Annotated in this window: 47 protein-coding genes and 2 pseudogenes (1 of these 49 cut by a window edge); 33 read left to right on the top strand and 16 right to left on the bottom strand. The window is 72.1% G+C overall.

Annotation, left to right across the window (positions count from 1 at the left end; translation table 11 throughout):
• Window positions 1–52, bottom strand: the beginning of a protein-coding gene (locus ACFYO5_RS28495) for an IclR family transcriptional regulator (protein WP_356563375.1). Its footprint begins 713 nt before the window's first position; the window shows 52 of its 765 coding nt (coding positions 1–52); the start codon lies at window positions 50–52; its stop codon lies beyond the left edge, outside the window.
• A gap of 317 nt (window positions 53–369) precedes the next feature.
• Here ACFYO5_RS28495 and metH point away from each other — a divergent pair, with 317 nt between their 5' ends.
• From metH to ACFYO5_RS28510, 3 genes are all read left to right on the top strand, one after another.
• A complete protein-coding gene (metH, locus tag ACFYO5_RS28500; protein WP_388714031.1) occupies window positions 370–3891 on the top strand; it encodes a methionine synthase in 3522 nt (1173 codons plus the stop codon).
• Between the two features lie 126 nt (window positions 3892–4017).
• On the top strand, window positions 4018–4716 hold the full coding sequence (locus tag ACFYO5_RS28505; protein ID WP_388714034.1) for an HAD family hydrolase: 699 nt from the start codon (window positions 4018–4020) through the stop codon (window positions 4714–4716).
• Between the two features lie 469 nt (window positions 4717–5185).
• Window positions 5186–6793, top strand: coding sequence for an ABC transporter substrate-binding protein (locus ACFYO5_RS28510; RefSeq protein ID WP_388714037.1), 1608 nt, complete (start codon window positions 5186–5188; stop codon window positions 6791–6793).
• A gap of 125 nt (window positions 6794–6918) precedes the next feature.
• Here the strand turns inward: ACFYO5_RS28510 and ACFYO5_RS28515 are convergent.
• From ACFYO5_RS28515 to ACFYO5_RS28525, 3 genes and pseudogenes are all read right to left on the bottom strand, one after another.
• A pseudogene (locus ACFYO5_RS28515) lies at window positions 6919–7086 on the bottom strand (ABC transporter substrate-binding protein); the annotation flags it as partial.
• A gap of 123 nt (window positions 7087–7209) precedes the next feature.
• A complete protein-coding gene (locus tag ACFYO5_RS28520; RefSeq protein ID WP_356563367.1) occupies window positions 7210–7881 on the bottom strand; it encodes a response regulator transcription factor in 672 nt (223 codons plus the stop codon).
• A 75-nt stretch (window positions 7882–7956) separates the two neighbouring features.
• Window positions 7957–8934: a RecB family exonuclease gene (locus ACFYO5_RS28525; RefSeq protein ID WP_388714040.1), complete on the bottom strand. Its 978-nt coding sequence runs from the start codon at window positions 8932–8934 to the stop codon at window positions 7957–7959.
• A gap of 174 nt (window positions 8935–9108) precedes the next feature.
• Here ACFYO5_RS28525 and ACFYO5_RS28530 point away from each other — a divergent pair, with 174 nt between their 5' ends.
• From ACFYO5_RS28530 to ACFYO5_RS28540, 3 genes are all read left to right on the top strand, one after another.
• Window positions 9109–10695: a site-2 protease family protein gene (locus tag ACFYO5_RS28530; RefSeq protein WP_388714043.1), complete on the top strand. Its 1587-nt coding sequence runs from the start codon at window positions 9109–9111 to the stop codon at window positions 10693–10695.
• A gap of 51 nt (window positions 10696–10746) precedes the next feature.
• On the top strand, window positions 10747–11646 hold the full coding sequence (locus ACFYO5_RS28535; RefSeq protein WP_356563363.1) for a tRNA (adenine-N1)-methyltransferase: 900 nt from the start codon (window positions 10747–10749) through the stop codon (window positions 11644–11646).
• Between the two features lie 318 nt (window positions 11647–11964).
• Window positions 11965–12543: a hypothetical protein gene (locus ACFYO5_RS28540; RefSeq protein WP_388714046.1), complete on the top strand. Its 579-nt coding sequence runs from the start codon at window positions 11965–11967 to the stop codon at window positions 12541–12543.
• 59 nt (window positions 12544–12602) lie between these two features.
• On the opposite strand, the gene ACFYO5_RS28545 is transcribed toward ACFYO5_RS28540, so the two are convergent.
• Window positions 12603–12908 (bottom strand): ferredoxin, encoded by a 306-nt coding sequence (locus tag ACFYO5_RS28545; protein ID WP_356563361.1) that lies wholly within the window; start codon window positions 12906–12908, stop codon window positions 12603–12605.
• A gap of 245 nt (window positions 12909–13153) precedes the next feature.
• On the opposite strand from ACFYO5_RS28545, the gene arc reads away from it, so the two are divergent.
• The 6 genes from arc (at window position 13154) to prcA (ending at window position 19272) form a co-directional block, all read left to right on the top strand.
• Window positions 13154–14920 carry a proteasome ATPase gene (gene arc / locus ACFYO5_RS28550; protein WP_356563359.1) on the top strand — a complete coding sequence of 589 codons (1767 nt, stop codon included), beginning with the start codon at window positions 13154–13156 and terminating at the stop codon, window positions 14918–14920.
• A gap of 230 nt (window positions 14921–15150) precedes the next feature.
• Entirely contained in the window at window positions 15151–16662 is a 1512-nt protein-coding gene (gene dop / locus ACFYO5_RS28555) for a depupylase/deamidase Dop (protein WP_388714050.1), read from the top strand.
• A gap of 155 nt (window positions 16663–16817) precedes the next feature.
• A complete protein-coding gene (locus ACFYO5_RS28560) occupies window positions 16818–17036 on the top strand; it encodes a ubiquitin-like protein Pup (protein ID WP_007380863.1) in 219 nt (72 codons plus the stop codon).
• Between the two features lie 122 nt (window positions 17037–17158).
• A complete protein-coding gene (locus tag ACFYO5_RS28565) occupies window positions 17159–17671 on the top strand; it encodes an endonuclease VII domain-containing protein (protein WP_388714053.1) in 513 nt (170 codons plus the stop codon).
• On the top strand, window positions 17623–18468 hold the full coding sequence (gene prcB / locus ACFYO5_RS28570) for a proteasome subunit beta (protein WP_388714056.1): 846 nt from the start codon (window positions 17623–17625) through the stop codon (window positions 18466–18468). Before ACFYO5_RS28565 ends, prcB begins: the two co-directional genes overlap by 49 nt.
• 57 nt (window positions 18469–18525) lie before the next feature.
• Complete coding sequence (prcA, locus tag ACFYO5_RS28575) at window positions 18526–19272, top strand: proteasome subunit alpha (protein WP_356563350.1); 747 nt, start codon at window positions 18526–18528, stop codon at window positions 19270–19272.
• A gap of 60 nt (window positions 19273–19332) precedes the next feature.
• On the opposite strand, the gene ACFYO5_RS28580 is transcribed toward prcA, so the two are convergent.
• Entirely contained in the window at window positions 19333–20346 is a 1014-nt protein-coding gene (locus ACFYO5_RS28580) for a LacI family DNA-binding transcriptional regulator (protein WP_388714059.1), read from the bottom strand.
• 120 nt (window positions 20347–20466) lie between these two features.
• Between ACFYO5_RS28580 and ACFYO5_RS28585 the strand changes: the two genes are divergently transcribed.
• The 11 genes from ACFYO5_RS28585 to ACFYO5_RS28635 all read left to right on the top strand — a co-directional run bounded on the left by ACFYO5_RS28585 (window position 20467) and on the right by ACFYO5_RS28635 (window position 32006).
• A complete protein-coding gene (locus ACFYO5_RS28585) occupies window positions 20467–21726 on the top strand; it encodes an MFS transporter (protein ID WP_388714062.1) in 1260 nt (419 codons plus the stop codon).
• Window positions 21727–21735: 9 nt separating this feature from the next.
• Window positions 21736–23097: a Pup--protein ligase gene (pafA, locus tag ACFYO5_RS28590; protein WP_020117715.1), complete on the top strand. Its 1362-nt coding sequence runs from the start codon at window positions 21736–21738 to the stop codon at window positions 23095–23097.
• A 210-nt stretch (window positions 23098–23307) separates the two neighbouring features.
• Window positions 23308–24318, top strand: coding sequence for an FKBP-type peptidyl-prolyl cis-trans isomerase (locus ACFYO5_RS28595; RefSeq protein WP_388714066.1), 1011 nt, complete (start codon window positions 23308–23310; stop codon window positions 24316–24318).
• A 60-nt stretch (window positions 24319–24378) separates the two neighbouring features.
• On the top strand, window positions 24379–24750 hold the full coding sequence (locus ACFYO5_RS28600) for an FKBP-type peptidyl-prolyl cis-trans isomerase (RefSeq protein WP_073495330.1): 372 nt from the start codon (window positions 24379–24381) through the stop codon (window positions 24748–24750).
• Window positions 24751–24880: 130 nt separating this feature from the next.
• Window positions 24881–25858 carry a WYL domain-containing protein gene (locus tag ACFYO5_RS28605; RefSeq protein WP_356563342.1) on the top strand — a complete coding sequence of 326 codons (978 nt, stop codon included), beginning with the start codon at window positions 24881–24883 and terminating at the stop codon, window positions 25856–25858.
• A gap of 18 nt (window positions 25859–25876) precedes the next feature.
• Window positions 25877–26971: a helix-turn-helix transcriptional regulator gene (locus ACFYO5_RS28610; RefSeq protein ID WP_388714070.1), complete on the top strand. Its 1095-nt coding sequence runs from the start codon at window positions 25877–25879 to the stop codon at window positions 26969–26971.
• Window positions 26968–27261, top strand: a complete 294-nt coding sequence (locus ACFYO5_RS28615; protein WP_356563338.1) for a hypothetical protein — start codon at window positions 26968–26970, stop codon at window positions 27259–27261. Before ACFYO5_RS28610 ends, ACFYO5_RS28615 begins: the two co-directional genes overlap by 4 nt.
• 20 nt (window positions 27262–27281) lie before the next feature.
• Entirely contained in the window at window positions 27282–27476 is a 195-nt protein-coding gene (locus ACFYO5_RS28620; protein WP_356563336.1) for a hypothetical protein, read from the top strand.
• 261 nt (window positions 27477–27737) lie between these two features.
• A complete protein-coding gene (gene tatA, locus ACFYO5_RS28625) occupies window positions 27738–28025 on the top strand; it encodes a Sec-independent protein translocase subunit TatA (protein WP_356563334.1) in 288 nt (95 codons plus the stop codon).
• A gap of 47 nt (window positions 28026–28072) precedes the next feature.
• Window positions 28073–29017 carry a twin-arginine translocase subunit TatC gene (gene tatC / locus ACFYO5_RS28630; protein WP_356563332.1) on the top strand — a complete coding sequence of 315 codons (945 nt, stop codon included), beginning with the start codon at window positions 28073–28075 and terminating at the stop codon, window positions 29015–29017.
• Between the two features lie 136 nt (window positions 29018–29153).
• Window positions 29154–32006: a DEAD/DEAH box helicase gene (locus ACFYO5_RS28635; protein WP_388714075.1), complete on the top strand. Its 2853-nt coding sequence runs from the start codon at window positions 29154–29156 to the stop codon at window positions 32004–32006.
• Between the two features lie 962 nt (window positions 32007–32968).
• Here the strand turns inward: ACFYO5_RS28635 and atzF are convergent.
• Genes atzF through ACFYO5_RS28655 form a run of 4 tightly spaced genes read right to left on the bottom strand, consistent with a single transcriptional unit; the run spans window position 32969 to window position 39769 of the window.
• The gene (gene atzF / locus ACFYO5_RS28640) at window positions 32969–34612 is read right to left on the bottom strand and encodes an allophanate hydrolase (protein ID WP_388714078.1); all 1644 of its coding nucleotides are present in this window, start codon (window positions 34610–34612) and stop codon (window positions 32969–32971) included.
• A gap of 14 nt (window positions 34613–34626) precedes the next feature.
• Window positions 34627–38304, bottom strand: coding sequence for a biotin carboxylase N-terminal domain-containing protein (locus tag ACFYO5_RS28645; RefSeq protein ID WP_388714081.1), 3678 nt, complete (start codon window positions 38302–38304; stop codon window positions 34627–34629).
• Window positions 38301–38948 carry an urea amidolyase associated protein UAAP2 gene (locus tag ACFYO5_RS28650; protein WP_388714084.1) on the bottom strand — a complete coding sequence of 216 codons (648 nt, stop codon included), beginning with the start codon at window positions 38946–38948 and terminating at the stop codon, window positions 38301–38303. Before ACFYO5_RS28650 ends, ACFYO5_RS28645 begins: the two co-directional genes overlap by 4 nt.
• A complete protein-coding gene (locus tag ACFYO5_RS28655) occupies window positions 38945–39769 on the bottom strand; it encodes an urea amidolyase associated protein UAAP1 (protein WP_388714086.1) in 825 nt (274 codons plus the stop codon). The genes ACFYO5_RS28650 and ACFYO5_RS28655 overlap by 4 nt, the downstream gene beginning before the upstream one ends.
• Window positions 39770–39969: 200 nt before the next feature.
• Here ACFYO5_RS28655 and ACFYO5_RS28660 point away from each other — a divergent pair, with 200 nt between their 5' ends.
• The 6 genes from ACFYO5_RS28660 (at window position 39970) to ACFYO5_RS28685 (ending at window position 45887) form a co-directional block, all read left to right on the top strand.
• The gene (locus ACFYO5_RS28660; protein ID WP_388714089.1) at window positions 39970–40596 is read left to right on the top strand and encodes a TetR/AcrR family transcriptional regulator; all 627 of its coding nucleotides are present in this window, start codon (window positions 39970–39972) and stop codon (window positions 40594–40596) included.
• A gap of 412 nt (window positions 40597–41008) precedes the next feature.
• Window positions 41009–42637 (top strand): ATP-binding protein, encoded by a 1629-nt coding sequence (locus ACFYO5_RS28665; RefSeq protein WP_388714092.1) that lies wholly within the window; start codon window positions 41009–41011, stop codon window positions 42635–42637.
• Window positions 42634–43041 carry a roadblock/LC7 domain-containing protein gene (locus ACFYO5_RS28670; RefSeq protein WP_356563317.1) on the top strand — a complete coding sequence of 136 codons (408 nt, stop codon included), beginning with the start codon at window positions 42634–42636 and terminating at the stop codon, window positions 43039–43041. The genes ACFYO5_RS28665 and ACFYO5_RS28670 overlap by 4 nt, the downstream gene beginning before the upstream one ends.
• Window positions 43038–43439, top strand: coding sequence for a DUF742 domain-containing protein (locus ACFYO5_RS28675; protein ID WP_356563315.1), 402 nt, complete (start codon window positions 43038–43040; stop codon window positions 43437–43439). The genes ACFYO5_RS28670 and ACFYO5_RS28675 overlap by 4 nt, the downstream gene beginning before the upstream one ends.
• The gene (locus ACFYO5_RS28680) at window positions 43420–44040 is read left to right on the top strand and encodes an ATP/GTP-binding protein (protein WP_356563313.1); all 621 of its coding nucleotides are present in this window, start codon (window positions 43420–43422) and stop codon (window positions 44038–44040) included. Before ACFYO5_RS28675 ends, ACFYO5_RS28680 begins: the two co-directional genes overlap by 20 nt.
• Window positions 44041–44339: 299 nt before the next feature.
• Window positions 44340–45887: a cytochrome P450 gene (locus ACFYO5_RS28685; RefSeq protein WP_388714097.1), complete on the top strand. Its 1548-nt coding sequence runs from the start codon at window positions 44340–44342 to the stop codon at window positions 45885–45887.
• Here the strand turns inward: ACFYO5_RS28685 and ACFYO5_RS28690 are convergent.
• The 4 genes from ACFYO5_RS28690 to ACFYO5_RS28705 form a co-directional block, all read right to left on the bottom strand.
• On the bottom strand, window positions 45881–46846 hold the full coding sequence (locus tag ACFYO5_RS28690; protein ID WP_388714100.1) for an RluA family pseudouridine synthase: 966 nt from the start codon (window positions 46844–46846) through the stop codon (window positions 45881–45883). The genes ACFYO5_RS28685 and ACFYO5_RS28690 overlap by 7 nt on opposite strands.
• Window positions 46847–47231: 385 nt before the next feature.
• Complete coding sequence (locus tag ACFYO5_RS28695; RefSeq protein WP_388714103.1) at window positions 47232–48803, bottom strand: amino acid permease; 1572 nt, start codon at window positions 48801–48803, stop codon at window positions 47232–47234.
• 1190 nt (window positions 48804–49993) lie between these two features.
• Window positions 49994–50836, bottom strand: a complete 843-nt coding sequence (locus tag ACFYO5_RS28700; RefSeq protein WP_388714106.1) for a siderophore-interacting protein — start codon at window positions 50834–50836, stop codon at window positions 49994–49996.
• A 113-nt stretch (window positions 50837–50949) separates the two neighbouring features.
• Window positions 50950–51879, bottom strand: coding sequence for a 5'-3' exonuclease H3TH domain-containing protein (locus ACFYO5_RS28705; RefSeq protein ID WP_388714550.1), 930 nt, complete (start codon window positions 51877–51879; stop codon window positions 50950–50952).
• Window positions 51880–51960: 81 nt separating this feature from the next.
• Here ACFYO5_RS28705 and ACFYO5_RS28710 point away from each other — a divergent pair, with 81 nt between their 5' ends.
• The 3 genes and pseudogenes from ACFYO5_RS28710 to ACFYO5_RS28720 form a co-directional block, all read left to right on the top strand.
• Window positions 51961–52221 (top strand): hypothetical protein, encoded by a 261-nt coding sequence (locus ACFYO5_RS28710; RefSeq protein ID WP_388714572.1) that lies wholly within the window; start codon window positions 51961–51963, stop codon window positions 52219–52221.
• Window positions 52222–52651: 430 nt separating this feature from the next.
• The gene (locus ACFYO5_RS28715; RefSeq protein ID WP_356563303.1) at window positions 52652–53218 is read left to right on the top strand and encodes an XRE family transcriptional regulator; all 567 of its coding nucleotides are present in this window, start codon (window positions 52652–52654) and stop codon (window positions 53216–53218) included.
• A gap of 50 nt (window positions 53219–53268) precedes the next feature.
• Window positions 53269–53820 (top strand): annotated as a pseudogene (locus tag ACFYO5_RS28720) (helical backbone metal receptor); the annotation flags it as partial.
• Here ACFYO5_RS28720 and ACFYO5_RS28725 read toward each other — a convergent pair.
• On the bottom strand, window positions 53798–55024 hold the full coding sequence (locus ACFYO5_RS28725) for a TDT family transporter (RefSeq protein ID WP_388714108.1): 1227 nt from the start codon (window positions 55022–55024) through the stop codon (window positions 53798–53800). The pseudogene ACFYO5_RS28720 and the gene ACFYO5_RS28725 overlap by 23 nt on opposite strands.
• Window positions 55025–55094: 70 nt before the next feature.
• On the opposite strand from ACFYO5_RS28725, the gene ACFYO5_RS28730 reads away from it, so the two are divergent.
• Window positions 55095–56033 carry a LysR family transcriptional regulator gene (locus ACFYO5_RS28730; protein WP_356563300.1) on the top strand — a complete coding sequence of 313 codons (939 nt, stop codon included), beginning with the start codon at window positions 55095–55097 and terminating at the stop codon, window positions 56031–56033.
• A gap of 542 nt (window positions 56034–56575) precedes the next feature.
• Here the strand turns inward: ACFYO5_RS28730 and ACFYO5_RS28735 are convergent.
• Window positions 56576–57274: a gamma-glutamyl-gamma-aminobutyrate hydrolase family protein gene (locus ACFYO5_RS28735; protein ID WP_388714112.1), complete on the bottom strand. Its 699-nt coding sequence runs from the start codon at window positions 57272–57274 to the stop codon at window positions 56576–56578.
• Between the last annotated feature and the right edge of the window lie 26 nt (window positions 57275–57300).

Raw genomic sequence — 57300 nt, forward strand, 5'->3', positions numbered from 1 at the left:
GCAGCCGCAGCATCGCGGCCGCCCGTTCGAGCGACTGGATGTTCCGTGCCATCGCCGTTCCGCCTCCGTCCCCTTGGACCGTCGACGCGCAGCCCCTGCTGCCGTCGTTCGGCATTGTCGAACACTACCGGTCCATGCCGACGTCCCGCTAACGGTCGGGCGATTCCTGTTACGCCCCGCTTCCCCCGCGGCCGACAGGGGGACATCGAGGTCCGTCCCGTGGACGCCCTGACCATAAGCCCCCGGTCCCCGCTACCCTGGCGGCGAGCGCCCTCCACGGGAAGCTCCACGGCCGGTCCCGCGGGACGGTCCGGGAGCGACCGCGGGCGCCGTGAAGCCGACAGCCGTCGCACCCGAGGGAGCCCATACATGGCCTCTGTGCCGCCGACCCCTTCCGCCGACAGCCGGACCCGTGTGTCCGAGCTACGCGACGCCCTCACCACCCGAGTGGTGGTGGCCGACGGAGCGATGGGCACGATGCTCCAGGCCCAGGACCCCACCCTGGAGGACTTCCAGGACCTCGAGGGCTGCAACGAGATCCTCAACGTCACCCGGCCCGACATCGTGCGTTCGGTGCACGAGGAGTACTTCGCCGCCGGAGTGGACTGCGTCGAGACGAACACCTTCGGCGCGAACTTCGCCGCCATGGCCGAGTACGACATCCCGGAACGGGTCCACGAACTGTCCGAGGCGGGCGCCCGCATCGCCCGCGAGACGGCGGACTCCTTCGCGGCCCGCGACGGCCGCACCCGCTGGGTGCTCGGCTCGATGGGCCCCGGCACCAAGCTGCCCACCCTCGGACACGTCGCCTACGGCACCCTGCGCGACGCCTACCAGCAGAACGCCGAGGGCCTCCTCGCCGGCGGCGCCGACGCGCTGATCGTCGAGACCACCCAGGACCTGCTCCAGACCAAGGCCGCCGTGCTCGGCGCCCAGCGCGCCCGCCGCAACGCCGGCCTGGACGTGCCGCTGATCGTCTCCGTCACCGTCGAGACCACCGGCACCATGCTCCTCGGCTCCGAGATCGGCGCCGCCCTGACGGCCCTGGAGCCGCTCGGCATCGACATGATCGGCATGAACTGCGCCACCGGCCCCGCTGAGATGAGCGAGCACCTGCGCTACCTGGCCCGCAACGCCCGCATCCCGCTGGCGTGCATGCCGAACGCGGGCCTGCCGGTGCTCGGCAAGGACGGCGCCAGCTACCCGCTGACCGCCCCCGAACTGGCGGACGCCCAGGAGAACTTCGTCCGCGACTACGGCCTCTCCCTGATCGGCGGCTGCTGCGGCACCACCCCCGAACACCTGCGCCAGGTCGTCGAGCGCGTCCGCGGCCTCTCCCCGACCGCCCGTGACCCGCGCCCCGAGGCGGGCGCCGCCTCGCTCTACCAGAACGTGCCGTTCCGCCAGGACACCGCGTACATGGCGATCGGTGAGCGGACCAACGCCAACGGCTCCAAGAAGTTCCGCGAGGCCATGCTCGAGGGCCGCTGGGACGACTGTGTGGAGATCGCCCGCGAGCAGATCCGCGAAGGCGCCCACATGCTCGACCTGTGCGTGGACTACGTCGGCCGCGACGGTGTCGCCGACATGGAGGAACTCGCCGGCCGCTTCGCCACCGCCTCCACCCTGCCGATCGTCCTGGACTCCACCGAGGTCGAGGTCCTGCGGGCCGGGCTGGAGAAGCTCGGCGGCCGCGCCGTCATCAACTCCGTCAACTACGAGGACGGCGACGGCCCCGAGTCCCGCTTCGCCAAGGTCACCCGGCTGGCCCAGGAGCACGGTGCCGCGCTGATCGCCCTCACCATCGACGAGGAGGGCCAGGCCCGCACCCCGGAGCACAAGGTCGCGATCGCCGAGCGGCTGATCGCCGACCTCACCGGGAACTGGGGCATCCGCGAGGAGGACATCCTCATCGACACCCTGACCTTCACCATCTGCACCGGTCAGGAGGAGTCCCGCAAGGACGGCATCGCCACCATCGAGGCGATCCGCGAGCTGAAGCGCCGTCACCCGGACGTCCAGACCACGCTGGGCCTGTCGAACATCTCCTTCGGCCTCAACCCGGCCGCGCGCGTCCTGCTCAACTCGGTCTTCCTCGACGAGTGCGTCAAGGCGGGCCTGGACTCGGCCATCGTCCACGCGTCGAAGATCCTCCCCATCGCCCGCTTCACCGAGGAGGAGGTCGGCACGGCCCTCGACCTCGTCTACGACCGCCGCAGCGAGGGCTACGACCCCCTCCAGAAGCTCATGGCCCTGTTCGAGGGCGCCACCACCAAGTCCCTCAAGGCCGGCCGCGCCGAGGAACTGGCCGCCCTGCCCCTGGACGAGCGCCTCAAGCGCCGGATCATCGACGGCGAGAAGAACGGCCTGGAGGCCGACCTGGACGCGGCCCTCCAGGCCCGCCCCGCCCTGGCGATCGTCAACGAGACGCTCCTGGACGGCATGAAGGTCGTCGGCGAACTGTTCGGCTCCGGCCAGATGCAGCTCCCGTTCGTCCTGCAGTCCGCCGAGGTCATGAAGACCGCGGTCGCCTACCTCGAACCCCACATGGAGAAGGTCGAGGGCGAGGAGGGCAAAGGCACCATCGTGCTGGCCACCGTCCGCGGCGACGTCCACGACATCGGCAAGAACCTCGTCGACATCATCCTGACCAACAACGGCTACAACGTCGTCAACCTCGGCATCAAGCAGCCGGTCTCCGCGATCCTCGAGGCCGCCGAGGAGCACCGCGCCGACGTCATCGGCATGTCCGGTCTCCTGGTCAAGTCCACGGTGATCATGAAGGAGAACCTCCAGGAGCTGAACCAGCGCGGCCTGGCGGCGGACTACCCGGTCATCCTCGGCGGCGCCGCCCTCACCCGCGCCTACGTCGAGCAGGACCTGCACGAGGTGTACGAGGGCGAGGTCCGCTACGCCCGTGACGCCTTCGAGGGCCTGCGCCTGATGGACGCCCTCATCGGCGTCAAGCGGGGCGTGCCCGGCGCGGCACTGCCCGAGCTGAGGCAGCGCCGGGTCCGCCCGAGCGCGACCGCCGTCGAGGTCGAGGAGCGCCCCGAGGAGGGGCACGTGCGCTCCGACGTCGCCACCGACAACCCCGTGCCGACGCCGCCGTTCTGGGACACCCGCGTCATCAAGGGCATCCAGCTGAAGGAGTACGCCTCCTGGCTGGACGAGGGCGCCCTCTTCAAGGGCCAGTGGGGCCTCAAGCAGGCCCGCACCGGCGACGGCCCGACGTACGAGGAGCTGGTGGAGACCGAGGGCCGGCCCCGGCTGCGCGGGCTGCTGGACCGGCTCCAGACCGACAACCTGCTCGAAGCCGCCGTCGTCTACGGCTACTTCCCCTGTGTGTCCAAGGACGACGACCTGATCATCCTGGACGAGCAGGGCAACGAGCGGACCCGCTTCACCTTCCCCCGCCAGCGACGCGGCCGCCGGCTCTGCCTGGCCGACTTCTTCCGCCCGGAGGAGTCGGGGGAGACCGACGTGGTCGGCCTCCAGGTCGTCACCGTCGGCTCGCGCGTCGGCGAGGAGACCGCCAAGCTCTTCGAGGCCAACGCCTACCGCGACTACCTCGAACTGCACGGCCTGTCCGTCCAGTTGGCCGAGGCCCTCGCCGAGTACTGGCACGCGCGCGTGCGCTCGGAACTGGGATTCGCCGGCGAGGACCCGGCCGACGTCGAGGAGATGTTCGCCCTGAAGTACCGCGGCGCCCGCTTCTCCCTCGGCTACGGCGCCTGCCCCGACCTGGAGGACCGCGCCAAGATCGCCGACCTGCTGCGGCCCGAGCGGATCGGCGTCCACCTCTCCGAGGAGTTCCAGCTGCACCCCGAGCAGTCCACGGACGCCATCCTGATCCACCACCCGGAGGCGAAGTACTTCAACGCGCGGTGAGGCCCCGCCCGCGGTGCGGGGCGCCTCATCGGGCACATTGATCGGACACGTCGTACACTGGTCGGTCCACTGCAGGCCGGTTCCCCCTCGGGAACCGGCCTGCTCTTCCCCCAAGGAGGTACGTGGATGACCAGTACGGTCCCCGCGCCAGGAACCCGCACGGCCGAAGGCTCGGCCCTTCAGGCGGTGCTCCTCGACATGGACGGCACCCTCGTGGACACCGAGGGCTTCTGGTGGGACGTCGAGGCCGAGGTCTTCGCCCGGCTCGGCCACACCCTCGACGACTCCTGGCGCCATGTCGTGGTCGGCGGCCCCATGAGCCGCAGCGCCGGGTTCCTGATCGAGGCGACCGGCGCCGACATCACCCTGGACGAACTCAGCGTCCTGCTCAACGAGGGGTTCGAGGAGCGCATCGGCCGCGGCCTGCCCCTGATGCCGGGAGCCGCCCGGCTGCTGACGGAGCTGTCGGCGCACCGGATCCCGACGGCCCTGGTCTCCGCCTCGCACCGCCGCATCATCGACCGCGTCCTGACCTCGCTGGGCCGCCGCCACTTCGCGCTGACGGTGGCCGGCGACGAGGTGTCGCGCACCAAGCCGCACCCCGACCCCTACCTGTTCGCCGCCGCCGGCCTGGGCGTGGATCCGGCCAGGTGCGCCGTCGTCGAGGACACCGCGACCGGAGTCGCCGCGGCCGAGGCGGCGGGCTGCCATGTCGTCGCCGTGCCCTCCGTGGCCCCCATCGCCCCGGCCCCTCGGAGGACCGTCGTGTCCTCGCTGGAAGAGGTCGACCTGACATTCCTGCGCGGTCTGATGCCGCTCGAATGATCGCCACGGAGATCAGGCGTGACGGTCCGATGACGGAAATGCGGTAGCCGTTCACCCAGCGTGCACCGCCGATAGCAAGAGAATTCGACGCGTGCGCGCAGGGTGAATTCACGCCGTCGCAGACGGCCGAATTCCGCTCCGCGCGCCCCTGGTCGAATCTGTGACCTTCGCCACGCCGAAGGGGCTCGACAGGTGCCGCGCCCTGTGCAGTTCCCCCCCGTTCGGGGGGTGTGGGCGCGTCCTTGTGTCCCGATTCATGGGACGCTGCGACGAATCATTCCGCCATCGGGTTTTCGGTGCGTCCGCGCCCGGTTTCGCTGCGTGATGGGCTTTCAACTCCGGTGGCTGCGAACCCTCGTGCAAGCGCGGACTAATCTCATCGCGAGAACATCGAACTTACCCCCGTGATCGGCCGCGACACCCCTGCATGCCGGGTACACGGACCTGACAGCTCTGGAGAAACTCGAGCATGAACCGCAAGACTTTGGTGCTGCCGGCCGTGGCAGGTCTGCTCGCGCCCGTGCTCGCCGCCTGTGGCGGGTCCGACAGCGGCAGCGGCAGCGGCGACGCCATCGTCGTGGGCACCACCGACCGGTTCACCGCCACCAAGGACGCCCCGGCGCCCCTCGACCCGGCGTACGCCTACGACGTCGGCAGCTGGAACATCCTGCGCCAGACCGTGCAGACCCTGATGATCCAGCCCAAGGGGGAGGGCGACCCCGTCCCGGAGGCGGCCGAGAGCTGCGGCTTCACCGACACCGGCAACGAGCGCTACGCCTGCAAGCTCCGCAAGGGCCTTCAGTTCGCCAACGGCGACGCCATCACCGCCGAGGACGTCAAGTTCTCCATCGACCGGGCCCGCGCCATCAAGGCCGACTCCGGCGTCTTCGCCCTGCTGTCGACGATCGACACGGTCGAGGCGAAGGGCGACGACGAAGTCGTCTTCCACCTCAACACCGCCGACGCCACCTTCCCCTTCAAGCTGTCGACCCCGGTCGCCGGCATCGTCAACCCCGACGACTACGAGAAGGGCAAGCTGCGCGACGGCTTCGCGGTCGACGGCTCCGGCCCGTACACCTTCGAGGCCAAGACCGACGGCGACGAGATGACCCGGGCCGTCTTCACCAAGAACCCCGACTACAAGGGGGCCCTCGAGGTGAAGAACGACAAGGTCGAGATGGTCTCCTACGCGGACGCCGACGAGATGGGCACCGCCATCGACAAGGGCGACATCGACGTGATGACCCGCACCATGTCGCCCGAGCAGATCCAGAAGCTCTCCGAGGGCTCCACCGACGACGGCGTCGACATCGTCGAGCTGGCCGGCCTCGAGATCCGCTACCTCGCCTTCAACACCACCGCCTCGTCGGTGAAGGACAAGGCGGTCCGTCAGGCGATGGCCCAGATCGTCAACCGCGGCGAACTCGTCACCGACGTGTACGGCTCCCAGGCCGAGCCGCTCTACTCGCTCGTCCCGGCCTCCGTCACCGGCCACTCCAACTCCTTCTTCAACAAGTACGGCGACGCCAACGTCGGCAAGGCCAAGAACCTGCTGTCCAAGGCCGACATCACCACCCCGGTGAAGCTGACGCTGCACTACACGACCGACCACTACGGCCCGGCCACGAAGAAGGAGTTCGAGCTGCTCCAGAAGCAGCTCAACAACAGCGGCCTGTTCGACGTCTCCATCGAGGGCACCGCCTGGGACGCCTTCGTCCCGGCCGAGCGCAAGGGCCAGTACGACGTCTGGGGCATGGGCTGGTTCCCCGACTTCGCCGACGGCGACAGCTACATCGCGCCGTTCCTCGACAAGGACAACTTCCTCAAGTCGCCGTACCAGAACCGCGAGATCATCGACAAGCTGATCCCCGAGTCCCGCCGCGAGGCCGACCGCCTGTCCGCGGGCAAGACGCTGACGGAGATTCAGGACATCGTCGCCGAGGACGTCCCGGTGCTGCCGCTGTGGCAGGGCAAGCAGTACGTCGCCTCCCGTGACGACGTCACGGGCACGGCCTACGTGCTGAACTCCTCCGCCACCCTCCAGCTGTGGGAGCTGTCCCGCGGCGTCAGCGGCTGACGCACCCCGCCTCCCGGGGCCGTGGACGACGGCCCCGGAGCACGGGAACGACGACGAGGCACCCGCACGCGAGGACGCGCAACCAGTGGCCGGTCCCGCCCGTCGTGGCGGGGCCGGCCTCCGGCCTGTCCGGTGGCGCGGCCGTAGCGCGAGGGGGGCGACCAGAGGGTGCGCGCCACCCTGCCGGTGACGCCCTCCTCCACAAGCGCGGCGGCGGCCTCGGTCCGGGAGGGGCAGGCGCCGTAGCGGTCGAAGAAGGCGGTGTCGTGGCCGGCGGCACCGGCCGGGACGACGCCTCCGCCGTCTTCCGCTTCCGGGAGCTGGGCAAGGGCTGACGGGCCCGCACGAACGCGGAGGGCGCCCCCTGTCAGGAAGGGGCGCCCTCCGTTCCGTACCGGCCGCGTCCGGCGGTGCGGCTACTGCGCTCCGGGACGCACCAGACCACTCTCGTAGGCGTACACCGCGGCCTGCACCCGGTCGCGCAGGCCCAGCTTGGTCAGCACATGCCCGACATGGGTCTTCACCGTCGTCTCGCTGACGAACAGGTCGGCGGCGATCTCCGCGTTCGACAGGCCCCGCGCCACCAGCTTCAGCACCTCCACCTCACGGTCGGTGAGCGTGTGCAGGGTGTCCGGCACCGGCTCGTCACCCGAGGGCAGATGCGTGGCGTACTTGTCGAGCAGCCGCCGGGTGATGCTCGGCGCGAGCATCGCCTCACCGGCGGCCACCACCCGGATCGCCTGCAACAGCTCGTCGGCGGGCGCGTCCTTGAGTAGGAACCCGCTGGCCCCGGCGCGCAACGCCTCCACCACGTACTCGTCGAGGTCGAACGTCGTCAGTACCAGCACCTTCGCCGGACCGTCCCGGCCCGGCCCGGTGATCTGCCGCGTCGCCTCCACCCCGTCCATGCGGGGCATACGGATGTCCATCAGCACCACATCGGGCTGAAGGGCCCGCACCTGGTCCAGGGCCTGCAGGCCGTCGCCGGCCTCACCGACCACCGCGATGTCCTGCTCCGCCTCCAGAATCATCCGGAAGCCGGTACGCAGCAGCGGCTGGTCGTCGACCAGTAGGACACGGATGGCCACGTAAGTCTCCTTCGGTAGTCCGGCCCCATTCTGCCCTGCGCGACCGCGCCGGACTCGGCCGCCCTCACCGAGGGCCTACGCGGGAGCCGTCCCCTCACCCGCCGGCGAAGGCGCCCCGGCGGACCGCACCGGCAGCGGATACGGCGGGGGAGTGCCGCCGAACTCCGGGCAGTGCGCCCGATGGTCGCACCAGCCGCACAGCTTCGTCGGACGCGGACGCCAGTCGCCCGTCTCCGTCGCCAGCCGGATCGCCTCCCACAACGCGAGCAGCTTGCGCTCGACCCGCTCCAGATCCGCGAGGACCGGGTCGTACGTCAGCACGTCACCGCTGCCCAGGTAGACCAGCTGCAACCGCCGCGGGATCACGTGCTTCAACCGCCAGACGACGAGCGCGTAGAACTTCATCTGGAACAGCGCGCCCTCGGCGTACTCGGGCCGGGGCGCCTTGCCCGTCTTGTAGTCGACGATCCGCACCTCGCCGGTGGGCGCCACGTCGACCCGGTCGATGATCCCGCGCAGCCTCAGCCCCGACTCCAGCTCCGTCTCCACGAACAGCTCCCGCTCGGCGGGCTCCAGGCGCGTCGGATCCTCCAGCGTGAACCACCGCTCGACCAGCTGCTCGGCCTCGGCCAGCCAGCCGGCCAGCCGCTCGCCCTCGGGATCGTCGGCGAACAGCTCCACCACCTCCGGCCGGGACTCGCGCAACCGGTCCCACTGGCCGGGGACCAGCGACCTGGCCCGCGGCGCGGTCCGCTCGGCGGCCGGCGCGTCGAAGAGACGCTCCAGCACCGCGTGCACCAGCGTGCCCCTGGTGGCCGCCGCGCTGGGCTTCTCCGGCAGCCGGTCGATCACCCGGAACCGGTACAGCAGCGGACACTGCATGAAGTCGCCGGCCCGCGAGGGCGACAGCGAGGCGGGCGCCGTCGCGGTGACGGCCTTCTCACCGGCGGCCTCCCCGGCCACCACGAGCGTCTTCTCGACCGCCACCCGTGGCGGGCTCCCCACGCCGTCCTCGGCGCCGGACCGGGCGACACCCTCGCTGCTGCTCTCCATGCCCACAGACCTTACGGCCCGCCACCGACAGCGGCCCCGCCCCGCCCGGGACGGGGCCGACCACCGTGAAAACACAGAGGGTGCCGGGGCGGAACGCGTCCCGACGGACGCATACCATCGGTGCAGACCCTCCCGCCCGGCAGGAGCGGGAGTTGCAACGAACGAGGGGACACCGTGGTGGAAAGCGGCGGGAGCGGGCGGCCGCGGCCGGACAGCGAAGAGTCGGTCGAGCACCACGCGACACCTGCGCCCCCGTCCGCCGCCGAGGAGACCCCGCCCGAGGTCCCCGACACCTCCGCGCACCAGCGGGACGATCCCTCGAACACGACGGCCGACCAGGCGGTGCACGACACGGTCGGCGAACCGGTCAGCCGGCCCGACGGCGAGACGGCGGAGGACACCGCGCAGAGCAACGAACGGCAGGACACCGAGCGCCAGCGGACGGAAGGGGCCGCCGGGACGGAACCGGGGAGCGCCCCGGACACGCCGGGCCACCGGACCCCGGACGCCGCCGACCTCCACCCCGACCGCCCCCACGCCCACACCACCCCCGCCCTCGGCGACGCCCCCACCCCCGCCAAGGGCCGCCGCCGCCCCCCACGCCCCCCGGAGTCCCGCGGCGGCCTGCTGATGGGGCGCCCCTTCGGCGTACCCGTCTACGTGGCCCCCAGCTGGTTCCTGGTCGCCGCGCTGATCACCTGGGTCTTCGGCGGCCAGCTCGACCGCGTGCTGCCCGAGCTGGGCGCCGCCCGCTACCTCGTCGCCCTCTTCTTCGCCGTCGCCTTCTACGCGTCCGTCCTCGTCCACGAGCTGGCGCACACCATCGTCGCCCTGCGCTTCAAGCTCCCGGTCCGCCGCATCCAGCTCCAGTTCTTCGGCGGCGTCTCCGAGATCGAGAAAGAGGCCGAGACCCCCGGCCGCGAGTTCCTGCTGGCCTTCGTCGGCCCGCTGCTCTCGCTGGTCCTGGCCGGACTCTTCTACCTCGCCATGCAGCCCGTGGAGCCCGGCACCGTCCCCGGTGTCCTGCTGGCCGGGCTGATGGTCTCCAACCTCATCGTCGCGGTCTTCAACCTCCTGCCCGGCCTCCCGCTCGACGGCGGCCGCATGCTCCGCGCCGTCGTCTGGAAGCTCACCGGCAGGCCCATGACCGGCACCGTCGCCGCCGCCTGGGTCGGCCGCGCCCTCGCCGTCTCCGTCCTCATCGGCCTGCCGCTGCTCACCCAGTCCGGGGCGCTCGGCTCCCAGGCCGAGGACAGCGTCGGCATGGACACCGTCCTGGACGCCCTGCTCGCCGCCATCCTCGCCGCGATCATCTGGACCGGTGCCGGCAACAGCCTGCGCATGGCCCGCCTGCGCGAGCACCTCCCCGAACTGCGCGCCCGCAACCTCACCCGCCGCGCCGTCCCCGTCGAGACGAACACCCCGCTCTCCGAAGCGCTCCGCCGCGCCAACGACGCGGGCGCCCGCGCGCTGGTCGTCGTGGACGCCCACGGCGAACCCCTCTCCCTGGTCCGCGAGGCCGCCATCGTCGGCGTACCCGAACACCGCCGCCCCTGGGTCGCGGTCAGCGGCCTCGCCCAGGACCTCACCGACGGCATGCGGGTCTCCGCGGAACTCGCCGGCGAGGACCTCCTGGACGCCCTGCGCGCCACCCCCGCCACCGAGTACCTGGTGGTCGAGGAGACCGGCGAGATCTACGGCGTCCTCTCCGCGGCCGACGTGGAGCGCGCCTTCGTGAAGGCCATGGCCAGGCCCTCCTAGCGGTCGGCCCCGGTGGTCGGCGCCCCACCCAAACCCCGGTAGGCTGGTCACATGTCCGAACCGACCGGTGCCGCCCGCAGGCGCGGGCCCTTCAAGGTCGGGGACCAGGTTCAGCTGACCGACCCCAAGGGCCGCCACTACACGTTCACGCTCGAGGCCGGGAAGAATTTCCACACCCACAAGGGTTCCTTCCCGCACGACGAACTGATCGGTGCTCCCGAGGGCAGCGTTGTCCGCACCACCGGGAACGTCGCCTACCTCGCGCTGCGCCCCCTGCTCCCCGACTACGTCCTGTCCATGCCCCGCGGCGCCGCCGTGGTCTACCCCAAGGACGCGGGGCAGATCCTCGCCTTCGCCGACATCTTCCCCGGCGCGCGCGTCGTGGAGGCCGGCGTCGGCTCCGGCTCGCTCAGCAGCTTCCTGCTGCGCGCCATCGGCGACCAGGGCATGCTGCACAGCTACGAGCGCCGCGAGGACTTCGCGGAGATCGCCCAGCAGAACGTGGAGCGCTACTTCGGCGGCCCGCACCCCGCGTGGCAGCTCACCGTCGGCGACCTCCAGGACAACCTGAGCGACACCGACGTGGACCGCGTCATCCTCGACATGCTCGCCCCCTGGGAGTGCCTGGAGGCCGTCTCCAAGGCGCTCGTCCCCGGCGGCATCCTCTGCTGCTACGTGGCGACCACCACCCAGCTCGCGCGCACCGTCGAGTCCATCCGCGAGATCGGCTCCTTCAACGAGCCGACCGCCTGGGAGACGATGCTCCGCAACTGGCACGTCGAGGGCCTGGCCGTCCGCCCCGACCACCGGATGATCGGACACACCGGCTTCCTCCTCACCGCCCGCCGCCTGGCCGACGGCGTCGAGCCGCCCATGCGCCGCCGCCGCCCCGCCAAGGGCGCCTACGGCGAGGACTACACCGGCCCCAACGCCGACGGGGGCACCCGCTAGAGCCTCCGCGGGTCCCACCCCGGCGGCTCCGTGCCGCATGAACGAACCGACGCCGTGGCCGAGTTCCCCTGACACCCGGGGAACTCGGCCACGGCGTCGTCACGTTGGATGGCGGGATGGCGGGATGGCGGGATGGCGGGACGGCGGTGACGGCGGTGACGGGATGGCGGATGCCCGATGGCCGGATGCCGGGTCCCGGACGGCGGGCGCGGCTCCGGGCCGCTGTTCGGCATCCCGGACCCCGCTGTTCCCCCGCACTGTGACGTATGGCACGATGCAGCCACCCCACCGGCACAGCCCTCACAGGAGACGCTCCTCGTGCAGCAATCCGCCGTCCCGGAACTGGCACACACCCACACCAGGCCGATCCACTGGATCGCGACGGCCACCGCCGTGGCGTGTGTCGTGGCCCTCTCCTCGGTGTTCCAGCCCGGCCCCGCGACCGCCGCCCAGGCCGGCCCGCCCCCCGCACCGCCCGCGCCGGTGACCGCGGCCGCCCCGGCCACCACGGACGTCGACTTCCCGATCGAGTGCGGTCCGGTGAAGGCCCTCGTGCTGAAGAAGGCCTCCGGGGACCTCGACGGCGACGGCAGGCCGGAAACCGTCGCCGTCGTCCACTGCGACGCCCCCATGGGTACCCCGCCCGACGGCGTCTACGTCCTCACCCGGGCCGCCGGCACGACCGCTCCGCGGGTCGTGGCCACGCTCGTCGACCCCAAGGACCGCCGTACCGTCACCGCCCTGTCGGTCCACGACGGCACGGTCCTCGCCGACTACCTCGGCTACTCCTCGGCCGACGTACCCAGTTGCTGCCCCGACGTGAAGGAGAGCGCCGAGTGGCAGTGGAAGGACCAGGCCTTCGTCCGCTCGGCGCAGGCCGGTGCCCACAGCGTCTGAACCCGGGCCGCGGAAGGCTGTGAGAAATCAGACAGCCGGCACTCGGTGTCCCTACCGCCTCACTCGGCGTCCGGACCGTAGACCTCGACCCCGTCCGAGACCCGCCGCACATGGATGCAGTCACCCGGGCACTCCCGCGCCGAATCGACCACGTCCGTCAGGAGCGGCAGCGGAACCGGCGTCGTGGCGCCCTTGTCCTGGAGAAGCTCCTCATCAGGCGTCTTGACGTACGCCAGACCGTCGATGTCCAGCTCGAACACCTCCGGCGCGTACTGCGCGCAGATGCCGTCGCCGGTACAGAGATCCTGATCGATCCAGACTTCCAGCGCCTCGCCGCCGACACCGGCTTCCTGCTGTACGCCCATATCTCCTGCCGTTTGTTCTGCCGAGCCGCGCGGGAACGATGCAGGCTCGAACGGGTGTTGAACACGTCGACCCTACCTCCGGCAGCTTTCCAATCATGTTCCGTGGGTATTCCCCTGGCGTGAGGGAGAGCGCAAGGGTGAAGATCGGACACACCCCGACAGTCTTTGTGATCTAGGGGTTTCAATCGACACCCACCCAGGTAGGGTCTGGAAGCGTCCAGCTCCCCTTGGAGGAGGTGAGGACCGTGGCAGCCCACGACGACGACATGAACCGCGGCATCCGCCCGGGACGAGGGTCCGACGACCCCGCCGGGCAGATTGCCTACCTTGAGCAGGAGATCGCCGTCCTGCGACGCAAGCTCGCCGACTCTCCGCGACACACGAGGATTCTCGAAGAGCGGATCGTCGAGCTGCAGACCAACCTGGCCGGCGTGTCCGCCCAGAACGAACGACTGGCCAACACGCTCCGTGAGGCCCGCGACCAGATCGTGGCCCTCAAGGAAGAGGTCGACCGGCTCGCACAGCCGCCGGCCGGCTTCGGTGTCTTCCTGCAGGCGAACGAGGACGGCACCGCCGACATCTTCACCGGGGGCCGCAAACTCCGGGTGAACGTCAGCCCCGGCGTCGAGCTGGAGGAACTGCGGCGCGGCCAGGAACTGATGCTCAACGAAGCACTCAACGTGGTCGAGGCCATGGAGTACGAGAGCGTCGGCGACATCGTCACCCTCAAGGAGATCCTCGAGGACGGCGAGCGCGCCCTGGTGGTGGGGCACACCGACGAGGAACGAGTGGTACGGCTCGCCGAGCCGCTGCTGGACGTCGTGATCCGGCCCGGCGACGCCCTGCTCCTCGAACCCCGCTCCGGCTACGTCTACGAGGTCGTGCCCAAGAGCGAGGTCGAGGAACTCGTCCTCGAAGAGGTCCCCGACATCGGCTACGAGCAGATCGGCGGTCTCGGCGGCCAGATCGAGGCCATCCGCGACGCGGTCGAGCTGCCGTACCTCTACCCGGACCTCTTCAAGGAGCACGAGCTGCGGCCCCCCAAGGGCGTACTGCTCTACGGGCCCCCCGGATGCGGCAAGACACTGATCGCCAAGGCCGTCGCCAACTCGCTCGCCAAGAAGGTCGCCGAGGTGACCGGACAGGCCACCGGCAAGAGCTTCTTCCTGAACATCAAGGGCCCCGAGCTGCTCAACAAGTACGTCGGCGAGACCGAGCGGCAGATCCGCCTGGTCTTCCAGCGCGCTCGGGAGAAGGCCAGCGAGGGCACCCCCGTCATCGTCTTCTTCGACGAGATGGAGTCCCTGTTCCGCACCCGCGGCTCCGGTGTCAGCTCGGACGTGGAGAACACCATCGTCCCCCAGCTGCTCGCCGAGATCGACGGCGTGGAGGGCCTCCAGAACGTGGTCGTGATCGGCGCCTCCAACCGTGAGGACATGATCGACCCGGCCATCCTGCGCCCCGGCCGGCTCGACGTGAAGATCAAGATCGAGCGTCCCGACGCGGAAGCGGCCAAGGACATCTTCGGCAAGTACCTCACCGAACGGCTGCCGCTCCACTCCGACGACCTCGGCGAACACAGCGGCGACCGCACCACCACCGTCCAGAGCATGATCCAGACGGCAGTGGAACACATGTACGCCGAATCCGACGAGAACCGCTTCCTGGAAGTCACCTACGCCAACGGCGACAAGGAAGTCCTCTACTTCAAGGACTTCAACTCCGGCGCCATGATCGAGAACATCGTGGGCCGGGCCAAGAAGATGGCGATCAAGGACTTCCTCGAGAAGAACCAGAAAGGCCTCCGCGTCTCCCATCTCCTCCAGGCCTGCGTGGACGAGTTCAAGGAGAACGAGGACCTGCCGAACACCACCAACCCCGACGACTGGGCCCGCATCTCCGGCAAGAAGGGCGAGCGGATCGTCTACATCCGCACCCTGATCACCGGAAAGCAGGGCTCCGACACCGGACGCTCCATCGACACGGTGGCGAACACCGGACAGTACCTGTAGAAGCAGGGCGGCTGCGGGTGCCCTTTCCGGGGTACCCGCAGCCGACTGTTTTTCGGGCCACGGCTGGAGCAGGCAATGACGCAAATGATCTCCCCACCAGCGCAGAGGCGTTCTAGGCTCTTGCGTACCGCCGGGCGCAGTGCGGGGACGGGCACCGCACACGCACCGGAGCACCCGCGGTACTTGAGCGGCGCCCACGACCGAGGGCGCCGCCGGGCAAGGAGGGCCGCATGACCGTACGGCGAGTAATGGGCATCGAGACGGAGTACGGGATCTCCGTCCCCGGTCACCCGAACGCCAATGCCATGCTCACCTCGTCCCAGATCGTCAACGCCTACGCGGCGGCGATGCACCGGGCCCGCCGGGCCCGCTGGGACTTCGAGGAGGAGAACCCGCTGCGAGACGCCCGAGGCTTCGACCTCGCCCGTGAGGTCGCCGACTCCAGCCAGCTCACCGACGAGGACATCGGCCTCGCCAACGTGATCCTCACCAACGGCGCCCGCCTCTACGTCGACCACGCCCACCCCGAGTACAGCTCCCCCGAGGTCACCAACCCCCGGGACGCCGTCCTGTGGGACAAGGCGGGCGAACGCATCATGGCCGAGGCCGCCGAGCGGGCCGCGGCGCTCCCCGGCGCCCAGCCGATCCACCTCTACAAGAACAACACCGACAACAAAGGCGCCTCCTACGGCACCCACGAGAACTACCTGATGAAGCGGGAAACCGCCTTCTCGGACATCGTGCGCCACCTCACGCCCTTCTTCGTCTCCCGCCAGGTCTTCGCCGGCGCGGGCCGGGTCGGCATCGGTCAGGACGGGCACGAACACGGCTTCCAGCTCAGCCAGCGCGCGGACTACTTCGAGGTCGAGGTCGGGCTGGAGACGACGCTCAAGCGCCCGATCATCAACACCCGCGACGAGCCGCACGCCGACGCCGAGAAGTACCGCCGCCTCCATGTGATCATCGGCGACGCGAACCTCTCCGAGATCTCGACGTATCTGAAGCTGGGCACGACGGCCCTGGTCCTGTCGATGATCGAGGACGGCTTCATCGCGGTGGACCTGGCGGTGGACCAGCCGGTCCGCACCCTGCACCAGGTGTCCCACGACCCGACCCTGAAGCGACTGGTCACCCTGCGCAGCGGCCGCACGCTCACCGCCGTCCAGCTGCAGATGGAGTACTTCGAACTGTCGCGCAAGTACGTGGAGGAGCGGTACGGCGCCGACGCCGACGACCAGACCAAGGACGTCCTGGCGCGCTGGGAGGACACCCTCACGCGCCTGGAGAACGATCCGATGAGCCTGGCCGGCGAGCTGGACTGGGTGGCCAAGCGCGAGCTGATGGAGGGCTACCGGCGCCGCGACGACCTCGACTGGGACGCCGCCCGCCTCCACCTGGTCGACCTCCAGTACGCCGACGTACGGCCCGACAAGGGCCTGTACAACCGTCTGGTGGCCCGTGGGCGGGTGAAGCGGCTCCTGGACGAGACGGAGGTCGAAAGGGCTGTGGGCAAGCCTCCCGAGGACACCCGCGCGTACTTCCGCGGCCGCTGTCTGGAGCAGTACGCCGACGACGTCGCGGCGGCCTCCTGGGACTCGGTCATCTTCGATCTGCCGGGCCGCGACAGCCTCCAGCGGGTCCCAACCCTGGAACCGCTTCGCGGAACGCGAAATCACGTCAAGGCGCTCCTGGACCGCTGTCGCACGGCAGAAGACCTGGTCAGGGTCCTGTCGGGCAACTGAACGATTACCCGGGCCGGGTCGTCCCGCAGGGTGGAAAACCCGGCCAGAGGGAATCATCGAGATGGCCCCCGTACGTTGTAGGAACTGCGGGGCCGATGTCGGACCCTGCTTGTAGGGTCTGATCAAGAACGTCGAACCGAGCGGGGTGAGGGGTTATGGCGACCAAGGACACCGGCGGCGGACAGCAGAAGGCCACGCGCAACACCGAGGAGGTCGAGGAGCAGACTGCGGAGACGCAGGGTTCCGAGGACCTCAAGGAGCGCCAGGAGAAGTTGAGTGACGACGTGGACTCCGTCCTCGATGAAATCGATGATGTACTCGAAGAGAATGCCGAGGATTTCGTGAGGTCCTTCGTTCAGAAGGGTGGCGAGTAGCCTGACCTTTGATTCAAAGGTGCAGGCGGGGGTTGCTCGGAGTGAACGAAGAGTCAGCATCGAGGCGTTGTTCGCGGTGCAAGCAGGACTTGCCGCGTGTGGCGTTCGCGAGTAATAAGTCCATGCCCGATGGTCTCCAGGTGTACTGCCGGGAGTGCTCTGCGGAGTACTACCGGCAGCGCCAGGAGGCCAGGGGGAAGAAGGTCCGGGAGAAGGTCCTGGTCCCGCAGGGACACAAGCGGTGTCCGCAGTGCGAAGAGGTGAAGCCTCATTCGCAGTGGGAGCGCAACAAGTCCTCGTCGGACGGTTGGTCGAGCTACTGCCGTGAGTGTCGAGCCGAGCGGAATCGGATCAGTTACTTCAAGCGCAAGTACGGTCTCACTCCAGTGGAGTTGGACGCGTTGGTCGCGGCGCAGCGGGGCGTCTGCTGGATATGCCTTGATGCTCCCGCCGCACATGTGGATCACTGCCACAAGACGGGTAGGGTCCGAGGCGTACCGTGCTTCAGCCGCAACGCCGGGCTGGGGCAGTTCAAGGATCGGCCCGATGCCATAAGGCGGGCTGCTGCTTACGTGGAAGGAATCGCGTGGAAGCCAACACTCGTAGCACCGGGCGTCTACCGGCTGCCTTCCTGACGCCCGGGTCCTCGTCCTTCATGGACTTCCTGTCGGACCACCAGCCGGAGCTGCTGCCCGGGAACCGGCAGCTTCCCCCGATGCAGGGCGTGATCGAGGCGCCGCACGGCACGACGATCGTGGCCGTGACCTTCCCCGGCGGTGTGGTGCTCGCCGGTGACCGTCGCGCGACCATGGGCAACGTCATCGCGCAGCGCGACATCGAGAAGGTGTTCCCGGCCGACGAGTACTCGGCCGTGGGGATCGCCGGCACCGCCGGCCTGGCGGTGGAGATGGTCAAGCTCTTCCAGCTGGAGCTGGAGCACTTCGAGAAGGTCGAGGGCGCCCAGCTGTCCCTGGAGGGCAAGGCGAACCGGCTGTCGACGATGATCCGCTCCAACCTCGGCATGGCCATGCAGGGCCTCGCCGTGGTTCCGCTCTTCGCCGGTTTCGACGTGGACCGCGGCCGGGGCCGGATCTTCTCCTACGACGTCACGGGCGGCCGCTCCGAGGAGCACAACTTCGCGGCGACCGGTTCGGGGTCGGTCTTCGCGCGCGGGGCCATGAAGAAGCTGTACCGCCGTGATCTGAGCGAGGACGACGCCACGACGCTCGTGGTCCAGGCGCTCTACGACGCGGCGGACGACGACTCGGCGACCGGTGGTCCCGATGTCGCCCGCCGGATCTACCCCATCGTCACCGTGATCACCGACGACGGTTTCCGCCGGCTCACCGACGACGAGTCCTCCGAGATCGCCCGCTCGGTGCTGGCGCGCCGTCTGGAGCAGCCGGACGGTCCCCGGGCCGCGCTGCTGTAGCCGGCCGCCCCCTGGCAAGGTGATCGAGTGACTTCCACAGAAAGGGACGGATAACCGGTGTCGACGCCGTTCTATGTCTCACCCCAGCAGGCGATGGCCGACCGTGCGGAGTACGCGCGCAAGGGCATCGCCCGCGGTCGCAGTCTGGTCGTGCTCCAGTACGCCGACGGGATCGTGTTCGTCGGCGAGAACCCGTCCCGCGCGCTGCACAAGTTCAGCGAGATCTACGACCGGATCGGTTTCGCCGCGGCCGGCAAGTACAACGAGTACGAGAACCTCCGCATCGGCGGTGTGCGGTACGCGGATCTGCGTGGTTACACCTATGACCGTGACGACGTGACCGCTCGCGGTCTCGCCAATGTCTACGCTCAGACGCTGGGCACGATCTTCTCCTCGGCGGGCGAGAAGCCGTACGAGGTGGAGCTGGTCGTGGCGGAGGTCGGTGAGACGCCGGACGGTGACCAGATCTACCGGCTGCCGCACGACGGGTCGATCGTGGACGAGCACGGTTCGGTCGCGGTCGGTGGCAATGCCGAGCAGATCAGTGGCTATCTCGACCAGCGTCACCGGGACGGCATGAGTCTTGCCGAGGCCCTCGAGCTGGCTGTCCAGGCCTTGTCCCGCGACACCAACGGCACGCAGCGGGAGATTCCCGCGGAGCGCCTGGAGGTGGCGGTCCTGGACCGTACGCGTCCGCAGTCGCGCAAGTTCAAGCGGATCGTCGGCCGGCAGCTGGGGCGGCTGCTGGCGATCGACGGTGCGTCGACCGAGGCGGAGAGCGCCGAGGAGCCCGACGAGAAGTAACCGGATTCGCCTCTTCCGATGTGCCCCGGCCGGAGTCACGGCCGGGGCACAGGTGTCTTCTCAGGCTCTGGGTGGGGCCGTGGAGCCCCGGACGACCAACTGGACGGGAATCCTCCCCGCCTCCGGCGTACGGCCCTCCAGGACGGCCAGCAGGGCCCGCATGCCGTGTTCGCCGAAGAGTTCGGCGTCCAGTCGCACGGTGGTCAACTCGGGGTCTAGGGCGGCGGCCAGGGCGATGTCGTCCACGCCGGTGACGGAGATGTCGTCGGGTACCCGCAGCCCGCGCCGCCGCACGGCCTTGTAGACCCCGGCGGCGAGCTTGTCGTCGTCGCAGACGACGGCGGTGGGGCGGGGGCCGGGGAGGTCCAGGGCGCTCTCGGTGGCTCCGCGGGCGCCCTCGATGGTCATCGGGGTGGGGGCGGTCCGCAGGGAGGTGCCGGCGACGGCGCCCAGGCGTGCGGCCAGCTCGCGTGCGCGTACGTCGAAGGTCCAGGAGGGCACGTCGGACGCCAGGTGCAGGAAGTGCCGGTGGCCGAGGTCCAGCAGGTGCTCGGCGACCTGGCGGGCGCCGTCGGCGATGTCGAGGTTGACGGTGGCCGCCCCGAGGCTGCCGTCGGGGTCGCTGTCGAGCATGACGAGGGGCAGTTGGTCGCCGCGGATGGCGGTCAGGGCGTCGGCGGCCATGGAGGAGGCGAGGACGCCGTCCAGGGCCGCCGGGGCGGAGGCGAAGGGGTCGGGGGCGGGGCCGATGCCCTCGGGGGAGGGGTAGAGCACCACGCCGAAGCCGTGGGCGGCGGCGAGTCGGGCCGCGCCCGTGTAGACGCCCGCGAAGAACTCCGTGGTCAGCTCGGGGACGACGAGCAGGATGGTGCGGGTGCGGCCGAGGCGCAGGTTGCGCGCGGCCAGGTTGGGCCGGTAGCCGAGGTCCCGTGCGGTGCTGCGTACCCGCTCCGCCGTGGCCTCGGAGACCCGGCCGCGCCATTTGTCGCCGAGGACCAGTGAGACGGCGGCCTGGGACACCCCCGCGGCCCGGGCGACGTCACGGCTCGTCGGGCGCGTGCTACCTGGTGCCACCGTGGGCCTGCTCTTTCGTGTGGACGCGTGAACAGCGCACATGGTACGTATGACCGCGACACGTTATACGTAAAACCTGGGCGGCGCGGACCGCCTCGGGCGAGCCGACGGAGGCGGGACATGGCCGCGGGATACCTGGAGATCCTCAGGGCGCGACACGCGGCCCGGCTCCTCGTCGGCACGCTCGTGGGACGGCTGCCCAACGCCACGGGCGCCATCGCGATCGTGCTGTTCGTGCGCGCCGAGGGCGGCAGCTACACCCTCGCGGGCGCCCTGGCGGCCGTGTACGGCGTCGCCAACGCTGTCGGGCAGCCCCTGCTCGGCCGCCTCGTCGACCTGCGCGGCCAGCCGCGCGTGCAGTTGCCCGCCGCCCTCGCCGCGGCGCTGGCCATGGGCGTCTTCGCCTTCACGGGCATCGCCCCGCTCGCGCTCGCGTACGTCTCCGTCGCGGCCGCCGGGCTGTTCACCCCGCCGCTGGAGGGCGGCCTGCGGGCGTTGTGGCCGTCGGTGCTGCGCCGGGAGGACCAGGTGCACACCGCGTACGCCATGGACGCGGTGGCCCAGGAGGTGATGTTCACCGTCGGACCGCTGCTGGTGACCCTGTGCACCGCGCTCTGGTCCGCGCAGGCCGCACTGCTGATACTCAACGCGCTCGGTGTGCTGGGCGCGCTGAGCGTCGTGGTCTCCGCGCCCTCGCGCGCGTGGCGCTCCGCCCCGCGCGCGGCCCACTGGCTCGGCGCCCTGCGCTCGCCCGGCCTGCTCGTGCTGCTGGGCGCCTTCCTGTTCATCGGCATCGCCCTCGGCTCGATCACCGTGGCCTCGGTGCCGTACGCCGACGACCACGGCGGTGACGTGGTGTACGGCTGGCTGATGGCCGCCCTCGGGCTGGGCGCGCTCGTCGGCGGGGTGGCGTACGGGGCGCGGCGGTGGGTGGGGGTGCCGGAGCGGCGACTGCGGGTCCTGGTGGCGTTCCTGGCAGTCTGTTATCTGCCGCTGATGCTGATGCCGGACGCGGTGGCGATGGTGGCGCTCACCGCGCTCGCCGGGGTGTTCCTCGCCCCCGCTCTCGCCTGCGCCTTCGTCCTCATCGACCGGCACGCGCCGCGCGGCACGGTGACCGAGGCGTTCTCCTGGCTGGTGACCACGTTCACGGTCGGCCACTCGCTCGGGACGGCCGTCGCGGGGCCGGTCGTCGAGGCGGGCGGCGCCCAGTGGGGGTTCGCCGTGCCGAGTGCGGCGGGCGCCGTGGCCCTGGTGGTTTTGCTGGCCACGGGGCGGGTACTGGCGGTTCCCGCCGGAAGTGGGGTTGTTGCGGCTTCATCGGAAAATGATCCAAACCGTGCTGCCGAACCCCGTTTCAGTTCAGGGGATCGGGCGTAATGTTCACTCATGGACCGCCGCATTTTCGGGCTGGAGAACGAGTACGGCGTCACGTGCACGTTCAGGGGACAGCGCCGCCTGTCGCCTGACGAGGTGGCGCGGTACCTCTTCCGCCGTGTCGTGTCATGGGGCCGAAGCAGCAATGTCTTTCTGCGGAACGGCGCCCGCCTCTATCTCGACGTGGGATCGCATCCGGAATACGCGACACCCGAATGTGACAACGTGACCGAACTGGTCACCCACGACAAGGCCGGCGAGCGCATTCTCGAAGGACTCCTGGTGGACGCGGAACGACGCCTGCACGAGGAAGGAATCGCGGGCGACGTCTACCTCTTCAAGAACAACACCGACTCGGCCGGCAACTCCTACGGTTGTCACGAGAACTACCTGGTGGCCCGGCACGGGGAGTTCTCCCGGCTCGCGGACATCCTCATCCCGTTCCTGGTGACCCGGCAGCTGCTGTGCGGCGCCGGGAAGGTGCTGCAGACGCCCCGCGGGGCCGTCTACTGCGTCAGCCAGCGGGCCGAGCACATCTGGGAGGGCGTCTCCTCGGCGACGACCCGCTCGCGGCCCATCATCAACACCCGCGACGAACCGCACGCCGACGCCGAGCGCTACCGCCGGCTGCACGTCATCGTGGGCGACTCGAACATGTCCGAGACGACCATGCTGCTCAAGGTCGGCGCCACCGACCTGGTGCTGCGCATGATCGAGGCGGGCACCGTGATGCGCGACCTGACCCTGGAGAACCCGATCCGGGCGATCCGCGAGGTCAGCCACGACATCACGGGCCGGCGCAAGGTACGCCTGGCCAGCGGCCGGGAGGCCTCGGCGCTGGAGGTGCAGCGGGAGTACTACGAGAAGGCCGTGGACTTCGTCGAGCGCCGCGGCATCCGCACCGGCACCGTCGACCAGGTGCTGGAACTGTGGGGCCGCACGCTGGACGCGATCGAGGCCGAGGACCTCGACCGCATCGGCACCGAGATCGACTGGGTCATGAAGTACAAGCTCATCGAGCGGTACCGGGCCAAGCACAACATGACCATGTCGCACCCGCGCGTGGCGCAGATAGACCTCGCCTACCACGACATCCACCGTCGTCGTGGCCTCTACTACCTGCTGGAGCGCAAGGGGCAAGCCGCCCGGATCTGCAACGACCTGAAGATCTTCGAGGGCAAATCGGTCCCCCCGCAGACCACTCGGGCGCGACTGCGCGGCGATTTCATCCGCCGGGCGCAGGAACAGCGGCGGGACTTCACCGTCGACTGGGTCCATCTCAAGCTCAACGACCAGGCGCAGCGCACCGTGTTGTGCAAGGACCCGTTCCGTTCGGTGGACGACCGGGTGGAGAAGCTGATCGCCGGAATGTGACCGGACATCGCGTACGCCGCTGACGGCGGAACGCTATGAGGGCGTCGTACGTTTCCCGTACGGCGCCCTTGTCACGTCGACAGGGGGATCCCGGGGACAGCCTCCGGACCCGGCCGACGCGAAGGGAGCCGAAGACTGAATCGGCACCGGATCGTCAGTAAGGTAGCGCGCACGCCATCAGGAAGATCAACCGATTACGAGGCCCCCACCGTGCGCCGACGCTCACTCATTCTCGCCGCCGTACCCGCAGGACTGGTCACACTCGCCGGATGCGGGGACGACGACAAGTCCGACTCGTCGAGCAAGGTGGACAGCAGCGCGTCGCCGTCCGCCTCGGCCCCCTCCGCCGCGCCCGCTCCCAAGATCGTCGACGGGCCGCTCCCGGCCATCACCGCGGGCACGAAGTTCGGGCAGAAGCCCACGGTCGCCAAGGGCGCTGGCAAGCCCTCCGACCAGCTCGCCGTCAAGACGGTCATCGCGGGCGGCGGCCGGCCCGTCGCGGAGGGCGACTACATCCTGGCCCACTACCTCGGCCAGATCTGGGACACCGGCAAGGTCCTCGACAACTCCTACGACGGCAAGGCGCCCCGGCTCGCCCAGATCGCGCAGGGCAGCACCATGGAGGGCTGGCGCTACGCCCTCACCGGGAAGAAGACCGGCAGCCGCGTGGAGTTCGCCGTGCCGCCCACCTGGGGTTTCGGCAAAGAGGGCAAGGCGGAGCTGGGCGTCGAGGGCACCGACACGATGGTGTTCGTGTTCGACATCCAGGACACCTTCAACGGCAGGAGTTCGGCCAAGGGCAAGGACGTCCCCCAGGACGACGCCGCCGTGCCGGTGGTCGGCACCAACACGGACGGCAAGGCCCCCGCCATCAAGATCCCCAAGACCGATCCGCCGAAGAAGCTCGTGGCGAACTACGTCATCGAGGGCGACGGCGCGGTCGTCGCGGCCGACGAGACCGTCCTCGTGCAGTACAAGGGCGTCATCTGGGACACCGGCAAGGAGTTCGACTCGACGTACAAGAGGTCCGCGCTGACCTCGTTCTCGCTCCAGCAGGTCGTCAAGGGCTGGGGCCAGGGCCTGACCGGCAAGAAGGTCGGCAGCCGCGTCGTCATCGTCATCCCGCCCGCCCTGGGCTACGGCGACCAGCCCCCGGCCGGCAGCGGCATCGAGAAGGACTCCACGATGGTCTTCACGGTGGACATCCTCGCGAAGATGTGACGCCGCCGTGATGTAAGACTGTGCCTGTTGCCTTTCCGCGAACAAGCAGGAGCGTAAGACGTGAGCATCGAGAAGCCCGAGATCGACTTCCCGGGCGGCGAGCCCCCGGCGGACCTCGAGATCAAGGACATCTGGGAGGGCGACGGTGAGGTGGCGCAGGCGGGCCAGACCGTCTCCGTGCACTACGTCGGTGTCGCCTTCAGCACCGGCGAGGAGTTCGACGCGAGCTGGAACCGCGGCACTCCGTTCCGCTTCCCGCTGGGCGGCGGCCGGGTCATCAAGGGCTGGGACCAGGGCGTGCAGGGCATGAAGGTCGGCGGCCGTCGCCAGCTGACCATCCCGGCCCACCTCGCCTACGGCAACCAGAGCCCGACCCCGGCGATCAAGCCCGGCGAGACGCTGATCTTCGTGGTCGACCTGCTCGGGGTCTGATCGTCGTACGACCGGTCTCGACCAGCTGGGGCCCATGCCTGTCCGGGCGTGGGCCCTCGGCTTTTGCCCGGGCACCGCGGAGCGGTACGGTCATCCGTCTGAACCACCATGAGAAAGGCGAAGGGCGTCGATGGCCATTGCCAAGGCAGAGCGGCTGATGAACCTGGCGCTGTGTCTGCTCGGGACGCGGCGGCCGCTCAGCAAGCGCGAGCTGCGCGACTCCATCGAGGCCTACGTCGAGGCGTTCGGTTCGGGCAGGGGCGGGACCGGCTCGGACGACTCCTTCAACCGGATGTTCGAGCGGGACAAGGACGACCTGCGCGAGCTGGGCCTGGTCATCGAGACCGTCGAGAGCCTGGACGGCGAGATCGGCTACCTCGCCCGCCGCGACAGCAACCGCCTGCCGGCCATCACCCTCGACGCCGAGGAGGCCGCGGCCCTGGGACTGGCCGCCAAGGTGTGGCAGCAGGCCAGGCTCGCCGGCGCGGCCAGCGGCGCCCTGCAGAAACTGCGCGCGGCCGGCCTGCCCGAGGACGTCGACCCGTACGAGCCGCACAGCGCCCTGGAACCACGCATCCCCGTCCACGAGGCCGCGTTCGAGCCGCTGATGCTGGCCTGCCGCGACCGCCGCCCCGTCGACTTCGACTACCGCAAGGCCACCGCCGCCCGCCCCGAGGCCCGGCACGTCGAGCCGTGGGCCCTGGAGTGCTGGCGCGGCCACTGGTACCTCGCGGGCTGGGACCGCGACCGCGGTGCCGAACGCGTCTTCCGGCTGTCCCGGATCACCGGCAAGGTGCGCTCGCGCGGTACGGCGTTCACGGCGCCGGTGCCCGATGTGGTCACCATCCGCGAGACCGTCGCCAGTTGGGCGGGGGAGACCGCCGACCGCAGCGCGCTGATCCGGCTGCGCGGCGGCTCCGGGTACCCCCTGCGGGCGAGGGCCACGGCGGTGCGGGAACTCGGAGACGGCTGGGACGAGTTGGAGATTCCGTACGGACACGGGCTGGACGCCTGGCTGGTGGAGTTCGGGCCGGACGTGGTCGTGCTGGAGCCCGCGGAGCTGCGGGCCGACGTCGTGGACCGGCTGCGTGCCGTGGCCAAGGGCTGAGGGGGAGCGAGCAACACAGTGGCAGGCAAACCGGCCAGGCCGGCGAACGCGATCGACCAGACCCGGCGGATGCTCTCCCTGGTGACGTACCTGCGGGAGCGCCCCGGCGCGCGCATCGAGGACGTGGCACGGGCCTTCGGGATCACCGAGGACGAACTGGTCTCCGACCTCGACGTGCTGCCCATGTGCGGCACCAGCTTCCGCGGCGGCGACCTGCTCGACATCGACACCGACGGTGAGCGGATCTGGTGGCACAACCCGGCCGCCCTCGGCGCGGACGCCGCCGAGCCGCTGCGGCTGGCCGCCGACGAGGCGACCGCGCTGCTGGTGGCCGCCCGCGCGGTCGCGACCCTGCCGGGCCTGCGCGAGAGCGACCGCCAGGCCCTGCTGCGGGCCACCGCCAAGGTGGAGACCGCGGCCGGGGAGGCGGCGGGCGCCAGTTCCCGCCTGTCGGTGACCTTCGAGTCCGAGGGCGGGGTCTTCGCCGACGTGGACCGCGCGATCTCCGAACGCCGCCGGCTGTGGATCCGCTACTACTCGCCCGCCCGCGACGAGGTCACCGAGCGCGAGATCGACCCCATCCGCCTCGTCAGCGTCGGGCACACGTACGTGGAGGCCTGGTGCCGCCGGTCCGAGGCGCGCCGCACCTTCCGTCTCGACCGGGTCGCCGAGATCAGGATCCTCGACGAGCCCTCCGCGCCGCCCGAGGTCGAACTGCGGGACCTGTCGGAGGGGCTGGTCCAGCCCGCCGCCGAGGATCCGGAGGTCGTCGTCGAGGTGGGACCCGGCGGACGCTGGGTCGCCGAGTACTACCCGCACGACAGCGCCGACGAACTCCCCGACGGCGGCCTGCGCATCACTGTGCGCACGCCCGAGCCGGCCTCGCTGCGGCGGCTGGCCCTGCGCCTCGGCCGGGACGGCCGCATCGTCTCGCCGCAGGACCTCGCCGACAGCGCCCGCCGCGCCGCGCGCGAGGCACTGGCGGCCTACGACGGCGTGGAGGCCGAGGGCGCCGGGGGACACGGCGGGACCGCGCACCCCGCCGGTGGGCGGGGCGGTGCGGGTCGCGCCCAGGTGCCGACGCCGGGCGACGGACGGGAGCGGCAGCTGTGAGCGAGTCGGCGACGACGTCCGGTGTGCGGGACATCTCCGTGGCCTCGGCGTTCGCGGGGATGAGGAGCGTGGCCCCGGTGGTCTTCAGGGCGGGCTGCCCGGACTGCCGCGGCCGTTTCGAACTGGCCGCCGGTGCGCTGCGGCTGGCCATCGGCGCCTCCAGCCGCACCACCTTCTACTCCTTCACCTGTCCCGACTGCGGCGCCGCCGTGCGCAAGCCGGCCGGTGAACGGGTCGTCGAACTGCTCACCGGTGGCGGGGTCAGGACCCTGCGGCTGCACACGCCGTAGGAAGGTCTAGGCTCGGCGTCATGTTCTGGCCGATGTTCGCGGTAGCCGTGGGTTTTCTGGGTCTCGCCGTCCTCGCGGTGTTCGCCGTCCGGGTCTTCCTGGAGGCGCGGCGCCTCGGCCTCCAGGTCTCGGACTCCGCGCACCGCATCAACCGGGCCGCCGAGGAGCTGGAGCGGGCGTCCCTGAGCGTGGCCCGCGCCGCGGACACCCTGTGACGACCGCTGTGGCCGTCCTGTGAGTCCCGCGTGGAACGCGTTTTGGGTCACTTCGCCCTCCCCTCGCGGCGGTTCCGGCAGGTACGCTGCTGGTCGCGGTCCGGAGAACGAGGCCCGGAACGCGGACCGGGAGTACGCACGGGGATTGCCTCACGTTTACCCCTGAGCGTTACGATCGCTGTCAGCACGATCGCTCGGACAACTGTCCGACCGGTCGGACAGCAGTCCCACCCAGCCGCCTCGGTGAGAAGGTAAAGACTTATGTTCGGAAGGCTCGGCGCCCCCGAGATCATTCTCATCCTCGTCGTCATCATCCTGCTGTTCGGCGCGAAGAAGCTTCCGGACATGGCGCGCTCGCTCGGCAAGTCCGCGCGCATCCTCAAGAGCGAGGCCAAGGCGATGAAGGACGAGGGCAGCAGCACGGCCACCCCGGCCGGCCCGCCCAACGACGGCGAGCAGCCCCCCGCTCAGCGCACCATCCAGGCCTCCCCCGGTGACGTGACCAGCTCGCGCCCGGTCAGCGAGCCCACGGATTCGACCAAGCGCTGACGCAGGGCCGGTGACCTCCGGCCCGCCGCACGAGATGGGAACGTGGGTTGCTCAAGTCTGCCCGCAAGAAGGAGAAGGACCCAGAGGGGCGGATGCCCCTCGCGGAGCACCTTCGTGAATTGCGCAACCGACTCGCGAAGGCCTTGCTGGCCATCGTCGTCGTGACGATCGTCGCCGCCTTCTTCTACAAGGACATCATCGAGTTCTTCACGAACCCGATCCTGACCGCGGTGGGGTGCGATTCGACCTTCTCGGAGCTGGCGCAGCAGGACAGCGGCAACTGCGCCCGCATCGTTCTGAACGGTCTGCTCACCCCGTTCACGCTCGCCCTGAAGGTCTCCCTGATGGCGGGTGTGATCTTCGCATCCCCGGTCTGGCTGTACCAGTTGTGGGGCTTCGTCGCGCCGGGCCTGCACAAGCACGAGCGCAAGTACGCCTACGCGTTCGTCGGCACGGGTGTCCCGCTGTTCATCGGCGGTGCCTTCTTCGCGTACAAGACGCTGCCGGCCATGGCGAAGGTGCTCCTCGAGTTCTCACCGGCGGATCTGGACAACCAGCTGCCGCTCGACGACCTGCTCGACCTCATCGTCCGCATGGTGCTCGTCTTCGGCCTCTCCTTCGAACTGCCGTTGCTGCTGGTGATGCTCAACCTGACCGGCGCTCTGACCGGCCGGCGCATGATGAGCTGGTGGCGCGGCATGATCATCGGCATCACCGTCTTCGCGGCGGTGGCCACGCCCAGCACCGACCCGCTGACCATGCTGGCGCTCGCCGGGCCGATCTGGATCCTCTACTTCTTCGCGACCGCGTTCTCCCTCCTGAACGACCGCCGCAAGCGCCGCCGGGAAGCCCTGGAGCCCGCCGACGACGAGGCCTCGGAGCTGGATCTCACCCCCGAGCCCATCGGCGAGGTCGAGGCGGTGGCCCCCAGCCGGGCGCTCCCCGGCCAGGCGACCGCGGAGCGGGTCAACGGCTACGACGACGTGACCTGAGGCACCGGGACGGACCCGTACCACGGCCGGGACGCCCACGGAGGCGCCCCGGCCGCGCGCGTCCGGGGCCCGCAGCGGGGCCATCCTGACGTCCTGAACTGCGCGGACGCGGGTTTCGCGGCAGTGGATCCGGATAATGATCGTCCTGTTGTCAGTGCGGCCCGGTACGGTGGAAAGCACGATGACAGAGGACCTCTCACCGGCCGAGCGGTACGCGGCAGCCCGTAAGCGTGCTGTCGAGCAGGCCACCGCGCTCGCTTCCTTCCGCGAGATGTACGACTTCGGTCTCGACCCCTTCCAGATCGAGGCCTGCCAGGCGCTGGAGTCGGGCAAGGGCGTCCTGGTGGCCGCCCCCACCGGCTCGGGCAAGACGATCGTCGGCGAGTTCGCCGTCCACCTCGCCCTCCAGCAGGGCAAGAAGTGCTTCTACACGACCCCCATCAAGGCGCTGTCCAACCAGAAGTACGCCGACCTGAGCCGTCGCTACGGCGCGGACAAGGTCGGCCTGCTGACCGGCGACAACAGCGTCAACTCCGACGCCCCGGTGATTGTGATGACCACCGAGGTCCTGCGGAACATGCTGTACGCCGGCTCGCAAACCCTCCTCGGCCTCGGGTACGTGGTGATGGACGAGGTGCACTACCTCTCCGACCGCTTCCGGGGCGCCGTATGGGAGGAGGTGATCATCCACCTCCCCGAGTCGGTCACCCTGGTCTCCCTGTCGGCGACCGTGTCCAACGCCGAGGAGTTCGGCGACTGGCTCGACACCGTGCGCGGTGACACCGAGGTGATCGTCTCCGAGCACCGGCCCGTGCCGCTGTTCCAGCACGTGCTCGCCGGGCGACGGATGTACGACCTGTTCGAGGAGGGCGAGGGCCACCGCAGGGCCGTCAACCCCGACCTCACGCGACTGGCCCGCATGGAGGCCAGCCGGCCGTCCTACCAGGACCGCAAGCGCGGCCGCAACATCCGCGAGGCCGACCGGGAGCGCGAGCGCAGGCAGCGGTCGAGGGTGTGGACGCCCGGACGCCCCGAGGTCATCGAGCGGCTCGACGCCGAGGGCCTGCTGCCCGCGATCACGTTCATCTTCAGCCGGGCCGCCTGCGAGGCCGCCGTCCAGCAGTGCCTGCACGCGGGGCTCCGGCTCAACGACGACCAGGCACGCGAACGGGTCCGCGCCCTGGTGGAGGAGCGCACCGCCGCCATCCCCGACGAGGACCTGCACGTCCTCGGCTACTACGAGTGGCTGGAGGGCCTGGAGCGGGGCATCGCCGCCCACCACGCGGGCATGCTGCCGACCTTCAAGGAGGTCGTCGAGGAACTGTTCGTGCGCGGGCTGGTCAAGGCCGTCTTCGCCACCGAGACCCTCGCCCTCGGCATCAACATGCCCGCCCGCTCGGTGGTGCTGGAGAAGCTCGTCAAGTGGAACGGCGAACAGCACGCCGACATCACCCCCGGCGAGTACACGCAGCTCACCGGCCGGGCCGGCCGACGCGGCATCGACGTCGAGGGACACGCAGTCGTGCTGTGGCAGCGCGCCATGAACCCCGACCACCTGGCCGGACTCGCGGGCACCCGCACCTACCCGCTGCGCTCCAGCTTCAAGCCGTCGTACAACATGGCGGTCAACCTGGTCCAGCAGTTCGGGCGGCACCGCTCGCGCGAGCTGCTGGAGACCTCCTTCGCGCAGTTCCAGGCCGACCGGTCGGTCGTCGGGATCTCCCGGCAGGTGCAGCGCAACGAGGAGGGACTGGAGGGCTACAAGGCCTCCATGACCTGCCACCTCGGCGACTTCGAGGAGTACGCGCGGCTGCGCCGTGAACTGAAGGACCGCGAGACGGAACTGGCCAAGCAGGGCGCGGCCCAGCGGCGCGCCGAGGCGGCGGTGGCGCTGGAGAAGCTGAAGCCGGGCGACGTCATCCACGTGCCCACCGGCAAGTACGCCGGGCTGGCGCTCGTCCTCGACCCGGGCCTGCCCGCCGGACGGGCCAACGGCCATCGCGGGTTCGACCACCAGGACGGGCCGCGCCCGCTCGTGCTGACCGCCGAGCGGCAGGTCAAGCGGCTGGCCACGATGGACTTCCCGGTGCCCGTGGAGGCGCTGGAGCGGATGCGCATCCCGAAGACGTTCAACCCGCGCTCGCCGCAGTCCCGCCGGGACCTCGCCTCGGCGCTGCGCACCAAGGCCGGCCACATCGAGCCGGAGCGCGCCCGCAGGGGCCGGTCCCAGGCCGCCGACGACCGGGAGATCGCCCGGCTGCGGGCCGAGCTGCGCGCCCACCCCTGCCACGGCTGCTCCGACCGCGAGGACCACGCCCGCTGGGCCGAGCGCTACTACCGGCTGCTGCGCGACACCTCGCAACTGGAGCGCCGGATCGAGGGCCGGACGAACACCATCGCCCGCACCTTCGACCGGATCGTGGCCCTGCTGACCGAGCTGGACTACCTGCGCGGCAACGAGGTCACCGAGCACGGCAAGCGGCTGGCCCGGCTGTACGGCGAGCTGGACCTGCTGGCGAGCGAATGCCTGCGGGCCGGCGTCTGGGAGGGCCTCGCGCCCGCCGAACTCGCCGCCTGCGTCTCGGCGCTGGTGTTCGAGGCCCGGACCAGCGACGACGCGATGGCCCCGAAGCTGCCCTCGGGCAAGGCCAAGGCCGCGCTCGGCGAGATGGTGCGGATCTGGGGCCGGCTGGACGCCCTGGAGGAGGACTTCCGGATCAGCCAGACCGAGGGCGTCGGCCAGCGCGAGCCCGACCTCGGCTTCGCCTGGGCCGCCCACATGTGGGCCTCGGGCAAGGGCCTGGACGAGGTCCTGCGGGAGGTCGAGATGCCGGCCGGGGACTTCGTGCGGTGGTGCAAGCAGGTCATCGACGTCCTCGGGCAGATCGCGGCGGCCGCGCCCCCGGAGAGTTCGTCGGTGGCGAAGAACGCCCGCAAGGCGGTCGACGCACTGCTGCGGGGCGTCGTGGCCTACTCCTCGGTGGGCTGAGCCGGCGGGCGTGCCGCGGGACGTGCGCGGGCGCGGTCGGGAGGCCGCGCGCTGGCCTTCGGGCACCGCGCCGCCCCGCCGCGCCCGCCTCGGCCATGCCAGGTCGGCGGCGGCCCCTGCCCGCGCCGGTGGCGCCGGCGCCCGTGGGGCCCGCTGGCGGTCACGCGCCCGGAGGCGGAGCCGGCGGCCCGCGCCGCCACGCAGGGCGCGCCGTTCATCCCGTCGTCGGCGTCGAGCACGCCGCTGACGCAGGTCGCCGTGCCGATGGGGGACACCGAACGCTGCTGCGGGGCGTGCGCGGGCGCGATCCGGCGGTCGAGGCGCTCGGATCGGCCGTGGCGTCGGCCAGGTCCCGGGCCCTGCGGACCGTCCCTGCCGGACGGTTCGGGACCAGCAGAACCGGCCCCGCTTCGGCCCTGCCGGGGGGACCGCGCGCGCTCGCCTTCGGGCACCGCGCCGCCCCGCCCCGCTTCGGCCATGCAGGGGGAGGCCGCGCGCTCGCCTTCGGCCTCGCCCGGACGGCAGTGCGTCCCGAGGACGCCTCGATCCGTCGGTCGAGGCGCTCGGATCGGCCGTGGCGTCGGCCAGGTCCCGGGCCCTGCGGACCGTCCCTGCCGGACGGTTCGGGACCAGCAGAACCGGCCCCGCTTCGGCCCTGCCGGGGGACCGCGCGCGCTCGCCTTCGGCCTCGCCCGGACGGTCAGTAGGTCCCGAGGACGCCCCGGGAAAGCTCCCGAGGAGGCTCCGGGGGCGCGGAACGGCCGGGGTCCGACCCCTCCGCGCTGCGGGGGCGCGGAACGGCCGGTGGCCGACCCCTCCGCGCTGCGGGGGCGCGGAACGGCCGGTGGCCGACCCCTCCGTACCGCTGTGCCCGCCCGCCGGGGCGAGGCGTCCGTGGGCGCGTCTCGGGCAGGGCGTGGCCGGGCGGGAAGGTCGTCCCGGACGTGGGCCGGCCGGGCCCCTCAGCGAGCCAGGTACGCCCGCCAGCCCCCGTACGCCGTGATGTCCTCCGCGTCCACGAGGGCGGACGGTTCGCAGAGGAAGCCCGGGACGGAGCGGCCGTCGGCCAGGGCGACGCTGCCCAGGGTCATCGGGCGGGGGAGTCCCGCCAGCAGCCCGCCCAGGCCCGCCGCCGGGAGCCGCCAGACCTCCACCTCGATCGCGGAGCCGTCCCCGCCCGCATGGACCAGGCCGGGCTTCGGGGGATCCGTCCGCAGGGCGTGCAGACGGTAGACGGGCGCGGTCGTGGTCGTGCGGTCCAGCACGGCGCCCAGCGCCAGCAGGTGCGGGTTCAGTGGCTGGCCCGTCAGATGGGCGCCGGCCACGGCCACGTACGTGTCGGGGCGCAGGAGGTCCGCGACCGCGGCCAGCCGCTCGTCCGTGAACGCCGGACCGATCAGCATCACGCCGAACGGCAGGCCGTTCACCTCGCCCGCCGGAACGGCCACCGCGGCCAGGTCGAAGAGGTTCGTGGAGTTGGTGAAGCGGCCCAGACGGGCGTTGGCGCCCAGCGGGTCGGCGGCGACCTCGGCGAGGGTGGGGTGGCCGGGCGCGGTGGGGAGCAGCAGGGCGTCGGCGTCGGCGAGCGCGGCCAGCGCCCGGGCGCGCAGGGTGCCCAGGCGGTCGGTGTCCGCGTGGAGCCGGTGCGCGGGGATGTCCCGGGCGCGCGTGATGATGTCGGCGACGGTGGGGTCGAGCCCCTCCCCGCCCTCCGCCAGTGACTTGTCGACAAAGGAACCCACCGCCGTGTAGCGCTCGGCGACGAACGCGCCCTCGTAGAGCATCGCCGCCGCCTCCGTGAACGGCGCGAGGTCGATCGTGCGGAGTTCGGCCCCGGCGGCGGACACCTGCCGCACCGCCGCCTCGTACGCCTCGGCCCAGCCCGGGTCCAGCTCGCCGAGCCCGTCGGGCGCCGGCACCGCGATCCGCCAGGGCCCCGGTGCGCGAGCGGGCAGCGGACGCCCCGGCGCGGACACCATGTGCGCCAAGGCCTGTTCCGCCTCCCGCAGGGTCCGGGCGAACACGGTCACACAGTCCAGGGACGCGCAGGCCGGGACCACGCCCAGGGTGGACACCAGGCCGCGGGTCGGCTTCAGGCCGACGATGCCGTTGAAGGCCGCCGGGACGCGGCCCGAGCCCGCCGTGTCGGTGCCGAGGGCGAGGTCGGCGATGCCCAGGGCCACCGCGACCGCCGAGCCGGAACTGGAGCCGCCGCTGATCCGCCGCGGGTCGTGGGCGCACCGTACGGCGCCGTACGGGGAGCGGGTGCCGACCAGGCCCGTCGCGAACTGATCCAGGTTGGTGGTGCCGAGGACGAGGGCGCCCGCCGCCCGCAGCCGGGCGACCACGGGGGCGTCGGCCTCGGGCTCGTAGGCGTACGCCGGGCAGCCCGCCGTGGTCGGCATGCCTGCCACGTCGATGTTGCCTTTGACGGCGAGCAGCCGGCCGGCGAGGGGCAGGTGCTCGCCCGCCGCCACACGGGCGTCGAGCGCGCGGGCCTCCGCCTCGACGGCCTCCGGCGGGCGCAGGCCGATCCAGATCTCGGGGCGGTCGACGGCCTCGATACGGGCGTGGGCGGCGCGGACCCGGGCCAGGGTGGTGGACATGTCCGGTTCTCCTCTCACGGTGCGGCGGGGGCCAGGACGAGCAGGGCCGTCCCCGCCTCCACCTGGTCGCCCGGCCGGGCCAGGACCTGTGCCACCACGCCGTCGACCGGCGCGTGCACCCTGGACTCCATCTTCATCGCCTCCAGGGCGAGCAGCGGTTGGCCCGCCGTCACCTCGTCACCGGCGGCGACGTTCAACTGCCACACGGAGGCGGCGAACTCGGCCTCCACCAGGCGGCCGCCCGGCGGGACGGTCAGTTCGGCCGGTGCGGCCGGGGGCGCCGTCGCCGCGTCCGCGCGGGCGAACTCGCCGGCCGCCTCCCACGCGTCGCGTTCCGCGCCGAAAGCGGCCTGCTGGCGGGCCCTGAACTCCGCGATGGAACCCGCGTGTTCGACGAGGAAGGCCTCGTACTCGGCCAGCGAGAAGGTGCCCTCCTCGATGCGCGGTACGAAGCGTCCCGAGGTGATGTCGGCGCGCAGCTCCAGGAGTTCGTCGGCGTCGACGGGATACCAGCGGATCCGGTCGAAGAAGCGCAGCAGCCAGGGCCGGCCCGGCTCGAACGCGCCGCGCTGACGCCAGGGCGACCACACCTGCGTCGTACGCCCCACGAACTGGTAGCCGCCCGGCCCCTCCATGCCGTAGACGCAGAGATAGGCGCCGCCGATGCCGACCGAGTTCTCGGCCGTCCAGGTGCGGGCCGGGTTGTACTTCGTCGTCACCAGGCGGTGGCGCGGATCGAGTGGGGTGGCGACCGGCGCGCCCAGGTAGACGTCACCGAGGCCGAGGACCAGGTACTCCGCGGCGAACACCGTGTCGTAGACGTCCGCCACCGTGTCGAGGCCGTTGACGCGGCGGATGAACTCGATGTTCCACGGGCACCACGGGGCGTCCTCCCGCACCCCCGCCATGTAGCGGGCGATCGCCTCGCGGGTCGCCGGGTCGTCCCAGGACAGCGGGAGGTGGACCGTGCGGGAGGGCACGACCAGTTGGTCGGTCGGCGGCAGGGCCGCGGTCAGCTCCCGCACCATGGCGAGGAGTTCACGCTGCGACAGCCGTGTCGGGTCCGTCCGGATCTGGAGCGAGCGGATGCCCGGCGTGAGGTCGGTGACGCCGTCCGGGCACGCCTCGGCCACCGCCTCCATCAGCGCGTGGACGCGCATCCGCAGCGCCAGGTCCAGCTGCATCGGACCGAACTCGACGAGCAGGTTGTCGTCGCCGCTGCGCCGGTACGTCACGTCCCCGTCCCGCGCGAGGACGCCGCCGTCGACGATCGCGGGCCGGGGGCCGCCGTCCACGTCGGCCGGCCGGAACCGCACGGTGTCGCCGGGCCGCAGCTGGCCCAGCTTCCAGCGCTCGCCGCTCAGGATCGTCGCCGGGCACACGAAACCACCCAGGGACGGGCCGTCCGGGCCGAGCAGCACCGGCATGTCGCCCGTGTAGTCGACGGCGCCGACGGAGTACGGCGTGTCGTGGATGTTGGACGGGTGCAGCCCCGCCTCCCCGCCGTCGGCGCGCGCCCAGTGCGGCTTGGGGCCCACCAGCCTCACGCCGGTGCGGGCCGAGTTGAAGTGCACCTTCCAGTCCGCCGCGTAGAAGTCGCGGATGTCCTCCTCGGTGAAGAACTCCGGGGCCGCGTGCGGGCCCTCGGCGACGGCGATGTGCCACACGGAGGTGAAGGCGGGGCGGTCCACGACGGTGGTGTCCACGGCGGTGGTGCTCAGGGCGGTGGTGTCCACGGCGGTGGTGCTCAGGGCGGTGGTGTCCACGGCGGTGGTGCTCAGGGCGGTGGTGTCCACGGCGGTGGTGCTCACGGGTGTGGTGCCCGCGACGGTGGGGTCCGTGTCGGTGGCGGTCGCGACGGGGGCCGTGTCCACGTCGGCGGCTGTTCCGGTGTGCAGGACGTCCCCGGTGCGCAGCGCGCGGCCGCCGTGGCCGCCGAACCGGCCCAGGGTGAAGGTGCTCGCGCTGCCCAGGAAGGCGGGCACGTCCAGGCCTCCGGCGAGCAGGACGTAGGTCCGCAGGCCGTGTTCGACGGGCGCGCCGACCTCCAGCAGGGCACCGGCCGGTACGCTCACCGGCTCCCACTGGGAGACCGGGGCGCCGTCGACGGTGACCGCCGCGGGCGCGCCCGTGACGCACACCGTCGTCGGACGGCTGAAGCGCAGGGCCGGCCCCTGGAGTGTGCACTCCAGGCCCGGGGCGCCCTCGGGGTTGCCGAGCGCCCGGTTGCCGAGGCGGAAGGAGCGGTCGTCCATCGGGCCGGACGGCGGCACGCCGACCTGCCAGTGCCCGGTACGACCGGGCCAGTCCTGCACGGTGGTCAGCGTGCCGCCGGAGACGACCTCGACGCGCGGGGTCGGGTCGCGGACCTCGGCGAGGGTGGCCGTGGAATGGGTCGCGGTCACGAACCGGGGGTCCGCCAGCGCGGCCCGCACCAGCCCCAGGTTGGTCTCGATGCCGTCGATCCGGGTCCGGGCCAGCGCCTCGTCGAGGCGGGCCAGCGCATGGGCCCGGTCGGAGCCGTACGCGATCACCTTGGCGAGCATCGGGTCGTACGCCGGGCTCACCTCGGTGCCCGTCTCCACCCAGCCGTCCACGCGTACCCCGGCCGGGAACTCCACCCGCGTCAACAGGCCGGCGCCCGGCCGGTGGTCGCGGCTCGGGTCCTCCGCGTAGACGCGGGCCTCGACGGCGTGACCGCGCGGCGGGCCGGGCTCGTGCACGACGTCCCGCTCACCGCGGGCCAGCCGCAGCATCCAGGCGACCAGGTCGACGCCGTAGATCTCCTCGGTGACCGGATGCTCCACCTGGAGGCGGGTGTTGACCTCCAGGAAGTAGGCCTCCTCGCGGGCGGCGTCGTAGACGAACTCGACGGTGCCGGCGGAGCGGTAGCCGACCGAGGCGCACAACTCGCGGGCGCTGGTGGCGAGTCGCTGCCGCACGCGGTCGGGGAGTCCCGGTGCCGGCGCCTCCTCGACCACCTTCTGGTTGCGGCGCTGGAGGGAGCAGTCCCGGTCGCCGAAGGTGACGACCCGGCCCTCGCCGTCGCCGAAGACCTGCACCTCGACATGGCGGGCGTTCTCGACGAGGCGTTCCAGGAAGACCCCGGCGGAGGAGAAGGAGGCCGCCGCGACGCGCTGCACGCGCTCCCAGGCGTCCGTGAGTTCGCCGGCGGAGCGGCATGCCGACATACCGATGCCGCCGCCACCGCCGGTCGCCTTGAGCATGACCGGGTAGCCGATGCCGTCCGCCGCGGACAGCGCCTCCTCCAGGGAGGGCAGCAGTCCCGTCCCCGGGGCCAGCGGCACGCCCGCGGCCGAGGCCGCCGCACGGGCGGTGTGCTTGGCCCCGAACAGCTCCAGCTGCTCGGGCGTCGGGCCCACGAACACGATCCCGGCGTCCGCGCAACGCCGGGCGAAGCCCGCGTCCTCGGAGAGGAAGCCGTAACCGGGGTGGATCGCACCCGCGCCGGTGTCCTTGGCCGCCTTCAGGACGAGGTCACCGTCGAGGTACGACTCCTTCGCGGGCGCCGGGCCGAGCCGCACCGCCTCGTCGGCGAGCCGGACGTGCGGGGCCGAGCGGTCGGGATCGGAGTACACGGCGACCGTGCGCAGGCCCAGTTCGCGGGCCGTGCGCAGGACGCGGACGGCTATCTCGCCGCGGTTGGCGACCAGCAGCGTGTCGAAGTTCATGTGCTCGCTCCGTCGGTCGTCGTCCCGCCGGTCGTCACCGCGTCGTCGGTCGCGCCGGTGATCGTCATCTCCACGGCCGTCGGTGCGAAGCCGTTGCAGGGGTTGTTGATCTGGGGGCAGTTGGAGACCAGGACGAGCACGTCCCGTTCGGCGCGCAGGGCGACCGTCAGGCCCGGTGCGGACAGGCCGTCGACGATGCCGAGGGTGCCGTCCTTCTCGACCGGCACGTTCATGTACCAGTTGATGTTGGGGACCAGGTCACGCTTGCCGAGCCCGTGCTTGGCGCCCTCGGCCAGGAAGTTGTCCACGCACGCGTGCTGCGACCAGGTGTGGTGGCCGTAGCGCAGGGTGTTGGACTCCTTGGAGCAGGCACCGCCGACCGTGTCGTGCCGGCCCACGTCGTCCGCGACGACCGTCATCAGCGCGGTGTGCTCGTCGGACAGCAGCACGCTGCCCGTGGTGAGGAAGATGCCGCCCTGGGCGTGGATCGTGTCGGGGGCGCTGTAGCGCACGGACGTGTCGTGGGCGTCGTACACGAGGAAGTCGACGGCCTGGTTGCCGTGCAGATCGGTGATGGTCAGCGTCTCGCCGGTGCGTACGACGGACGACCAGGCGGCGCGGGCCGGAACGACGGTCGTGCTCATGCGAGCCCCCTGGCGGTGAGGAATTCGACGGTGTTCAGGAAGGCACGGCGGCCCTCGGGGGTGGCCTCCCACAGCGGGTCGCCGGGCGCGGTGGGCGCGGCCCGCCAGGCGAGGACCTCCAGCGGGGTGCTGACGTACCGCGCGCGCGGGTCGGCCGGGTGCGGCACGTTGGCGACGAGCACGGTCACGTCCTGCTCGGCGCGCAGGGTGACGCTGCCGCCGGGGCCGGCCGAGCCGGTGAAGTGAAGGGTGCCGTCGTCCCGGACCTCGACGCCCTGGAAGAAGGAGAGCGAGGGCGGCAGGTCGCGGGGTTCGAGGCCGTTCTTCGCGGCGGCCAGCTTGAACAGCTCGCGGCCCGCGGGGGAGGCGGACTGCGGGGTGCCGTCGCCGTACCGTCCGGTGTTGCGGACGAGGGTGGAGGTGCCGCACAGGGCGTCGTGCCGACCCGAGGTGTCGGCGACCACCGAGGCCAGCACCCGCCCCTGGTCGGAGAGGATCAGGACACCCTCGCCGAGGTAGGCGTTCCACTGGACCTTGACCGTGTCGGCGGTGTTCAGCCGTTCCCAGGGGCGGTCGGCGGCGTACAGCAGCAGGTGCGCGCAGGCGTCGCCGCGTATGTCGGTCAGACGCAGCTCGGTGCCGCGGGCCAGGACCCGGTGCGTGTAGTTGCCGCCCGCCACCGTCTCCGCCCACACCAGGTGGCCCGCCTCGCAGGGCGGAGCCGGCCAGTCCGCGGCCGGGACGACGGGCATGGTCTCGCTGCGCGTGCTCTCCTGGGCGCGCGCATGGGCACGGGCCCCGTACGTCGTCGCTGTCGCCATCAGGTCCTCCGGCTGGTGGGGGCGGGTCGTTTCCGTCGCTCGATTTCTGTCGCTCGACAGAAATTAGGGCCGGACCGGGTCGCCGCGGTTGCCGCCGGGTTGCCGAGCTGTTACCGGCGGCTCACGGCGGCCGGGCCCGGACACCCGGTGGGAGTCGCCGGCCGGGTGGCCGGCCGGTGTCGTGTGCGAGGATCGAACGCATGGGGACGACCAGTGGGCGCCGAGTCGGCAGACCGCGCGCCGCGCAGCGGCCCGACAGCGGGCTGGCGCCCCGGGCCGAACTGCTCTCGGCCGCCGCGGAGTTGTTCACCACCCGCGGTTACACGGCCACCACCACCCGCGCCGTCGCCGAGCGGGCCGGCATGCGCCAGGCCTCCATGTACCACTACGTCTCCGGCAAGGAGGAACTCCTCGCCGCCCTGCTGGAGTCCACGGTGACGCCGTCCCTGACCTACGCCCGTGAGTTGCTCGCGGACGACGCGCGGCCAGCCGAGGACCGGCTGTGGGAGCTGTGCCGTACCGACGTGGAGCTGCTGTGCGGCGGCCCGCACAACCTCGGCGGGCTGTACCTCCTGCCCGAGGTGCGCACCGAGCGGTTCGCCGGGTTCCACGCCGTGCGCGCCGAACTGAAGGACGGATACCGGCAGTTGCTCGCGGGGACCGCGGCGGGCGGCGCGCTCGCCAAGAGCGAGCTGGACCTGCGGACCGATCTCGTCTTCGGGCTCATCGAGGGCGTCCTCCTCGTCCACCGCTCCGACCCGGAGCGCCCCGTCTCGGAGTTCGCCCGCGCCACCGCCGACGCGGCGCTGCGCATCGCGGGAGCCTGACGCCCGTGCCTGACGCCCGTGCCTGACGGCGGCGCTTGACGCCAGTGCTTGACCGCGGTGCCTGAGTCGGCGCCTGACCGCGGTGCTTGACGCCGGCGCCTGACGGCAGGGTCTTGCGGCAGCGCCCGACGGGCCGTCTGACGGCAGCCTCGTGCCTCCTGTTTCACCCGTACCGGTGAGGGTGTTCGCGCGCCAATGTGTCGTTACGCCTTGTGTTCGAACGGATCCGGTGCGTGCAAACCGCCCGAGGTTACTCCACGTGCGGTGGCGGTTTCAGGCGGTTGCCGAATATGACACGGCGATGATCCGGTCGGACTAAGCTCGCCCGCGGCGCACCGAGTTGAGGCGTATTCGTGCGCTTGTTCCCCATTATCCCGAAGATACCGACAGATCCCCTACAGAGGGTGCCCACATGGTGAGTGTTCAGTCCCCACCCGGTCGCCGTGAACTGGCCCACGCGCGCTTGGTGTTGCTGCCGGCGATACTGATGGCCGCGGCGACCGGCGCGGCCGTCGCCCTGGTGGCGGCGCCGGCCCAGACCGCCGTCGGCGTCTGCGGAGCCGTCGCCACCCTCCTGGTGATCGCCGCCGGGGCCGAGTCGGTCCGCCGCGGCCGTCAACTGAAGGAACTGCGCGCGGAGAAGGAACGCCGGATCGCGTACCTGGAGCGCCGGGTCGCCGCCCAGGGGGAGCAGAACCTCCGGCTGGCCGACTACTTCGTCCCCCAGGCGGTGGCCTGGCTGCGCGCCGGGAACTCGCCCCGCGAGGTGATGCTCCACTTCGCCGACGTGGACGCCGACTACCGCGACCTCGACGAGGGCCAGCAGAAGGTGGTCAAGGGGATCCTCGAGATCGTCGACCACGAGGAGGCCCTGCGCGACTCCGCCCAGCGCTCGTTCGTCAGCGTCGCCCGGCGCGTCCAGGCCATCGTGCACCAGCAGGCCGCGGAACTGCGGGAGATGGAGGAGGACCACGGCCGTAACCCCGAGGTCTTCGACGACCTCCTGCGCATCGACCACGGCACCGCCCTGATCGGCCGTCTCGCCGACTCCGTCGGTGTGCTCGGCGGCGGCCGCCCCGGCCGCAACTGGCCCCAGCCGGTCCCGCTCTACAGCGTGCTGCGCGGCGCCATGTCCCGCATCCTGGAGTACCGGCGCATCCAGCTCGACTCCATCGCCAAGGTCAACATCCGCGGCCTGTCCGTCGAACCGCTCATCCACGCGCTCGCCGAACTCCTCGACAACTCCACCCGCTACTCGCCCCCCACCAGCAAGGTGCACGTCAACGCCGTCGAGGTGCAGACCGGCATCGCGATCGAGATCGAGGACGCCGGCGTCAGCCTCAGCGAGGAGGCCCGCGCCAAGGCCGAGCGCATGCTGGAACAGGCCATGGCCGGTGTCGACATCCAGGACGTCGGAGGCACCCCGCGCCTCGGCCTCGCGGTCGTCGGCCGGCTCTGCACGTCGTTCAACATGCAGGTGTCGCTGCGCACTTCGGCCTACGGAGGCGTCCGCGCCGTACTGATCGCGCCCAGCGAGATGGTCACCTCCGACCCGGCGCCCGGCTTCGCCCACGGCATCGGCGCCACCGCCGTACCGCAGATCGACCTGGGCAACATCGAGGTCGAGAGCCCGAAGAGGCCTCCGAAGAAGCGCCGCCCCACCAACCCGAGGATCCCGGCGGGTGTCTCCCTGGACGACGACGAGGTGCCCGAGGTCACCGAGTGGACCGACAAGGGCCTGCCGCAACGCCGCAGCAAGACCACGATCCCGATCAGCCAGCGCTACCGCGAGGCGTACGCCGCGCAGGCGGCCGAACTCGCCGGCGAGCCGGACCCGTTCGCGCAGCCCAAGCCGGAGCCCGATCCCGACAAGAAGCGGCAGGAGCCCGGCGTGGCCTTCGAGGCCTTCTGGGAGGGCCTGAAGAAGGAGGCCCCTCCGGGACACCACCCGACGGACTTCACCCGCAATCCCACCGCGTATCTGCATCTGCTCAAGGACAAGGCCAGGCCCGAGGCCGACGACGAAGGGGACCTCACGTGATCCAGCAGCGCCAAAACTTCGACTGGCTGCTCAAGGAGCTCTACGACGGGGTTCCGGGCATCGAGATGATCGTCGTGCTCTCGGCCGACGGACTGCGCATCGCCCGCTACGCCGGTGACCCCGACGCCGCCGACCGGGTCGCCGCGGCCTGCGCGGGCCTGCAGAGCCTGGCCAACGCCGTCGCCCAGGAGATCCACTCCAGCGACGGCGAGATGAACCTGGTCATGATCGAACTGAACGGCGGCTACTTCTACATGATGTCCGCCGGCGCCAACGCCTACCTCGCCGTCCTGGCGGACGTACGCTGCGAGGCCGGCCGGATGAGCGCCATGATGCGGGACCTCGTGGTTCGGATCGGCGCCCATCTGACCAGCCCGCCCCGCCGCAACGGGCAGAGCGTATGACGCCTCCACAACGCCGTCGGCGCGACCCCGTCCCCGAACACCCCCCGCCCCCGCAGCCGCCGAAGGAGGGGGAGGGCAAGAACCCCGAGCGGCTGTACATCATCACCGGCCCCGACGGCGAACGCGCCCCGCTCGACCTCGTCACGTTGATCGTGGCGCGTGCCGAACCGCCCTCCTCCGCCCCTCCGGAGCAGTCGGCGGTGCTGCGGATGTGCCGGGCCCCGCTGTCGGTGGCCGAGGTGTCGGCCTACCTCGGCCTGCCGTTCAGCGTGGTGACGGTGCTGCTCACCGAGATGCTGGCGGCCGAACTGGTCCAGGCGCGCGCCCCGATCGTCCGGCAGCACCTCCCCGACCGTTCCCTTCTCGAAGCGGTGATGCATGGACTTCAACGGCTCTGACACCATCCCCGGCCCACGCGCCGAGGACCATCTGCCGCACACCACCACGGCGGCGGCCAAGATCGTCATCGTGGGCGGCTTCGGTGTCGGCAAGACGACGATGGTCGGATCGGTCAGCGAGATCAAGCCGCTGACCACCGAGGAGACCATGACGCAGGCCGGTATCGGCGTCGACGACAACTACGGCTCCGACACCAAGACCGCCACCACCGTGGCGATGGACTTCGGCCGGATCCGCATCACGGACCAGGTGGTGCTCTACCTCTTCGGCACCCCCGGCCAGGAGCGGTTCTGGTTCCTGTGGAACGGCCTGTTCGAGGGCGCCCTCGGCGCGGTCGTCCTCGTCGACACCCGCCGCCTGGAGGTCAGCTTCGAGGTCATGGGCAGGCTGGAGGAGCGCGGCGTGCCCTTCGTGGTCGCCGTCAACACCTTCCCCGACGGGCCTCGTTACCCGCTGGAGGACCTGCGGGGCGCCCTCGACCTGCCGCCCGAGGTCCCGATCGTGGAGTGCGACGTGCGCCGCAGGGCATCGAGCCGCGATGTGCTGGTGACGCTGACGCGCTTCCTGCACAACCTCGCGCTGACCGGCAAGCTCACCTGACACCCGCCCGATCCCGCCCGTCCGCCCTGCCCGGCCTTCCCGGTCCTCGGGACCGGTCTCACCCCGTCCCGACCTTCCGGGACGGCCCCGGCCCCACCCCGGCTCCCGGACCGGCCCCACCCCGGCTCCCGGACCGGCCCCACCCCGGCTCCCGGACCGACCCCTGCCGGGCTCCCCGCCCCGCCCCTCCCCCCTTCCTCGACCTCCTCCCTCCGCACCCAGACCCCCCGACCCCCCCCGACCCCCCCCCGCCCCCCCCGACCCTCCCGGACTCTCCCGGATCCCTTCGGAGCGACCCAGTGACGCCTGACCACCCCCCGACGACCGGTCCGCACGACCTCGCCCTCGACCCGCCGCCCGGCTGCCCCGCGCACGGCCGTGGCCCCGGCGGACTGCACCGGCTCTACGGGCCCGGAGCGGAGGACCTGGACGACCTCTACGAGCAACTGCGCGAACAGCACGGCCCGGTGGCGCCCGTACTCCTCCACGACGACGTGCCGATGTGGGTGGTCCTCGGCCACGCCGAGAACATGCACATGGTGCGCACGCCCTCCCAGTACAGCCGCGACAGCCGCATCTGGACGCCCCTGCTGGACGGCATGGTCAAGCCCGACCACCCGCTCATGCCGCACATCGCCTGGCAGCCCATCTGCTCCCACGCCGAGGGCGACGAGCACAAGCGGCTGCGCGGCGCGGTCACCGCCGCCATGGCGACCATCGACGACCGCAGCGTGCGCCGGTACATCTACCGATCCACCCAGCGGCTGGTCAACCGCTTCTGCGAGCGGGGCCGGGCCGAGCTGGTCGGCCAGTTCGCCGAGCATCTCCCGATGGCGGTGATGTGCCATGTCCTCGGCATGCCCGAGGAGTACGACGACCGGATGGTCCACGCGGCCCGGGACGCGCTCAAGGGCACCGAGACCGCGATCGCCAGCCACACCTACGTCATGGAGGCGCTGAGCCGGCTCACCACCCGCCGCCGCGCCGAACCCCAGGACGACTTCACCAGCCACCTCGTCCTGGACCCGGCGGGACTGACCGACGACGAGGTCCGCGAGCATCTGCGCCTGGTCCTCTTCGCCGCCTACGAGGCCACGGTCAACCTGCTCTCCAACGCGCTGCGCATGGTCCTCACCGACCCGCGGTTCCTCGCCCAGCTCAACGGCGGGCAGATGACCGTGCCCGAGGCGGTCGAGCAGTCCCTGTGGGACGAGCCGCCGTTCAGCACCGTCTTCGCCTACTTCGCCAAGCAGGACACCGAACTGGGCGGTCAGCGCATCCGCCGGGGCGACGGCCTCCTCTTCGCGCCGGCACCGGGCAACGTGGACCCACGGGTCCGTCCCGACCTGTCCGCCAACATGCAGGGCAACCGCGCCCACCTGGCCTTCGGCGGCGGCCCGCACGAATGCCCCGGCCAGGACATCGGCCGCGCCATCGCGGACGTCGGCGTCGACGCCCTGCTGACGCGGCTGCCGGACGTGCAGCTGGCCTGCGCGGAGGAGGACCTGCGCTGGACGACGTCGATCGCCTCACGGCACCTCGTGGAGCTGCCCGTCCGCTTCGAGCCGAAGCAGCAGCAGGACGTCATGGTCAGGCCGACCCACGGCGCGCTCCCGCCGCCGCGCCCCGTCCTCCCGCTGACCCTCGACATCAAACCGGCACCCGCCGCCATCGCACCGGTCGCCCCGCCCCTGGCCACCCGTCTGCCACCGCCGTCCGCCGAACCCCGGCCGGCCACGGTCCCGAGGCCCGCCCCCGACCCGACGCCCGAACCGGCGCCCGCTCCCGAACCGGCCCGTCGGCCGAACGCCTGGCGCCGCTTCCTCGCCTGGTGGAGCGGCTACTGACCCAGGTCGCGCCCGCCGCCCCCACCGTCGTACGACGACCAGGCGGCCAGCGTCCGCCCGCTCCGCAGCCGGTGCTCCGCCCCCGTGACCGGATCGGTGAACTCCAGCTCCCGCGCCAGCAGTTGCAGTGGGCGCCGGAAGTCGCCGGCCGGTCCCGGGGCGGTGACCCGCGGATAGAGGGGGTCGCCGAGGATGGGCACGCCGAGCGCGGTCATGTGCACCCGCAGCTGATGGGTCTGCCCGGTCTCCGGGACCAGCCGGTAGCGGGCGAGCCCGTCCGGCCGGTGCTCGACCAGCTCGACACGGCTGACCGCGTTGGGCTCGCCCGGCACCTCGCGGGCGGTCAGCGTGCCGCGTTCCTTCACGATCCGGCTGCGCACGGTCACCGGCCGCGCCAGCGCCGGATCGTACGGCGCGACCGCCTCGTACACCTTGCGGACCCGGCGGTCGCGGAACAGGGTCTGGTACGCGCCGCGCTCCTCGGGGCGCACGGTGAACAGCACCAGCCCCGCGGTGAGCCGGTCGAGACGGTGGGCGGCGCCCAGCGCGGGCAGCTGGAGGTCCCGCCGCAGCCGGGCCAGCGCGGTCTCGGTGACATGGCTGCCGCGCGGGGTGGTGGCGAGGAAGTGCGGCTTGTCCGCGACGACGACATGCTCGTCGCGGTACACGATCTCCATCGGGAACGGCACCGGTTCCTCGACGGGCAGGTCCCGGTGGAACCAGACGAACATGCCCGGCACGTAGGCGGCGTCGGCCGGCACCGCCCGCCCGTCGGCGCCGACGATCCGCCCTGCCGCGAACATCGAGTCCACGGCCTCGGCCCGCGCCGTGCCGAACCGCTCCGCCAGATGCTCCCGTACGGTCGCCCAGTGGCCGTCGCCCGGCAACCGCACCCGGACCGGATCGACCCCCTCCCGCTGGGGGAGGGGGGACTGCGGGGGAGGGGTGCGGCGTCTCATCGGCACCACCCTACGGCGGCCGCGAACTCCGGTCGGCGTGCTCCCGCCCCGGTCGGCGAGGTGCCGGCCCCGCCCTCTCCGACCGCTCCCGTCCGGCCCGCCGGCCCCCTCGCCGAGTCCCCCCAGCCGGTCGTCCGCGCCGGCGACGGTCCGGTACCGCGCCCGGAGGACGGACGGGACGCGCCCCACGTCCACACGGCTTCCCAGGCCCCCTGAGCCACCGCGGCACGTCCGGGCTCCCGACTCCGTCGCGGAGGTCACCGGCCGGGTCGAGGGGTGGCCGGCCTCCACGCACACACGTGTCCATTGACGGCTCGGGCCGGGCACGCGGGTGTGCGGGGTCGCACCGGTTCGAGTGCCGCACACGCGCGTGGCGCGCACCGGGTCAGCCGGTCGCCGGCTTCGGCATCGGAGCCGTCTCCGCAGGCGTCGCCCGGACCGTCCTGCACGCCCGGTGCACGCGGTAGGCGAGGCCCGCCGCCACCGTCGCGCCGAGGAACAGCACCGTGAACCACTGGAAGTACCAGTGCCCGCCCGCCGGGTCGTACACCGCCGCCCGTGGCCAGGCCAGGTTGACGGTCATGAACAGGCCGTAGAGGAGGGCGAGGGCGTTCACGGGGACGCCCCAGCGGCCCAGGGAGAACAGGGGCGCGCCCGTCTCGTCCGTGCCCGCCGAGGAGAACTGGCCCCGCAGCCGACGGACCAGCAGGGGGCCGGTGACCATGGCGTAGGCCAGGTACAGCATCACGATGCACGTCGTGCCGATGGCCAGGAACGCCTCGGGGGACGCGAAGTTGAGCAGGAGCAGCGCCGCCGCGAGGACGCCGACGACCAGGGCGGGGGCGCTCGGCATGCCGGTGCGGGGGTTGACGCGGGCGAGGCGGCCGGAGAACGGCAGCTGCCCGTCGCGGGCCATCGAGAACAGCATCCGGCAGGCCGCCGTCTGGATCGCCAGGGTGGCCACGGTGATCGCCACCACGACGTCCGCCAGCAGTGCCTTGCCGACACCGTCCCCGAGGCTGCTGGTGAGGACGTAACTGAGACCGTCCACGCCGAGGCGGCCGTCGGTGAGACTGGGCGCGGCGAGCAGGCCGCCCAGCACGATCAGCCCGCCGAGCAGACCGGCCGCACCGAGCGCGGTGAGGATCGTGCGGGGCGCGGTGCGACGCGGATGATGCGTCTCCTCGCTCATCTCACCGGCGCTGTCGAAACCGATCATGACGTAGGCGGCGGTGAAGGAGCCCACCAGCAGCGCCCCCAACAGGCCTTCCTGCCCGGCCCCTCCGGTGTGGAAGGTGATGCTCGGGGAGCGTTCGGAGTGGGTGAGCAGCAGGACGACGATGAGCACCGCGCCGATGATCTCGGCCGTGACGCCGACCCGGTTGACGACGGACATCACCCGGTTGTCGAGGACGTTCACCAGGGTGGTGAGCGTCAGCAGGATCACGCCGAGCAGTGCCGCGTTGGCCGCGCCGCCGGGCGAGGTGGGCGCCGGGTCGGTGCCGATCAGCTGGAAGCCCGACCAGATCGCCGGCAGCACCATCTGGAGCGCCAGCGCGGCCGCCGCGACGACGACGACCTGGCCGATCACCATGATCCAGCCGGCGAACCAGCCGAAGGCGGGCGTCGACAGGCGTGACGACCACTGGTAGATCGCGCCCGAGATCGGGTAGCGCGCCGCCAGCTCCGCGAAGCAGGCGGCCACCAGCAACTGCCCGGCCAGCACCGCCGGCCACGCCCAGAGGAAGACGGGGCCACCGAAGGCGTACCCGAAGGCGAAGAACTGGAAGACGGTCGTCAGGACGGAGATGAAGGAGAACCCGGCGGCGAACGAGGCGTACCGGCCCAGGCTGCGGTGCAGCTCCTGGCGGTAGCCGAACGCGGCGAGGGACCCGTCGTCGGGTCCGGGGGAGTGCGGCGGATCGGGGCGTACGTCGGATCGGGTCGTGGTGGTCACGGCGGAACCTGCCTTCGGCTGCCTTGGGCGCGTGCCCCTGCGAATTCCTGTCGGTCGACAGAAATTAGGGAGCGGCTGTTTCCACCGCGTCACGCGAGCGTGTCCGCGCCGGGCCCAAGTCCTCACGTCCTCGCCGGCCCTCGACCATCGCGACATGTCGTGAGAGGACGGGCTCACCGGATCGTGGCCGTGCGGACCCGGGGCCCTCGGCGCGGCGGGGAGCCGGGAGCGGCCGCCCGGCCTGCGGGGAGGACCCCGGCATCCTGCTCGCCACGCACCGCCTGGGGGAGGTCGACCGGCGTGCCGAGGGGGTCACCGAGCGGGTTGCCGAGCGGTCGCATCGGCGACCGGGGCCGGGTCGTGGTCGGGCACGCCCGAGGAACCTCAGGGGCGCGAACTCGCCCTCGACGGGCCGCCGGGCGGGCGCGAGGTGGTGTGATGCGGACGCCGGGGCGTACTGCCGGGCGTGCGCGTCGCGGTGTGGTGCGGACGCCGGGTCACCGGCCGGTGTACCGGGTTCGGGGCGTCGTCCGCCGCCCTCGGGCCTGCCGGTGCGCCGACGGCAGGCGATCGTCGCCGTCGAGGGCCGAACGACCCGCGGCCACCGCCCCGCTGAGCGGGTCGACCCACGCGAGGTCCCGCATCCGTGCCGAACGACCCCCGGTCACCGCACGGTTGTGGGGGTCGGCTCTACCTGCGAGGTGCCGCCGTCCCCTGGGCGTCAGGTGCGAGGTGGCGCCTCCCGCCGGGAGCCACGTGTGAGGTGCCACCTCCCACCGGGCATCCGCGCCGGGCGGTGAACGCGCGGAGACGGAGGTCGGTGGCGGCTACAGGAAGTCCGGCGTCGAGGGGGGTGCGGTGCGGCCGGCGTCGCCGAGCGGCGTGGGCGGATCGGCGGGGACGGGTCGCCGCGGTGCACTGGTCCCCCCGGCTCCGACCTCGATCCCGGCCGCGGCCCGGCCGGGGCGCGGTCCTCGTCCGCGCCAGCGCACCACCGGACCTCTGCCGCGGCGACGGTGCGGCCGTCCACCGGAGACAGCGGCCGTAGCACCGCTGGATGCCGGGGGTGCGGCCTCGGGAGGCCGGCCGTACGCGGTCACCAGCCGGCCTACTTCACGGCGCGCCAGGCTTCACGGCGCGCCCCTTCCACGGCCCGAGCCGTCCCCCGCGCGGCCCGCCCACTGCCAGCCTCAAGCGGCCGGCCTGGCCTCCTGCTCGGCCTCCACGCGCGCGTTCCACTCGCGCTTGGTGGCCTGCCAGCCGTCCTCGTTGTGACCCAGGCGCCAGTAGCCCGACACCGACAGGTCCTCGCGGGGAATCTGCATCTCGACCCGCAGCAGCTTGCGCAACTCCTTCACGAAGGCGGCCTCGCCGTGCACGAACGCGTGCGGCCGGCCCTCGGGGAACGGGAGCCCCCGGACGGCCTCCACGAGCCGCTCGCCGACCGGACGCCCGCCGCGGTGCAGCCAGACGACCTCCACGTCCGAGTCGATCTTCTGCTCCTCCTCGGGTCCGGAGACCTCGATGAAGGCGTGCGCCTCGGTCCCGGCGGGCAGCGACTCCAGCGCCGCGGCGATGGCCGGCAGCGCGCTCTCGTCACCGGCCAGCAGGTGCCAGTCGGCCGTCGGGTCGGGGGCGTAGGCGCCACCGGGGCCCATGAAGAGGACGGTCTCGCCCGGCTGGACGCGGGCCGCCCACGGCCCGGCGAGGCCCTCGTCGCCGTGAAGAACGAAGTCCAGGGTCAGCTCGCGGTGCTCGGGGTCCCAGTGGCGCACCGTGTACGTGCGCGTCACGGGCCACTGCTCGCGGGGGAACTCCGCGCGCACGCGCTCCAGGTCGAAGGGGTCCGGGTAGGTCACGCCCTCGGCCCCGAACAGCAGTTTCACGTAGTGATCGGTGCAGGTGTCGGCGGCGAACTCGGCCAGTCCCTCGCCGCCGAGGACGACACGCTGCATGTGCGGAGTGAGCCGTTCGGTGCGGAGGACCTGCGCGGAGTGGGGCTTCCGCGGCTTCCGTGCCGGACGTTCTGCCATGACAGCCTCCCGGGCCTTCCGTGGTTAGGTTAACCTAAGTTAGCACCTCGACCCCTGCGGCGCCCCAACCTCTGCGGCTCCCCGACGCGAGCGGTCGCCCCCGGCTTCCACACTCACGCGCCGAGCGTCGTCAGCAGACGTTGCAGTGACCCGCCGAGACCCCAGCGCACCGCCAGCTCCTCCAGCGCCGCGGGCTCCCGCGGCCCGTGCGGAAGCGCCGTGGACACCTCCGGCAGCGGCACGTCGCCCGCGACCCGGACCACCGTCGGCGCGACGGCGAGGTAGGGCCGGGCCTCGTCGAGCCGCTTGCGCTGCGAGGGCGTGAGCTTCGCCCTCGGGTCGTCGACGGCCGCCAGGATCCCGGCCAGGTCGCCGAACTCGGCCAGCAGCTTGGCCGCCGTCTTCTCCCCGATGCCCGGTACGCCGGGCAGACCGTCGCTCGGGTCGCCGCGCAGCAGCGCCAGATCCGCGTACCCGCGCCCGTCGACGCCATACTTCTCGCGCAGCCACGCCTCGTCCGTCGTCTGGAGCGTGCCGACGCCCTTCAGCGGGTACAGCACCCGCACCCCGCGCGCGTCGTCCACCAACTGGTACAGGTCGCGGTCGCCGGTGACGATGTCGACCGGGCCCTTCGCACGCGCGGTGAAGGTGCCGATCACGTCGTCCGCCTCGTAGCCGGCGACGCCCACGCGCGCGATGCCGAGCGCGTCCAGCACCGCCTCGATGACCGGGACCTGCGGTGAGAGCGTGTCCGGCACCTCTTCCTCGTCGGGGCCGACCTCGCGCTCCTCGGCGACCCGGTGCGCCTTGTAGGAGGGGATGAGGTCGATCCGCCACTGCGGCCGCCAGTCGGCGTCCATGCAGGCGACCAGTTCGTCGGGCCGGTGGTCCTTGACCAGGCGGTCGATGAAGTCCAGCAGTCCGCGTACGGCGTTCACCGGCGTGCCGTCCGGGGCCTTCACGGAGTCCGGGACGCCGAAGTAGGCGCGGAAGTACAGCGAGGCGGTGTCGAGGAGCATCAGTCGTCCGGTCACGCCACGCATCATGCCGCACCGGCCCGCCGCCGATCCGCCGGTGTCACTCACGTGGCCCGTGCGAGGAGCCGGTGAACCGGCCCACTCGTCGTGAACCCGGTGATCATGCGCGGCCTGTCGATGGCCGTCATCGCCGGCATGCTCGACGCCGGGGGCCTCGGTGGCGCCGTCAACGAGGCCGTCGGCCGGCTCGACATCGGCCTCGGCTTCGAGGACGCCGTCCGCGCCCGGCCGCAGGGCGACCCCGGCCTGCTCGACACCTGGGCCCCGTCGACAACCCCCGTCGACAGCCCCTGTCGACAGCCCCCGTCGACGGCGCCGGGAGCGGAGCCGGGCGGCCGGGTGACCTGACAGCACCCGGACCGTCCTGCGCGGGGCGGCACGGCCGTACGTCTCGACACGTACGCCGGGGCCCGCCCCGCGCGCGTTCGGCCCGGCTGTATCCGGCCAACCGCGCGGCGCCGCGGCCGCACCCCGCCCGGCTCCTCGCCGCACGCCGGCGCCCGGGCCCCGGACCAGCCGGATCGCGTCCGGGAAACGGCACGGGAACACCCGGCGGCCCCTCGGCATTGACACCAGGAACACCGGAGAGCGCCCCGCCGGCGGACGATCGGCTGGCGCGAACCGTGACTCGCGTGTGACGCCCGGTGTCCTCGATGTGACGGGCTCGTGAAACGGTTTGCCGAACATGCGTAGGGTGCAGAGAACTCAGCAGTGGACGGGCGCCCGCGAAGGGGCACTCGGTAGCCGGGACCGACGAGCGTAGGAGGGAGCCGGAGCGATGGGCGACCACAAGGAACAGCCCCTCCGGGTGGGCGCGGCCGTCCGGCGGCGGCGCCGGTCCCTGGACCTCACGCTCGCCGTCGTGGCCCAGCGCAGCGGCCTGTCAGTCCCGTTCCTGAGCCAGATCGAGAACGACCGGGCGCGACCCAGCACCGGCTCCCTGGAGAAGGTCGCCGACGCCCTGCGCACCACGGCCGTCGAACTCCTCGCCGCCGCCGACCCGGCGTGCAGCGTCGACGTCGTGCGCGCCGAGATCGCCGAGCCCGGACCCGATCCGCGGTCCCGCTCCCTGGTCCGGGGGCACCACCAGATGCACGCCTCGGAGTTCACCGGGGACCACGAGGCCGGCCGCGAGTTCCAGTACCGCAACGACCAGCTGATGTACGTCGCCGACGGCGCGGTGGAGATCGAGGCGGAGGGCCGGGCCTACCGTCTCGGCCGCGGCGACACCCTGTACCTCACCGGCGGGGTCCGTCACCGCTGGCGCGCGACCGTACCGGACACCCGGATCGTGGTCGTCGCCGTGGCGGAGCACATCGAGGCGGTCCGGGACCGCGGACGGTAGTGCGCGTCGTCTCGTTGGTGCCCTCGCTGACCGAAGCGGTGGCCTCGTCCGTGCCCGGTGTCCTGGTCGGCGTCACCGACTGGTGCACCCACCCCTCCGACCTCGACGTCCCCCGGATCGGCGGCACCAAGAACCCCGCGACCGACCGGATCGCCTCGCTCGCACCCGATCTGGTGATCGCCAACGAGGAGGAGAACCGGGAGCCGGACCTCGCCGTCCTCCGGGACGCCGGCATCGAGGTCCTGGTGACCGAGGTACGGAGCGTGCCGCAGGCCTTCCGTGAGCTGGCACGCGTGCTGGACGCCTGCGGGGCCCGTTCGCGCCCCCGCTGGCTGGACGAGGCCGAGGAGGCCTGGGACGCCCTGGAACCGCCCGGCCGCCACCGGACGGCCGTGGTGCCGGTCTGGCGCCGCCCGTGGATGGTCCTGGGCCGCGACACCTTCGCCGGAGACGTCCTCGCCCGCCTGGGCGTGGACCACCTGTACGCCGACCACCAGGACCGCTACCCCGAGGTGGCGCTGGACGACCTGCGGGCGGCGGCCCCGGACCTGGTCGTCCTGCCCGACGAGCCCTACCGTTTCACCGCCGACGACGGCCCGGAGGCCTTCCCCGGTCTGCCGTGCGCCCTCGTCGGCGGACGGCACCTGACGTGGTACGGCCCGTCGCTGGCCGAGGCGCCGCAGGTGCTGGCCGGGGCGCTGCGAGCAGCTCGGCGCTGACCAGCCCCCGCACGGTGTGCGCGGCGACGACGGCCCAGGCGGTCACCAGCACGACGTACAGCCCGACGGCCGGCGCCTCGTACGCGACGAGCCCCGTGTGCCGGGCCAGGGCCTCGGCGCCGGTCACACAGGTGCCGACCGGGAAGGTGAACGCCCACCACGTCATCGTGAAACCCATCCCGGCCCGGCGGGCCCGCACCACATGGACGGTGGCCAGACACGACCACAGCAGCGCGAACCCCATGACGGGCACCCCGTAGAGGACGGCGAGAACCGCGAGAACGCGGCTGTCGGGCGCGGACACCACCGTGGGCGCGACCTCCGCGAACGCCCCGACGGCCGTCGTCGACTGCCCGAGCGGGCCCAGGACCAGGAACAGCGTCGGGGTCAGGGCGAGGGGCAGCGGACCGCCGGTGACCAGCCGGGCGAAGACGACCGGCAGCATCACCAGCGTGGCGAGCAGGCTCAGCCCGAACAGCGCGAAACACGCGAACAGCAACGTCTCGCGGGCCTGCCCGGCCGGCAGGTACGGCACCAGGTGCGGCCCCGAGGCGGCCGACACCATCGGCGCCACCAGCGGCAGCAGCCACACCGGCGTGGCCTGCCCCGGCTCGACCCGGTGGCGTACGGCCATGAGGTACGGGACCGCGACGGCCGCCGCGAGCCCCACCCCGGTGCCGGCGCAGAACAGCACGGCGTCGAGAGCGACGGCCGCGTCGGTGCCGATCCAGTCCCGTCCGACCGCGAGCGCCCCGCCGCCGACCGCGACCAGCGCCATCGCCAGGCAGCCGTAGAACGGGACCGTCGCCGGGTCCAGGACGTGGGCGCGGGCCTGGTCGCGGTGGTGGCGCCAGTGCGCCGCCCGGGCGGCGAGCAGGGCCGGCAGCAGGAGCAGGGAGAGGGTCCAGACGGCAGCACAGGCCGTGCGCAGCCCCGGAACGTGGGCGGGCAGGCCCGCGCCCGCCGTCGCCACCACGGCGGTGCCCATGACCGTGGCGTACCAGTTCGGGCCGAGATGACGGACGGCGGCGGCACGCGGGCGCGGCCGCGGGCTCGCGAGGACGACGGGCTGGACTGCGGTGACCATGACTCCACCGTCCCGCCCGGACGCGCCCCCGACCAGGGACGATGGCTCTATGAGGGCATAAACTGACCTTATGACCAGCGACGAGACGACGCACGAACCCCTGGGGGAGCGGCCCGGCGGCTCGATCGCGCACCGGGTCCCCGACCTCGGTGCCCTGGAACTGCTGCTGGCCGTCGCCCGGCTCGGCAGCCTCGGCCAGGCCGCCCGTGAGCTGGGCATCACCCAGCCGGCCGCGAGCAGCCGCGTCCGTTCCATGGAACGCCAGCTCGGCGTGGCCCTCGTGGACCGTTCACCGCGCGGCTCCCGGCTCACCGACGCCGGCGCGCTGGTCACCGACTGGGCGCGACGGATCGTCGAGGCGGCGGCGGCCTTCGACGCGGGCGCGCAGGCGCTGCGCGACCGGCGCGACTCGCGGCTGCGGGTCGCGGCGAGCATGACCATCGCCGAGTACCTGCTGCCCGGCTGGCTCCTCGCGCTGCGCTCCCAGCGGCCGGACACGGCGGTGTCGCTGCTCGCGGGCAACTCGACGGCGGTGGCGGAACGGCTGCTGTCCGGCGAGGCCGACCTCGGCTTCGTCGAGGGGCTCAACGTGCCGGCGGGCCTGGACTCGACGGTCATCGCCCACGACCGGCTGATCGTCGTCGCGGCGCCCGCGCATCCGTGGGCGCGGCGCCGGCGGGCGCTGTCCGCGCAGGAGCTGGCGTCGACGCCGCTGATCCTCCGGGAGGAGGGTTCCGGGACCCGTCAGGTCCTCGACGCGGCACTCGGCGGGCTGGCCCGCCCCCTGATCGAGCTGTCCTCGACCACGGCGGTGAAGGCGGCGGCGGTCAGCGGCGCGGGTCCTGCGGTCCTGAGCGAACTGGCGGTGGGCGAGGAACTGGGCCTGCGGCGCCTGGTGTCCGTCCCGGTGGACGGGGTCCGCCTGGCCCGGGACCTCCGAGCGGTCTGGCCCACGGGCCACCGCCCGACGGGCCCGGCCCGGGACCTGCTGTCGCTGACCCGGGGGTAGATCTTCCCGTCACTCCCGTCACTCCCGTCACTCCCGTCACTCCCGTCACTCCCCCCGTCACCCCGTCGTCCGCCGTCGTCCGCCCGGAGAGCGGGCCGGCCGGCGTCCGGTGCGTGCGGTCAGCCTGTCGGGGTCCGTCGGTGTGCCGGGCGGAAGGCCTGGTACGGGGGGTGCCCGGGCTCTGGCCCGGTGTGGCCCGAGTGCGTGCCAGGCCTCGCCCGGCAGCGGTGGTCCGACCGCACGACGTGGAGCGGCCCCTGCCCGCCCCTCCGCCGAACCGGTCGGCTGTCCCGGCCCGCCCGGCGTTCGAGGACGACGCGCGAAGCGCCGACAGCGGGAGCCTGGTGGCGAGGCCCCCAGGATCGGGACGGGAAGGGGCGGCGGGGACGAGGAAGGCCGTGAACGGCGGCGGGGCGAGGAAGGCCGCGAAGGGCGCCGGGGGCGAGGGAGGCCGTGAACGGCGGCGGGGGCGAGGAAGGCCGTGAACGGCGGCGGGGCGAGGGAGGCCGTGAACGGCGGCGGGGCGTGAAGGGCCGCCCCGCCTACCCCGACGCCCGCACCAACCCGCGCATCACCCGCCCGTCCTCACCCATCTCCGGATGCCATTGCACCCCCAGCGCCCACCCGCCGCTGCCCGACGGGAGTTCGACCGCCTCCACCGTCCCGTCCCCCGCGTACGCGCACGCCACCAGCCCCACGCCCAGCCGATCCACCGCCTGGTGATGGAAGGTCGGCACCGTCGTCTCCTCGGGCACGAGCCCGGCGTACAGCGTCCCCGGCACGGGCTTCACCGGATGCCGCCCGAACACCCCGACGACCTCCGCGTGCCCGGACAGATGCTGCACGAGCGACCCACCGAGCGCCACGTTCAGCAACTGCATCCCCCGGCAGATCCCCAGCAGCGGCACCCCCGTCGCCAACGCGGCCTCGATCAGCGCCAGTTCCCACGCGTCCCGCATCCGCGCCGGCGGCCCCGTCCGGGGGTCCCGCTCGGCCCCGTACCGCTCCGGCTCGACATCGGGCCCGCCCGCTATGACCAGCCCGTCCAGCCGGGCCACGGCGGCCGCCGCGTGCTCGGGCGCGTCCGGCGGCAGCATCACGGCCAGGCCGCCCGCCCGCTGCACGAGGCGCGGATACCCGACCGGCAGCAACGCCGCCTCCAACTCCCACACCCCCCACCGCGCCCCGGTCTCCAGATACGTGCTGACGCCTATCAGCGGCCTGCCCGTGCCGTTCGCCATGCCCCGCCTCCATCCCGTCCCCGGGA

The organism is Streptomyces sp. NPDC006259 (genome assembly GCF_042870975.1).
In the GTDB taxonomy this organism is placed as follows: domain Bacteria; phylum Actinomycetota; class Actinomycetes; order Streptomycetales; family Streptomycetaceae; genus Streptomyces.

Excerpts from the sequence above, each read along its gene's own strand:
- ACFYO5_RS28680 (WP_356563313.1), top strand. The coding sequence starts at position 43,420 with ATGGACTTCAACGGCTCTGACACCATCCCCGGCCCACGCGCCGAGGAC.
- ACFYO5_RS28700 (WP_388714106.1), bottom strand. The coding sequence starts at position 50,836 with ATGGCAGAACGTCCGGCACGGAAGCCGCGGAAGCCCCACTCCGCGCAG.
- ACFYO5_RS28635 (WP_388714075.1), top strand. The coding sequence starts at position 29,154 with ATGATCGTCCTGTTGTCAGTGCGGCCCGGTACGGTGGAAAGCACGATG.
- ACFYO5_RS28650 (WP_388714084.1), bottom strand. The coding sequence starts at position 38,948 with ATGAGCACGACCGTCGTTCCGGCCCGCGCCGCCTGGTCGTCCGTCGTA.
- ACFYO5_RS28665 (WP_388714092.1), top strand. The coding sequence starts at position 41,009 with ATGGTGAGTGTTCAGTCCCCACCCGGTCGCCGTGAACTGGCCCACGCG.
- ACFYO5_RS28535 (WP_356563363.1), top strand. The coding sequence starts at position 10,747 with ATGTCCGAACCGACCGGTGCCGCCCGCAGGCGCGGGCCCTTCAAGGTC.
- ACFYO5_RS28505 (WP_388714034.1), top strand. The coding sequence starts at position 4,018 with ATGACCAGTACGGTCCCCGCGCCAGGAACCCGCACGGCCGAAGGCTCG.
- ACFYO5_RS28585 (WP_388714062.1), top strand. The coding sequence starts at position 20,467 with ATGGCCGCGGGATACCTGGAGATCCTCAGGGCGCGACACGCGGCCCGG.
- metH (WP_388714031.1), top strand. The coding sequence starts at position 370 with ATGGCCTCTGTGCCGCCGACCCCTTCCGCCGACAGCCGGACCCGTGTG.
- atzF (WP_388714078.1), bottom strand. The coding sequence starts at position 34,612 with ATGTCCACCACCCTGGCCCGGGTCCGCGCCGCCCACGCCCGTATCGAG.
- ACFYO5_RS28715 (WP_356563303.1), top strand. The coding sequence starts at position 52,652 with ATGGGCGACCACAAGGAACAGCCCCTCCGGGTGGGCGCGGCCGTCCGG.
- ACFYO5_RS28525 (WP_388714040.1), bottom strand. The coding sequence starts at position 8,934 with ATGGAGAGCAGCAGCGAGGGTGTCGCCCGGTCCGGCGCCGAGGACGGC.
- ACFYO5_RS28545 (WP_356563361.1), bottom strand. The coding sequence starts at position 12,908 with ATGGGCGTACAGCAGGAAGCCGGTGTCGGCGGCGAGGCGCTGGAAGTC.
- pafA (WP_020117715.1), top strand. The coding sequence starts at position 21,736 with ATGGACCGCCGCATTTTCGGGCTGGAGAACGAGTACGGCGTCACGTGC.
- ACFYO5_RS28510 (WP_388714037.1), top strand. The coding sequence starts at position 5,186 with ATGAACCGCAAGACTTTGGTGCTGCCGGCCGTGGCAGGTCTGCTCGCG.
- ACFYO5_RS28645 (WP_388714081.1), bottom strand. The coding sequence starts at position 38,304 with ATGAACTTCGACACGCTGCTGGTCGCCAACCGCGGCGAGATAGCCGTC.
- ACFYO5_RS28730 (WP_356563300.1), top strand. The coding sequence starts at position 55,095 with ATGACCAGCGACGAGACGACGCACGAACCCCTGGGGGAGCGGCCCGGC.
- ACFYO5_RS28725 (WP_388714108.1), bottom strand. The coding sequence starts at position 55,024 with ATGGTCACCGCAGTCCAGCCCGTCGTCCTCGCGAGCCCGCGGCCGCGC.
- ACFYO5_RS28705 (WP_388714550.1), bottom strand. The coding sequence starts at position 51,879 with ATGCGTGGCGTGACCGGACGACTGATGCTCCTCGACACCGCCTCGCTG.
- ACFYO5_RS28735 (WP_388714112.1), bottom strand. The coding sequence starts at position 57,274 with ATGGCGAACGGCACGGGCAGGCCGCTGATAGGCGTCAGCACGTATCTG.
- dop (WP_388714050.1), top strand. The coding sequence starts at position 15,151 with ATGACCGTACGGCGAGTAATGGGCATCGAGACGGAGTACGGGATCTCC.
- ACFYO5_RS28565 (WP_388714053.1), top strand. The coding sequence starts at position 17,159 with ATGCCCGATGGTCTCCAGGTGTACTGCCGGGAGTGCTCTGCGGAGTAC.
- ACFYO5_RS28605 (WP_356563342.1), top strand. The coding sequence starts at position 24,881 with ATGGCCATTGCCAAGGCAGAGCGGCTGATGAACCTGGCGCTGTGTCTG.
- ACFYO5_RS28560 (WP_007380863.1), top strand. The coding sequence starts at position 16,818 with ATGGCGACCAAGGACACCGGCGGCGGACAGCAGAAGGCCACGCGCAAC.
- ACFYO5_RS28690 (WP_388714100.1), bottom strand. The coding sequence starts at position 46,846 with ATGAGACGCCGCACCCCTCCCCCGCAGTCCCCCCTCCCCCAGCGGGAG.
- ACFYO5_RS28655 (WP_388714086.1), bottom strand. The coding sequence starts at position 39,769 with ATGGCGACAGCGACGACGTACGGGGCCCGTGCCCATGCGCGCGCCCAG.
- tatA (WP_356563334.1), top strand. The coding sequence starts at position 27,738 with ATGTTCGGAAGGCTCGGCGCCCCCGAGATCATTCTCATCCTCGTCGTC.
- ACFYO5_RS28660 (WP_388714089.1), top strand. The coding sequence starts at position 39,970 with ATGGGGACGACCAGTGGGCGCCGAGTCGGCAGACCGCGCGCCGCGCAG.
- ACFYO5_RS28620 (WP_356563336.1), top strand. The coding sequence starts at position 27,282 with ATGTTCTGGCCGATGTTCGCGGTAGCCGTGGGTTTTCTGGGTCTCGCC.
- ACFYO5_RS28675 (WP_356563315.1), top strand. The coding sequence starts at position 43,038 with ATGACGCCTCCACAACGCCGTCGGCGCGACCCCGTCCCCGAACACCCC.